Source organism: Streptomyces sp. NPDC045955 (assembly GCF_056430805.1).
In genome coordinates, this window is record NZ_JBWKKY010000034.1 from 1 (window position 1) to 56,752 (window position 56,752).

49 protein-coding genes and 1 pseudogene (1 of these 50 cut by a window edge) are annotated in these 56,752 nt (G+C 72.5%); 19 read left to right on the forward strand and 31 right to left on the reverse strand.

Annotated features, from left to right (window positions below; translation table 11 throughout):
• Positions 1–135 precede the first annotated feature (135 nt).
• Positions 136–1,248: a winged helix DNA-binding domain-containing protein gene (locus tag AC07F0_RS38240; protein WP_478984781.1), complete on the reverse strand. Its 1,113-nt coding sequence runs from the start codon at positions 1,246–1,248 to the stop codon at positions 136–138.
• Between the two features lie 128 nt (positions 1,249–1,376).
• On the opposite strand from AC07F0_RS38240, the gene AC07F0_RS38245 reads away from it, so the two are divergent.
• Positions 1,377–1,802 (forward strand): DUF6003 family protein, encoded by a 426-nt coding sequence (locus tag AC07F0_RS38245; protein WP_478984782.1) that lies wholly within the window; start codon positions 1,377–1,379, stop codon positions 1,800–1,802.
• 32 nt (positions 1,803–1,834) lie between these two features.
• Here AC07F0_RS38245 and AC07F0_RS38250 read toward each other — a convergent pair whose 3' ends face one another.
• Positions 1,835–2,800 carry a YihY/virulence factor BrkB family protein gene (locus tag AC07F0_RS38250; protein WP_436726306.1) on the reverse strand — a complete coding sequence of 322 codons (966 nt, stop codon included), beginning with the start codon at positions 2,798–2,800 and terminating at the stop codon, positions 1,835–1,837.
• A gap of 186 nt (positions 2,801–2,986) precedes the next feature.
• Between AC07F0_RS38250 and AC07F0_RS38255 the strand changes: the two genes are divergently transcribed.
• From AC07F0_RS38255 to argG, 4 genes are all read left to right on the forward strand, one after another.
• Positions 2,987–4,798: a methylmalonyl-CoA mutase family protein gene (locus tag AC07F0_RS38255; protein ID WP_478984784.1), complete on the forward strand. Its 1,812-nt coding sequence runs from the start codon at positions 2,987–2,989 to the stop codon at positions 4,796–4,798.
• A complete protein-coding gene (gene scpA / locus AC07F0_RS38260; RefSeq protein ID WP_478984785.1) occupies positions 4,795–6,987 on the forward strand; it encodes a methylmalonyl-CoA mutase in 2,193 nt (730 codons plus the stop codon). Before AC07F0_RS38255 ends, scpA begins: the two co-directional genes overlap by 4 nt.
• Positions 6,984–7,976, forward strand: coding sequence for a methylmalonyl Co-A mutase-associated GTPase MeaB (gene meaB / locus AC07F0_RS38265; RefSeq protein WP_478984786.1), 993 nt, complete (start codon positions 6,984–6,986; stop codon positions 7,974–7,976). Before scpA ends, meaB begins: the two co-directional genes overlap by 4 nt.
• Before the next feature lie 72 nt (positions 7,977–8,048).
• Positions 8,049–9,503: an argininosuccinate synthase gene (argG, locus tag AC07F0_RS38270; protein ID WP_478984787.1), complete on the forward strand. Its 1,455-nt coding sequence runs from the start codon at positions 8,049–8,051 to the stop codon at positions 9,501–9,503.
• Between the two features lie 174 nt (positions 9,504–9,677).
• On the opposite strand, the gene pntB is transcribed toward argG, so the two are convergent.
• Both pntB and AC07F0_RS38280 read right to left on the reverse strand, forming a co-directional pair.
• The gene (gene pntB / locus AC07F0_RS38275) at positions 9,678–11,105 is read right to left on the reverse strand and encodes a Re/Si-specific NAD(P)(+) transhydrogenase subunit beta (protein WP_478984789.1); all 1,428 of its coding nucleotides are present in this window, start codon (positions 11,103–11,105) and stop codon (positions 9,678–9,680) included.
• A 6-nt stretch (positions 11,106–11,111) separates the two neighbouring features.
• Entirely contained in the window at positions 11,112–12,668 is a 1,557-nt protein-coding gene (locus AC07F0_RS38280) for a Re/Si-specific NAD(P)(+) transhydrogenase subunit alpha (protein ID WP_478984791.1), read from the reverse strand.
• Between the two features lie 299 nt (positions 12,669–12,967).
• Between AC07F0_RS38280 and AC07F0_RS38285 the strand changes: the two genes are divergently transcribed.
• Positions 12,968–14,500, forward strand: coding sequence for an MFS transporter (locus AC07F0_RS38285; protein ID WP_478984857.1), 1,533 nt, complete (start codon positions 12,968–12,970; stop codon positions 14,498–14,500).
• Positions 14,501–14,518: 18 nt separating this feature from the next.
• On the opposite strand, the gene AC07F0_RS38290 is transcribed toward AC07F0_RS38285, so the two are convergent.
• The 6 genes from AC07F0_RS38290 to AC07F0_RS38315 all read right to left on the reverse strand — a co-directional run bounded on the left by AC07F0_RS38290 (position 14,519) and on the right by AC07F0_RS38315 (position 20,762).
• A complete protein-coding gene (locus AC07F0_RS38290; protein WP_478984793.1) occupies positions 14,519–14,971 on the reverse strand; it encodes a VOC family protein in 453 nt (150 codons plus the stop codon).
• Between the two features lie 65 nt (positions 14,972–15,036).
• Complete coding sequence (locus tag AC07F0_RS38295; protein WP_478984795.1) at positions 15,037–15,864, reverse strand: helix-turn-helix domain-containing protein; 828 nt, start codon at positions 15,862–15,864, stop codon at positions 15,037–15,039.
• Between the two features lie 21 nt (positions 15,865–15,885).
• On the reverse strand, positions 15,886–17,526 hold the full coding sequence (locus AC07F0_RS38300) for a glycoside hydrolase family 13 protein (protein ID WP_478984796.1): 1,641 nt from the start codon (positions 17,524–17,526) through the stop codon (positions 15,886–15,888).
• 25 nt (positions 17,527–17,551) lie between these two features.
• Positions 17,552–18,385, reverse strand: a complete 834-nt coding sequence (locus tag AC07F0_RS38305) for a carbohydrate ABC transporter permease (RefSeq protein WP_478984798.1) — start codon at positions 18,383–18,385, stop codon at positions 17,552–17,554.
• On the reverse strand, positions 18,382–19,446 hold the full coding sequence (locus AC07F0_RS38310) for a carbohydrate ABC transporter permease (protein WP_478984800.1): 1,065 nt from the start codon (positions 19,444–19,446) through the stop codon (positions 18,382–18,384). The genes AC07F0_RS38305 and AC07F0_RS38310 overlap by 4 nt, the downstream gene beginning before the upstream one ends.
• An 11-nt stretch (positions 19,447–19,457) precedes the next feature.
• On the reverse strand, positions 19,458–20,762 hold the full coding sequence (locus AC07F0_RS38315; RefSeq protein ID WP_478984802.1) for an ABC transporter substrate-binding protein: 1,305 nt from the start codon (positions 20,760–20,762) through the stop codon (positions 19,458–19,460).
• A 313-nt stretch (positions 20,763–21,075) separates the two neighbouring features.
• On the opposite strand from AC07F0_RS38315, the gene AC07F0_RS38320 reads away from it, so the two are divergent.
• Both AC07F0_RS38320 and AC07F0_RS38325 read left to right on the forward strand, forming a co-directional pair.
• The gene (locus AC07F0_RS38320) at positions 21,076–22,116 is read left to right on the forward strand and encodes a LacI family DNA-binding transcriptional regulator (protein ID WP_478984859.1); all 1,041 of its coding nucleotides are present in this window, start codon (positions 21,076–21,078) and stop codon (positions 22,114–22,116) included.
• Between the two features lie 67 nt (positions 22,117–22,183).
• Entirely contained in the window at positions 22,184–22,996 is an 813-nt protein-coding gene (locus tag AC07F0_RS38325) for a class I SAM-dependent methyltransferase (RefSeq protein ID WP_478984803.1), read from the forward strand.
• Here the strand turns inward: AC07F0_RS38325 and AC07F0_RS38330 are convergent.
• The gene (locus AC07F0_RS38330) at positions 22,883–23,470 is read right to left on the reverse strand and encodes a Fur family transcriptional regulator (RefSeq protein WP_478984804.1); all 588 of its coding nucleotides are present in this window, start codon (positions 23,468–23,470) and stop codon (positions 22,883–22,885) included. The two genes, AC07F0_RS38325 and AC07F0_RS38330, sit on opposite strands and share 114 nt — an antisense overlap.
• Positions 23,471–23,677: 207 nt before the next feature.
• Between AC07F0_RS38330 and AC07F0_RS38335 the strand changes: the two genes are divergently transcribed.
• The 3 genes from AC07F0_RS38335 (at position 23,678) to AC07F0_RS38345 (ending at position 26,563) form a co-directional block, all read left to right on the forward strand.
• The gene (locus tag AC07F0_RS38335; RefSeq protein ID WP_478984805.1) at positions 23,678–25,120 is read left to right on the forward strand and encodes a family 43 glycosylhydrolase; all 1,443 of its coding nucleotides are present in this window, start codon (positions 23,678–23,680) and stop codon (positions 25,118–25,120) included.
• A gap of 79 nt (positions 25,121–25,199) precedes the next feature.
• Entirely contained in the window at positions 25,200–26,108 is a 909-nt protein-coding gene (locus AC07F0_RS38340) for a polysaccharide pyruvyl transferase family protein (protein ID WP_478984806.1), read from the forward strand.
• Between the two features lie 134 nt (positions 26,109–26,242).
• The gene (locus tag AC07F0_RS38345; protein WP_478984807.1) at positions 26,243–26,563 is read left to right on the forward strand and encodes a DUF3040 domain-containing protein; all 321 of its coding nucleotides are present in this window, start codon (positions 26,243–26,245) and stop codon (positions 26,561–26,563) included.
• 56 nt (positions 26,564–26,619) lie between these two features.
• Here the strand turns inward: AC07F0_RS38345 and AC07F0_RS38350 are convergent, their stop codons facing one another.
• The 12 genes from AC07F0_RS38350 to AC07F0_RS38405 all read right to left on the reverse strand — a co-directional run bounded on the left by AC07F0_RS38350 (position 26,620) and on the right by AC07F0_RS38405 (position 39,158).
• The gene (locus AC07F0_RS38350; RefSeq protein ID WP_478984809.1) at positions 26,620–27,516 is read right to left on the reverse strand and encodes a glycosyltransferase family 2 protein; all 897 of its coding nucleotides are present in this window, start codon (positions 27,514–27,516) and stop codon (positions 26,620–26,622) included.
• Positions 27,513–28,394 (reverse strand): glycosyltransferase family 2 protein, encoded by an 882-nt coding sequence (locus AC07F0_RS38355; protein WP_478984811.1) that lies wholly within the window; start codon positions 28,392–28,394, stop codon positions 27,513–27,515. The genes AC07F0_RS38350 and AC07F0_RS38355 overlap by 4 nt, the downstream gene beginning before the upstream one ends.
• 14 nt (positions 28,395–28,408) lie before the next feature.
• Entirely contained in the window at positions 28,409–29,386 is a 978-nt protein-coding gene (locus AC07F0_RS38360) for a glycosyltransferase family 9 protein (protein WP_478984813.1), read from the reverse strand.
• A gap of 86 nt (positions 29,387–29,472) precedes the next feature.
• Positions 29,473–30,837: a D-glycero-beta-D-manno-heptose 1-phosphate adenylyltransferase gene (rfaE2, locus tag AC07F0_RS38365; RefSeq protein WP_478984814.1), complete on the reverse strand. Its 1,365-nt coding sequence runs from the start codon at positions 30,835–30,837 to the stop codon at positions 29,473–29,475.
• Between the two features lies 1 nt (position 30,838).
• Complete coding sequence (locus AC07F0_RS38370; protein ID WP_478984816.1) at positions 30,839–31,663, reverse strand: D-sedoheptulose-7-phosphate isomerase; 825 nt, start codon at positions 31,661–31,663, stop codon at positions 30,839–30,841.
• Positions 31,663–32,880: a glycosyltransferase gene (locus AC07F0_RS38375; protein WP_478984818.1), complete on the reverse strand. Its 1,218-nt coding sequence runs from the start codon at positions 32,878–32,880 to the stop codon at positions 31,663–31,665. The genes AC07F0_RS38370 and AC07F0_RS38375 overlap by 1 nt, the downstream gene beginning before the upstream one ends.
• Complete coding sequence (locus AC07F0_RS38380) at positions 32,877–33,827, reverse strand: glycosyltransferase (RefSeq protein ID WP_478984820.1); 951 nt, start codon at positions 33,825–33,827, stop codon at positions 32,877–32,879. The genes AC07F0_RS38375 and AC07F0_RS38380 overlap by 4 nt, the downstream gene beginning before the upstream one ends.
• Positions 33,824–34,816 (reverse strand): glycosyltransferase family 9 protein, encoded by a 993-nt coding sequence (locus tag AC07F0_RS38385; RefSeq protein WP_478984821.1) that lies wholly within the window; start codon positions 34,814–34,816, stop codon positions 33,824–33,826. Before AC07F0_RS38385 ends, AC07F0_RS38380 begins: the two co-directional genes overlap by 4 nt.
• Positions 34,813–35,412, reverse strand: a complete 600-nt coding sequence (locus AC07F0_RS38390) for a D-glycero-alpha-D-manno-heptose-1,7-bisphosphate 7-phosphatase (protein ID WP_478984822.1) — start codon at positions 35,410–35,412, stop codon at positions 34,813–34,815. Before AC07F0_RS38390 ends, AC07F0_RS38385 begins: the two co-directional genes overlap by 4 nt.
• Entirely contained in the window at positions 35,409–36,407 is a 999-nt protein-coding gene (locus AC07F0_RS38395) for a glycosyltransferase family 2 protein (protein ID WP_478984825.1), read from the reverse strand. The genes AC07F0_RS38390 and AC07F0_RS38395 overlap by 4 nt, the downstream gene beginning before the upstream one ends.
• Positions 36,404–38,050 carry a carbamoyltransferase family protein gene (locus AC07F0_RS38400; RefSeq protein WP_478984826.1) on the reverse strand — a complete coding sequence of 549 codons (1,647 nt, stop codon included), beginning with the start codon at positions 38,048–38,050 and terminating at the stop codon, positions 36,404–36,406. The genes AC07F0_RS38395 and AC07F0_RS38400 overlap by 4 nt, the downstream gene beginning before the upstream one ends.
• Positions 38,051–38,195: 145 nt before the next feature.
• Positions 38,196–39,158 (reverse strand): NAD-dependent epimerase/dehydratase family protein, encoded by a 963-nt coding sequence (locus tag AC07F0_RS38405; RefSeq protein ID WP_478984827.1) that lies wholly within the window; start codon positions 39,156–39,158, stop codon positions 38,196–38,198.
• A 105-nt stretch (positions 39,159–39,263) separates the two neighbouring features.
• On the opposite strand from AC07F0_RS38405, the gene AC07F0_RS38410 reads away from it, so the two are divergent.
• From AC07F0_RS38410 to AC07F0_RS38420, 3 genes and pseudogenes are all read left to right on the forward strand, one after another.
• Positions 39,264–40,049: a polysaccharide deacetylase family protein gene (locus AC07F0_RS38410; RefSeq protein WP_478984829.1), complete on the forward strand. Its 786-nt coding sequence runs from the start codon at positions 39,264–39,266 to the stop codon at positions 40,047–40,049.
• Positions 40,050–40,077: 28 nt separating this feature from the next.
• Positions 40,078–40,518 (forward strand): SRPBCC family protein, encoded by a 441-nt coding sequence (locus tag AC07F0_RS38415; protein ID WP_478984831.1) that lies wholly within the window; start codon positions 40,078–40,080, stop codon positions 40,516–40,518.
• A 108-nt stretch (positions 40,519–40,626) separates the two neighbouring features.
• Positions 40,627–40,788: pseudogene (locus tag AC07F0_RS38420) on the forward strand (methyltransferase); the annotation flags it as partial.
• 20 nt (positions 40,789–40,808) lie between these two features.
• On the opposite strand, the gene AC07F0_RS38425 reads toward AC07F0_RS38420, so the two are convergent.
• The 5 genes from AC07F0_RS38425 to AC07F0_RS38445 all read right to left on the reverse strand — a co-directional run bounded on the left by AC07F0_RS38425 (position 40,809) and on the right by AC07F0_RS38445 (position 47,441).
• On the reverse strand, positions 40,809–41,960 hold the full coding sequence (locus AC07F0_RS38425; protein WP_478984833.1) for an XdhC family protein: 1,152 nt from the start codon (positions 41,958–41,960) through the stop codon (positions 40,809–40,811).
• Between the two features lie 38 nt (positions 41,961–41,998).
• Positions 41,999–43,456 carry an NCS2 family permease gene (locus AC07F0_RS38430; protein ID WP_478984834.1) on the reverse strand — a complete coding sequence of 486 codons (1,458 nt, stop codon included), beginning with the start codon at positions 43,454–43,456 and terminating at the stop codon, positions 41,999–42,001.
• Positions 43,457–43,567: 111 nt separating this feature from the next.
• The gene (gene pucD, locus AC07F0_RS38435) at positions 43,568–45,967 is read right to left on the reverse strand and encodes a xanthine dehydrogenase subunit D (RefSeq protein WP_478984836.1); all 2,400 of its coding nucleotides are present in this window, start codon (positions 45,965–45,967) and stop codon (positions 43,568–43,570) included.
• A gap of 2 nt (positions 45,968–45,969) precedes the next feature.
• Complete coding sequence (locus tag AC07F0_RS38440) at positions 45,970–46,551, reverse strand: (2Fe-2S)-binding protein (RefSeq protein ID WP_478984837.1); 582 nt, start codon at positions 46,549–46,551, stop codon at positions 45,970–45,972.
• A complete protein-coding gene (locus tag AC07F0_RS38445; protein ID WP_436726274.1) occupies positions 46,551–47,441 on the reverse strand; it encodes an FAD binding domain-containing protein in 891 nt (296 codons plus the stop codon). Before AC07F0_RS38445 ends, AC07F0_RS38440 begins: the two co-directional genes overlap by 1 nt.
• 316 nt (positions 47,442–47,757) lie before the next feature.
• Here AC07F0_RS38445 and AC07F0_RS38450 point away from each other — a divergent pair, with 316 nt between their 5' ends.
• Positions 47,758–49,431, forward strand: coding sequence for a PucR family transcriptional regulator (locus AC07F0_RS38450; RefSeq protein WP_478984839.1), 1,674 nt, complete (start codon positions 47,758–47,760; stop codon positions 49,429–49,431).
• Between the two features lie 149 nt (positions 49,432–49,580).
• Positions 49,581–50,360 (forward strand): hypothetical protein, encoded by a 780-nt coding sequence (locus AC07F0_RS38455; protein WP_478984841.1) that lies wholly within the window; start codon positions 49,581–49,583, stop codon positions 50,358–50,360.
• 320 nt (positions 50,361–50,680) lie between these two features.
• On the opposite strand, the gene AC07F0_RS38460 is transcribed toward AC07F0_RS38455, so the two are convergent.
• Positions 50,681–51,499, reverse strand: coding sequence for a GntR family transcriptional regulator (locus AC07F0_RS38460; RefSeq protein ID WP_478984843.1), 819 nt, complete (start codon positions 51,497–51,499; stop codon positions 50,681–50,683).
• Positions 51,500–51,659: 160 nt separating this feature from the next.
• Between AC07F0_RS38460 and AC07F0_RS38465 the strand changes: the two genes are divergently transcribed.
• Both AC07F0_RS38465 and AC07F0_RS38470 read left to right on the forward strand, forming a co-directional pair.
• Positions 51,660–52,511, forward strand: a complete 852-nt coding sequence (locus AC07F0_RS38465; RefSeq protein WP_478984844.1) for a (2Fe-2S)-binding protein — start codon at positions 51,660–51,662, stop codon at positions 52,509–52,511.
• Positions 52,512–52,824: 313 nt separating this feature from the next.
• Positions 52,825–53,865: a DUF2637 domain-containing protein gene (locus AC07F0_RS38470; RefSeq protein WP_436731126.1), complete on the forward strand. Its 1,041-nt coding sequence runs from the start codon at positions 52,825–52,827 to the stop codon at positions 53,863–53,865.
• Positions 53,866–53,960: 95 nt separating this feature from the next.
• Here AC07F0_RS38470 and AC07F0_RS38475 read toward each other — a convergent pair whose 3' ends face one another.
• Complete coding sequence (locus AC07F0_RS38475; protein ID WP_478984845.1) at positions 53,961–54,443, reverse strand: ATP-binding protein; 483 nt, start codon at positions 54,441–54,443, stop codon at positions 53,961–53,963.
• Between the two features lie 543 nt (positions 54,444–54,986).
• A complete protein-coding gene (locus AC07F0_RS38480) occupies positions 54,987–56,072 on the reverse strand; it encodes a LacI family DNA-binding transcriptional regulator (RefSeq protein WP_478984847.1) in 1,086 nt (361 codons plus the stop codon).
• A gap of 138 nt (positions 56,073–56,210) precedes the next feature.
• Here AC07F0_RS38480 and AC07F0_RS38485 point away from each other — a divergent pair, with 138 nt between their 5' ends.
• Positions 56,211–56,752: the 5' end (the start) of an ABC transporter substrate-binding protein gene (locus AC07F0_RS38485; RefSeq protein ID WP_478984848.1), read on the forward strand. Its footprint extends 778 nt past the window's final position; the window shows 542 of its 1,320 coding nt (coding positions 1–542); the start codon lies at positions 56,211–56,213; the stop codon falls past the right edge of the window.

Here is a 56,752-nt window from a genome sequence, read left to right on the forward strand (position 1 = left end):
GGGAGAAAGGAAGAGGATGGGCGAAGCGGAAAAGGGCTCGCACTACCCTTGGGGGGGGGGGGGGGGGGTGTGTTTTTCCCCCCCCCCCCCCCCCCCCCCCCCCCCCCCTCTCCATGCGTGGGGCAGGCCCCGCGGTCATGCGGCGCGTACGGCGCCGAAGCGGATGTCGTACGACGTCTGCGGGTGCATCGTCCGCAGCATCCGCTCCCCCTCGGCGGTGACCTCCTCCCGCTGGGCCGCGGTGAGCCGGCCGAAGGGCTCGATGACGAGGGCGTGCTCCTCCAGTCGCCACAGACCCGCGAGGAATCCGTCGACGAGGAGGGTGCGGTGGGCGATGTTGCCCTGCCAGGCGCGGCCCCGGTACTCGGGCGGGACGACGCGGGTGCGGTCGGCGTGGTAGAGCAGCAGGTTGTCGAACTCGGGCAGGAAGCGGGGCGGGGCGGGGGTGTCCGGGTCGGGGCGGGGGGCGTCCGGGAGGTCGAAGAGCTCGGTGCCGCTCTCGTCCCGGTAGGTCACGAGCCGGGGCCGGAGACGTTCGAAGGCGTCGCGCAGGCGGGTCAGTCCGGACCAGGTCTGCATGTCCCGCACGGAGGCCGGGCCGAAGGCGGCGAGGTAGCGCAGGACGACCGCGTCGGGCGTGGCGGCCGGTTCGGCGGGACGGCCCAGCCAGTGCTCGGCGGTGGTCAGACTGACCTGCCCGCTCCGGCCCCACAGGCCGCGCGGGGTCACCTGCACGAGCGGCAGCCGGCACCGGGCGGCGACGGACAGGGCCTGCGGATCGGCGTCGGGCCACTCCTTGAGCAGGGCCTCGCGCAGTTGCCTCATGGTGCGGGGCTCGGTCTCGACGAGGTCGCGGGCGAGGGCGGCGAGCCGGTCCAGGTCGACACCGGCGAGTCCCTCGCGGAAGTTCGTCAACTCCCGGTCCCGGGCGGGCTGCACCAGCGGACGCAGGGTCAGGCAGTCGTCCGCGGTGTGGGTGTGGATGGTGGAACGCAGGGTGACGATCCGGACGACCTCGCGGTCGGCCATCAGCCCGGACAGCGCCTCGGGGGTGAATCCGTCTAGGCGGGCGGCGAGCGCGTAGTACGGGGGCTTGACGCTCTGCGCCTGGAGACCGACCAGGTGCTCGACGGCCGCGGCGGCGGAGAGCCGGGCCGGGCGCAGGAGCAACTGGCGGTCGAGGGTGGCGCGGTTGAGGGCCCGGATACCGAGGTGGGGTGCCGTGACGCTCCGCTTGGTGTTCGTCATGTGGGCACGGTAGCGAGAGTCGCGGACAGGTTCTGGCCGCGATGGCCGAGACTCCCGGAGCCGGCGGTATTCCGGGCGCGGCGGGGTAATGGGACGTCGATCAGCCCCCAGTTGAGAAGGAGCCGAGGATGACCGACGACGCCTGCCTGTTCCTGCTTGACGACGCGTCCGCGCGGCTCGGCGTGGCCCCTGCCGCCGTCGGGGAGCTCGCCTGTATGGAGACTCCCGCGGTACGCGCGTGGCTGGACGCTCAGGGAAGCACGCCGGACTCCCCGCAGCTGCGCCTGCTGCCGCCGGAGGAGACGGCTGCCGTTCCCGAGTCAGCGGAACGGCTGCCCGTCCCGCTGAGCGACGAGGAACTGAGCCGGGTCCGACACCGGATGGCACCGGAGCCGCTCGCGCGGGTCGAGGAGGAGTTGCTCGCCTACCGCGACTGCGCGGACGGGCGGGACGGCCTGATCGGACGCGCGCTGGCCGCCGGCGTGACACCGCACCGCATCGTCGAACTGACCGGGGTGGACCCCGCGACGGTGACCGCTGCGGCGAGCCGCTGAGGACGCCGCGGCTGCTCGGCCGGCGTCCGCGCTCACGCGCCGGGTCCCGGGTCCGGCTGGACGGCTGACTCGATGCCGGCGCGGGCCGCTTCCAGCTGGGCGGCGAACGCGATGCCGAGGAAGAGCGCGACGGCGGTGAGGTTGGCCCACAGCAGCAGGGCGATGAAGGCGGTGAGCGGCCCGTACACGGCGCCGAAGGCACCGCTCTCCTCGACGTACAGCGCGAGCAGCCAGGTGGCCGACACCCACAGCAGCAGATGCACGGCCGAGCCGAAGGCGAGCCAGGTGTAGCCGGGCTGGACGCGGCGCGGCGACCAGCGGAAGATCACGGCGGAGGCCACCCAGGCCAGCGCGAGCCCCACCGGGATGTCGAGCACACCCCACCACCGCGACCCGCTGTCCTCCCAGCCCGCCGAGTCCGCCACGGCGTCGCCCACGGCCTCGCCGGCGACCAGTACTGCGAACCCCAGCACCAGGGGCAGACCGGCGGCGAACGCGAGGACGATCGCCCGCCCGTACTTGCGCGGGAAGGGACGGTCGCGCTCGATGCCGTAGATGCGGTTGGCGCCGCGCTCGATCTGGCCCATGGCCGAGGCGAGGTTCAGCAGCGCGAAGCCCAGACCGAGCCACAGGGCGAGCGTGCCCCAGACGTCGCCGTGGGCGGTGCGCCGCGTCCCTTCGAAGGCGTCCTCGACGATCTGCGCGCTGGCCCCCGGCACGATCCGGCCGAGCGTCTCCTCGATGACCCGGCCGACACCCTCCGTGTGCACCGACGTGGCCAGTCCGACGAGCGCCACGGTGCACGGGACCAGCCCGAGCACGACCTGAAAGGCGAGGGCCCGCGCGTTGGTGAAGCCGTCCGCGTACCGGAACCGTGCGAAGGAGTCGGTCAGCAGCCGCAGCCCTCCGTAGTGGCGCAGGGCGGTGAACGCCTCGTCTCCGGAGAGCTCGTCTCCGATCATGTCCCGGGTCTGCGGGACGTGGACGGCGGTACCCATGGCGTGCACACTCCTTGTCGTAGGGCGGCTCCCTGCCGGAGGCTGCTCCCTGCCGGAGGCGGCCCCCTGTCCGGCTGCCTTGTGAACGTCTCCCCTCAGGGGAGATCGGGATCACAGAAACGGCGAGGGAAAGGTCACAGCCTCGTCCACTGCTGCTCCTCTGTGTCCGTGTCCTAGCATCCGAGCATGACGGTCCTGCCTGACGACGGGCTCGAGCTGGCCGGCGACTTCCCTGATGTGCCCCATGAGCAGTGGCAGCGCCTTGTGGCGGGTGTGCTGCGCAAGTCGGGCAAGGAAGTGGAGGGCGCCGAGGCCGAGGAAGCCCTGTCCACCGCGCTGGAGGACGGGCTGCGCACCCGGCCTCTCTACACCGCGCACGACACCGCGCCCGAGCCGGGCCTGCCCGGGTTCACTCCCTTCGTTCGGGGCGGCCGGGCCGAAGGGAACACGCTCGGCGGCTGGGACGTACGGCAGCGGCACGCGGTGGCCGACGGTGGCGCGGTGCTCGCGGATCTGGAGAACGGCGTCACCTCCCTGTGGCTGGCCGTGGGGGAAGGCGGCATCCCGGTGCCGGAGCTCGGCCGGGTCCTCGGCGGCGTCCATCTCGACCTCGCCCCGGTCGTCCTCGACGCGGGGCGTGACTCCGGCGCCGCCGCGCGGGAGTTGCTGCGGCTGTACGAGGAGCGCGGTGTCGCCCAGGGGGTGGCGCGCGGCAATCTGGGCGCGGATCCGCTGGGGCACGAAGCCCGGAGCGGACAGCCGGGCGACGTCGCTGCGGCGGTGGAGCTCGCACGGCGGTGTGCCGAGGGGTACCCGGGGCTGCGGGCGCTGACCGTGGACGCGCTGCCGTACCACGAGGCCGGCGGCTCGGCCGCCCAGGAGCTTGGCTGCTCGCTGGCCACGGCGGTGGCGTACCTGCGGGAGCTGACCGGGGCCGGGCTGAGCGTCGAACAGGCCTGTGGGCAGCTGGAGTTCCGGTACGCGGCGACCGCCGACCAGTTCCTCACCATCGCCAAGCTGCGGGCGGCGCGCCGGCTGTGGGCGCGGGTCGCCGAGGTCTGCGGGGCGCCGCGTGCGGGGGCGCAGCTCCAGCACGTCGTGACGTCCCCGGTGATGATGACGCGCCGCGACCCGTGGGTGAACATGCTGCGCACGACCATCGCCACGCTGGCCGCCGGGGCGGGCGGGGCCGACGCGGTGACCGTGCTGCCCTTCGACCACGCCCTCGGCCTGCCGGACGCGTTCGCGCGCCGCATCGCCCGCAACACCTCCACCATCCTCATCGAGGAGTCCCACCTGGCCCGGGTGATCGACCCGGCGGGCGGCTCCTGGTACGTGGAGCGGCTCACGGACGAACTCGCCCACGCGGGCTGGGAGTTCTTCCAGCGGATCGAGCGGCTCGGCGGCATGGCGGCCGCGCTGCGCTCCGGAGAGGTCGAGCGGGACCTCGCGCAGACCTGGCAGGCGCGCACCGGCAGGCTGGCCAAGCGGCGCGAACCCATCACGGGCGTCAGCGAGTTCCCGTACCTGGCGGAGAAGCCGGTGGTGCGCGAGAGCGCGCCGGAACAGCCGTCCGGCGGGCTGCCGCGGGTACGCCGCGACGAGGCCTTCGAGGAGCTGCGGGCCCGCTCGGACGCGCATCTCGCCGCAACCGGCTCCCGGCCGCGGATCTACCTCGCCGCGCTCGGTCCCGCCGCCGCCCACACCGCACGCCTGACCTTCGCCTCGAACCTGTTCCAGGCGGGCGGCATCGAGCCGGTCACCGAGGGCACGTTCGCGGAGAGCGGCGCGACGGAGGCCGTGCTGTGCTCCAGTGACGCCCTGTACGAGGAGCAGGCGGCGGCCCGGGCCGCGGAGCTGAAGGAGGCGGGCGCCTCGCACGTGTTCCTCGCCGGGCGGCCCGGGGAGTACCCGGGTGTCGACGCGTACGTCTTCGCGGGCTGCGACGCCGTGGCCGTGCTGTCCGCGACCCTCGACCGCATGGGAGTGTCCCGATGACCGCCCCTTCCGGCCCGTCCGTCCCCGACTTCTCCGGGGTCGAGCTGGGCGTCCCGGCCGCCGACGGCGGCCCCGACGAGTGGCGTTCGGCCGTCAAGAACGCCTCCGGCGGGGACGACCTGCTCTGGGAGACCCCGGAGGGCATCGCCGTCAAGCCGCTGTACACCGGGCGTGACCTGGAGGGCCTGGACTTCCTGGAGACGTACCCGGGCGCGGCGCCGTATCTGCGGGGCCCGTACCCGACGATGTACGTCAACCAGCCCTGGACGATCCGCCAGTACGCCGGTTTCTCCACGGCCGAGGAGTCCAACGCCTTCTACCGGCGCAACCTCGCGGCCGGGCAGAAGGGCCTGTCCGTCGCCTTCGACCTGCCCACGCACCGGGGTTACGACAGCGACCACCCGCGCGTGACCGGTGACGTCGGCATGGCGGGCGTGGCCATCGACTCGATCTACGACATGCGGCAGCTGTTCGACGGCATTCCGCTGGACAAGATGACCGTGTCGATGACGATGAACGGCGCCGTGCTGCCGGTGCTGGCGCTGTACATCGTGGCGGCGGAGGAGCAGGGCGTGCCGCCGGAGAAGCTGGCGGGGACCATCCAGAACGACATCCTCAAGGAGTTCATGGTCCGCAACACCTACATCTATCCGCCGAAGCCGTCGATGCGGATCATCTCCGACATCTTCGCCTTCACCTCGCAGCGGATGCCGCGCTACAACTCCATCTCCATCTCCGGCTACCACATCCAGGAAGCGGGCGCGACGGCCGACCTGGAGCTGGCGTACACGCTCGCGGACGGCGTGGAGTACATCCGGGCGGGCCGTGAAGCCGGCCTGGACGTGGACGCGTTCGCACCCCGGCTGTCGTTCTTCTGGGCGATCGGCATGAACTTCTTCATGGAGGTCGCCAAGCTGCGGGCGGCGCGCCTGCTGTGGGCGAAACTGGTCAGGCAGTTCGACCCGCAGAACGCCAAGTCCCTGTCCCTGCGTACTCATTCGCAGACCTCCGGCTGGTCGCTGACCGCCCAGGACGTGTTCAACAACGTGACGCGCACCTGCGTCGAGGCCATGGCGGCCACCCAGGGCCACACGCAGTCGCTGCACACCAACGCCCTCGACGAGGCGCTGGCCCTGCCCACCGACTTCTCGGCGCGGATCGCCCGCAACACGCAGCTGCTGCTCCAGCAGGAGTCCGGCACGACCCGCGTGATCGACCCGTGGGGCGGCAGCGCGTACGTGGAGAAGCTGACGTACGACCTGGCCCGGCGGGCCTGGCAGCACATCCAGGAGGTCGAGGCCGCGGGCGGCATGGCCAAGGCCATCGACGCGGGCATCCCCAAACTGCGCATCGAGGAGGCCGCGGCCCGCACCCAGGCCCGGATCGACTCCGGCCGGCAGCCGGTCATCGGCGTCAACAAGTACCGCGTCGAGACCGACGAGCAGATCGACGTCCTGAAGGTCGACAACTCCTCCGTGCGCGCCCAGCAGATCGAGAAGCTGCGGCGGCTGCGCGCGGAGCGGGACGAGACGGCCTGCCAGGACGCGCTGGACGCGCTGACCCGGGCCGCCGCCGGCGAGGGCAACCTGCTGGAGCTGGCGGTGCGCGCGGCCCGCGCGAAGGCCACCGTCGGGGAGATCTCCGACGCCCTGGAGAAGGTGTACGGCCGGCACGCGAGCCAGATCCGTACGATCTCCGGCGTGTACCGCAACGAAGCAGGGGAGTCCCCGTCCGTGGACCGCACCCGCGCCCTGGTCTCCGACTTCGAGGAGGCCGAGGGCCGTCGCCCGCGCATCCTGGTCGCGAAGATGGGCCAGGACGGCCACGACCGCGGCCAGAAGGTGATCGCGACCGCCTTCGCCGACCTCGGTTTCGACGTGGACGTCGGCCCGCTGTTCCAGACCCCGGCCGAAGTGGCGCGGCAGGCCGTCGAGGCGGACGTGCACATCGTCGGCGTCTCGTCGCTGGCGGCCGGTCACCTCACCCTCGTACCGGCGCTGCGCGAGGCGCTGGCCGAGGAGGGGCGCAAGGACATCATGATCGTGGTCGGCGGGGTGATCCCGCCGCAGGACGTGCCGACGCTGCTGGAGATGGGCGCGGCGGCGGTCTTCCCGCCCGGGACGGTGATCCCGGACGCGGCGTACGACCTGGTGAAGCGGCTGTCGGACGGACTCGGGCACGACCTGTGATCGATGTCGACGCGTATGTGAAGGGCGTACTCGACGGGAAGCGGGCGATCATCGCCCGGGCCATCACGCTCGTCGAGTCGACCCGCCCCCAGCACCGGGTGCTGGCCCAGGAATTGCTGACCGCGCTGCTGCCGCACAGCGGGCGGGCCCGGCGGATCGGGGTCAGCGGGGTGCCCGGTGTGGGCAAGTCGACGTTCATCGACGCGTTCGGCTCGATGCTGACAGGGCTCGGGCACCGGGTGGCGGTGCTCGCCGTCGACCCGTCCTCCAGCCGTACCGGCGGCTCGATCCTCGGCGACAAGACGCGGATGGAACGGCTGGCCGTGGACCCGGCGGCGTTCGTCCGCCCCTCCCCCACCGCGGGCACGCTGGGCGGCGTCGCCAAGGCGACCCGTGAGTCGATCGTGGTGATGGAGGCGGCGGGCTACGACGTGGTCCTGGTGGAGACGGTCGGCGTCGGGCAGTCCGAGACCGCGGTCGCGAACATGGTCGACTCCTTCCTGCTGCTCACCCTCGCCCGCACGGGCGACCAGCTCCAGGGCATCAAGAAGGGTGTCCTGGAACTGGCCGACGTGATCGCCGTGAACAAGGCGGACGGCCCGCACGAGCGCGACGCCCGTGCCGCCGCGCGGGAGCTGGCGGGCGCGCTGCGGCTGATGCACGGCAAGGACGCGTTCTGGGCCCCGCCCGTGCTCAGTTGCAGCGCCCGTGAGTCGAGCGGCCTGGACACGGTGTGGGAGCGCCTGGAACAGCACCGCACGCTGCTGGACTCCACCGGCCGCCTCACCGCCAAGCGCCGCGACCAGCAGGTCGACTGGACGTGGACCATGGTCCGCGACGAGCTCCTCGGGCGCCTGCACGCCAACCCGGCGGTGCGGGCGCTGGCGCCGCTGCTGGAGCGGCGGGTCAGGGAGGGCGAGCTGACGCCGACGCTGGCGGCGGAGCGGATCCTGGGGGCTCTCGGAGGTTCCGGCTCGGAGAGTTCCTGAGCGGAAACGGCACGGATGGCGATTCCGCACACCCGGCTTGCATGACTATGCAAAGTGATACATACTCTTTCTATGTCCAAGGTCCTCACCTCCCTGCCCGCCGGCGAGCGCGTCGGCATCGCCTTCTCGGGCGGTCTCGACACCTCCGTCGCGGTCGCGTGGATGCGCGACAAGGGCGCCGTCCCGTGCACCTACACCGCCGACATCGGCCAGTACGACGAGCCCGACATCGCGTCGGTGCCCGGCCGTGCGAAGACCTACGGGGCCGAGATCGCGCGCCTGGTCGACTGCCGTGCCGCGCTGGTCGAGGAGGGCCTGGCGGCGCTGACCTGCGGCGCGTTCCACATCCGCTCGGGCGGGCGGGCGTACTTCAACACCACGCCGCTCGGCCGTGCCGTCACGGGCACGCTGCTGGTGCGCGCGATGCTCGAGGACGACGTCCAGATCTGGGGCGACGGCTCGACCTTCAAGGGCAACGACATCGAGCGGTTCTACCGCTACGGCCTGCTCGCCAACCCGCACCTGCGGATCTACAAGCCCTGGCTGGACGCGGCGTTCGTGACCGAGCTCGGCGGCCGCAAGGAGATGTCGGAGTGGCTGCTCGCCCACGGGCTGCCCTACCGCGACAGCACGGAGAAGGCGTACTCCACCGACGCCAACATCTGGGGCGCCACGCACGAGGCGAAGACCCTGGAGCACCTCGACACCGGCGTCGAGACCGTCGAGCCGATCATGGGCGTGAAGTTCTGGGACCCCGAGGTCGACATCGCCACCGAGGACGTGACGATCGGCTTCGAACAGGGCCGCCCCGTGACGATCAACGGCAAGGAGTTCTCCTCCCCCGTCGACCTGGTCATGGAGGCCAACGCCATCGGCGGCCGGCACGGCCTGGGCATGTCGGACCAGATCGAGAACCGGATCATCGAGGCCAAGAGCCGCGGCATCTACGAGGCCCCGGGCATGGCCCTGCTGCACGCCGCGTACGAGCGTCTGGTCAACGCGATCCACAACGAGGACACCCTCGCCCAGTACCACTCCGAGGGACGGCGGCTCGGCCGGCTGATGTACGAGGGCCGCTGGCTGGACCCGCAGGCGCTGATGATCCGCGAGTCGCTCCAGCGGTGGGTCGGCGCGGCCGTCACCGGCGAGGTGACGCTGCGGCTGCGGCGCGGTGAGGACTACTCGATCCTCGACACGACCGGCCCGGCGTTCAGCTACCACCCGGACAAGCTGTCCATGGAGCGCACGGAGGACTCCGCGTTCGGCCCGGTGGACCGGATCGGCCAGCTCACCATGCGCAACCTGGACATCGCCGACTCGCGCGCCAAGCTGGAGCAGTACGCCGGCATCGGCCTGATCGGCACCGGCAGCCCGACCATCGGCGCCTCCCAGGCGGCCGCGACCGGGCTGATCGGCACCATGCCGGAGCTGCCGCAGGGCGGCGCCGAGGCCATCGCCTCCCGGGGTGCGGTCTCCGAGGAGGACGCGTGGCTGGACCGCGCCGCGATGGACTCCGGCACGGACTGATCGCTTGCGGTGTCCCGTGACGCGGGGCGTCACGCGGAAGGCCGGCCCGGCACCCGGGCCGGCCTTCCGCGTGTCCCGGCTCTCCCGGCCTGGCCGGCAAGGACGTGCGGCACGGACCCGGACTGCTGCGCAGGGCGGCGGTCCACCCTGCGCAGGCCGCGGACCGACCGCCCCTCAGCGCGTCCCGGCCATCTCCCGGACCGGTGTGTCGAGGGCGTCGAGGCTGCGCAGGATGTCCTCCACGCGCTGCTTGGCGTCGCCGAAGAGCATCTGGCTGTTCTCCCGGAAGAACAGCGGGTTCTGGACACCCGCGTACCCGGCGGCCATCGACCGCTTGAAGACGACCACGTTGGCCGCCTCCCACACGTGCAGCACCGGCATCCCGGCGATGGGGCTGGCCGGGTTGTCGGTGGCGGCCGGGTTGACCGTGTCGTTGGCGCCGATGACCAGGACGACCGAGGTGCCGGCGAAGTCGTCGTTGATCTCGTCCATTTCCAGGACGATGTCGTACGGCACGTTCGCCTCGGCGAGCAGCACGTTCATGTGCCCGGGAAGCCGGCCGGCGACGGGGTGGATGCCGAAGCGCACCTCGACGCCCCGCTCGCGCAGCTTGCGCGCCAGCTCGGCGACCGGGTACTGGGCCTGAGCGACCGCCATGCCGTAGCCCGGCGTGATGATCACTGAAGAGGCGTCGCGCAGGAGTTCCGCGGTCTCCTCCGCGCTGATCTCCCGGTGCTCCCCGTGCTCGCCGTCGTCGGCCGCCGCCGGGGTGCCGAAGCCGCCCGCGATCACCGAGATGAAGGAGCGGTTCATCGCCTTGCACATGATGTACGACAGGTAGGCACCGGAGGAGCCGACCAGCGCGCCGGTGACGATCAGCAGGTTGTTGGCGAGCAGGAAGCCCGAGGCGGCGGCGGCCCAGCCGGAGTAGCTGTTGAGCATGGAGACGACCACCGGCATGTCACCGCCGCCGATGGAGGCGACCAGGTGCGCGCCCAGGGCGAGGGCGATGACGGTGACCGCGATGAGCAGACCCAGGTTCGGGCGTGCCACGAACGCGATGGTCAGCCCGACGAAGGCGACCAGGGCCCCGATGTTCAGGACGTGCTTGCCGGGCAGCGTGAGCGGGCGGGAGTCGATGCGTGCCGAGAGCTTCAGGTACGCGACGACGGAACCCGTGAAGGTGACGGCACCGATGAACACCCCAATGAACACCTCGGCGTGGTGGATGCCGAGCAGCGAACCGGTGAGCTCGGCGTCGACGTCGAGGTAGCCGTTCCAGCCGACGAACGCGGCGGCGAGGCCGACGAGGCTGTGCATGATGGCGATCAGCTCGGGCATGCCGGTCATCTCGACCACCCGTGCCCGCCACAGTCCGATGCCCGCGCCGATGGCGGTGGCGACGGCGATCAGCACGAGACCGGTGGCGGTGATGTCCTTCGACGCGAGGCCGACGGTGGCGGCCAGCGCGACGACCATGCCCGCGATGCCCCAGACGACTCCCGAGCGGGAGGTCCGGTGCTGCGAGAGCCCGGCGAGGCTGAGGATGAACAGCAGCGCGGCGACGACGTAGGCGGCTTCTGAGGCCGTGACTGTGGTCATCCGTGATCAGCCCTTCGAGAACATGCCGAGCATCCGGCGGGTGACGGCGAATCCGCCGAAGATGTTGATGCTCGCCAGCAGGATCGCGGCGAACGACAGCACGGTGACGGCGGTGTTCCCGTGCCCGATCTGGAGCAGCGCGCCGACCACGACGATCCCGGAGATGGCGTTGGTGACCGACATCAGCGGGGTGTGCAGCGCGTGGTGCACGTTGCCGATGACGTAGAAGCCGATGACGATCGCCAGCACGAACACCGTGAAGTGGCCGATGAGTTCGCTCGGCGAGAAGGCCGTCACCAGGAACAGCGCGAGCGCCCCGGCGCCGACGAGGGCGTACGAGGACCACGCGGGGCGTGCGGGCTTCGACGGTGGCGCGGCCGGCTGCGTGCCGCCGGCGGACGCGGGGGCGGGCGCCGGTGCGGCGGACACCTGGACGGGGGGCGGTGGCCACGTCTTCTCGCCGTCGCGGACCACGGTCATCGACCGCTGCACCACGTCGTCGAAGTCCAGGACGAGCCGGCCGTCCTTGCCCGGGGTGAGCAGCTTCATCAGGTTGACGACGTTGGTGCCGTACAGCTGCGAGGCCTGTGCGGGGAGCCTGCCGGGCAGGTCGGTGTAGCCGATGATCGTCACGTCGTTGTCGGTGACGACGGCCTTCCCGGCGACCGTGCCCTCGACGTTGCCGCCCTGGGCCGCCGCCATGTCGACGATCACGCTGCCGGGCTTCATCCGTGCGACGTCCTCGGCGGTGATCAGCCGCGGCGCCGGGCGGCCCGGGATGAGCGCGGTGGTGATGATGATGTCGACGTCGGCGGCCTGCTCGGAGTACAGCTGCGCGGCGAGCCGGTCGTAGTCCTCCGAGGTGGCCCGCGCGTAGCCGTCGGTGCTCACCTCCTGCTCGACGCCCACCGACAGGAACTCCCCGCCCAGCGAGCGGACCTGCTCGGCGACCTCGGGCCGGGGGTCGGTGGCGCGGACCACGGCACCGAGGCTGCGGGCGGCGCCGATCGCGGCGAGCCCGGCCACACCGGCACCGGCCACGAGCACCTTGGCCGGCGGCACCTTGCCGGCGGCGGTCACCTGGCCGGTGAAGAACCGGCCGAAGGCGTGCGCGGCCTCGACCACGGCCCGGTATCCGGCGATGTTCGCCATCGAGCTGAGCACGTCCAGGGACTGGGCGCGCGAGATGCGCGGCACGGCGTCCATGGCGAGCACGGTGATCGGTCGCCGCGCCAGTTCGTCGACCAGTTCCGGGTGCAGAGCGGGGCCGATCAGGGCGATCAGCGTCGCCCCGTCCCGCAGCCGGCCGATCTCCTCACTGGAGGGGCCGTTCACCTTGAGCACGATCTCCGCCTGCCACGGGTCGCCGAGCCGGGCTCCGGCCTCCTCGTAGGCCGCGTCGGAGAAGCGGGACGAGGCTCCCGCCCCCGGTTCGACCACCACCTCGTAGCCGAGCGCGGCAAGTCTTCCCACGGTGGCCGGCGTCGCCGCCACCCTGGTCTCGCCCGCAGTGGACTCGGCGGGTACGCCGATCCGCTGGGGTTCCGGTTCCGCTGGGACCATCGTCTCCCTCTCCGTCGTTGGGGTGCCTGTCCTCCTTGGTGCCCGCATCCTGCACCTTCGACGCGGCATAGGCGGCGGGCCGTGGTCACATGGCCGACGAGGCCGTCCTCACATCGCCGGGGGGTTGCCGTGAGGCGCATTCAGGGGTAGTCGGTGTGACCCCTGGGTCGGAAGGGGCTTGTGATGCGTCACGGCCACGCGGGGCGCAGACTGAATCCGTGAGCAGCACGCGCCCGGGGCGCGACGGGACCGCGGCCCCCTCCCGAACGGTGCCGCAGCAGACTGTGGCGCTGGCGGCGATGATGTTCGCCGTCGCCATGACCTTCATCGACCAGACGATCGTGTCCATCGCGGCACCGGACATCGTCCGCGAACTGGGTCTGTCGTCGTCCGGCATGCAGTGGGTGGTGAACGCCTACCTGCTGTCCCTGGCGGCGTTCTTCGCCCTCGGCGGGCGTCTCGCGGACCTCTACGGCCCTCGCCGGATCGTCGTCATCGGCACGGTGGTGTTCGTCGTGTCGTCGGTGCTGTGCGGCTGTGTCCCGGCGGGCGGCGCCGCGCAGGCCTGGCTGATCGTGTTCCGTGCCACCCAGGGACTCGGGGCCGCGCTGCTCTTCCCCGCGGCGCTCGCCGTGGTCGTGGCGGTGTTCCCGGTCGAGCGACGCGGACGCGCTCTCGCCCTGTTCTTCGGTGTCTCCGGCGCCCTGACGGCCCTGGGCCCGCTGCTGGGCGGCTGGCTCACGGCCTGGACGTGGCGGGCCGTGTTCTGGGTCAACGTGCCGGTGGCGATCGTGGCGCTGGTCCTCACGTCCCTGGCGCACCTCTCCGACCGGCGGCGGTCCGGCACCCTGGACGTCCCCGGCGCCGCCCTGATCGCGGCCGGCATGGGGCTGAGCGTCCTCGGCTTCCAGCAGGCCTGGTCCTGGGGCTGGGACAGCTGGGCGACCTGGGTGTGCGTCGCGGGCGGCCTGGCGGTGCTCTACGGGTTCGTCCGGTACGAGCGCCAGGTCCGGCATCCGCTGATCGACCTGCGGGTCTTCCGCGACAAGGCGTTCACCGTGGACGCGGCGGTGCTGTTCTTCGCGATGCTCGCCTTCGTCCCGGTGTTCTTCTTCAGCTCGGTGTACGCCCAGGTCTCCCTGAGCGCCTCGCCGAACCAGGCGGCCCTGTTCCTGCTGTACTTCTTCGCGGGCTTCGCGATCGCCTCGCAGTGGGGCGGCCGGATCCTCGACAAGCAGGGCGCGCGTCCGGCCCTGAAACTGGGCACCGCGGTGGGCTGCGCCGGGTTCGCCCTGTGGGCGAACAAGCTCACCGACCTGTCCATGCACGACCAGTGGCCCTACGCGGCCCTCGCCGGGGCGGGGATCGGCTTCGTCCTCGCGCCCGCCTCGACGGACGCCGTCAACCGGGCCATCGGCGCCTCCTACGGCGAGGTCACCGGTATCACCCAGACCGTGCGCAACTACGCGGCGAGCGTGGGCCTGGCCGTCTACGGCACGGTCCTGACCCACGTCACGACCGAAAAGGTGGTGCAGACCCTGCGGTCCCGCGGCATGCCCGCCGGCGACGCGGACGCCGTGGCCCGGGACATCACCGAGTCGGTCACGGGCAACGGCGACTCCCGGCCGCCCACCGGCACCGGCCCCGCCGCCGAGGCGACACGGGACGCGATGAGCGCCGTCCGCATGGACTTCGCCGAGGCCAACCAGTGGGTGTTCTACGGCATGGCCATCGCCCTGGGCATCGGCTTCCTGTGCGCCCTGCGCCACCCGGGCGGCCGGGCGGCCACCACGGCGGCGGAGAAGGGCGAGCCGGTCGGGCGGACACGCTGACCGCCGCGCGGGAACTCGTCAGGTGAACAGGCCGGTCGTGCGCTTCTGGATCTCCTGTGGGGTCAGCTCCTCGATCGTCTGGGAGATCATCCAGAGATGGCCGAACGGATCGGCGAGACGGCCGCCGCGCTGCCCGTAGTGCTGGTCGGCGACCGGGTACACCACGCTCGCCCCGCCCCGCAGCATGGCCTCGGCCACGGCGTCGGCGTCGGCCACGTCCAGTGCCATGATCACCGGGCTGCCGCCGAGCGAGTCCGGCGCCGGATCGCTTGCGTCGGCGTCCTTGACCGCGATCACCGCGCCGCCGAGCCGCAGCATGGCGTGCACGATCTTGCCGTCGGGGCCGGTGTACCGCTCGATCTCCTCGGCGCCGAACGCGGTCCGGTAGAAGTCGATCGCCCGGGGCCCGTCGGAGACCACGAGGCGGGCGTAGAGCCGGGTGAGGGACGGCTTGTCGTCTGTGTTCGTCATGCCTTCACGATGGCCGGGTCCGGGCGGCCGTGGATTGTAGAAAACGGCCGGCCGGGCAGGACCCGTCACCCGTCGAGCGGAACGTGGTTGCGTTCCCGGGGCGAGCGCGGCGCGTACGCGGTCGGGGTGATCCCGGCGAGCGCGCGGAACTCGCGGATCAGATGCGCCTGGTCGTGGTAGCCGCACTCGGCGGCGAGGAGCGCCCAGTCCGGCTCCCCGGACCCCGCGTTCACATGGCCCAGCAGCCGCTGGAAACGCCGTACCCGCGCATACCGCTTCGGCGGGAGTCCCAGCTGTTCGGTGACCCTGCGGGCCAGCCGCCGGGAGGTCCAGCCGAGCTGGTCGGCGACCTCGCCCACCGGCGTTCCGCGGTCGAGCAGCACCGCGGCGAGACGGATCGCCGGGTCGGGCTCCAGGGCACGTTCCGCCCGCCGCAGCAGGACCGTCTCCAGCTCCCGCAGACATGCGTGCGGGCCTCCGGCGGCCATGGCCTGAAGCAGCCGCTCGCGCAGCACCGCACCGTCCGCGCCCCACAGCTCGTCGAGCCCGGCGAGCCGGTCACGGACCGCGCTGACCGGAACGGTGAGGAACGGATACGCCCCCGCGGGCCGAAACGCCACCCACAGGACCGCGCGCTGCTGCGCCGGGTCGATCACCGCCGGCCCCGTGTACGGCCCCTGCAGGGCCGCACCCCGGGTCCGCCTGTCCGACGAGCCCAGGACGTCCCCGTCGAGGTTCACCAACAGCTGGGCCCCGCCCGTCGGCAGGGACAGCTCGGCGGGGTGCGCGAACCGTCCCTCGACATAGCCGAGCGCACCGATCAGCGGCGCGAGCGCCGGCGCCGACGGCCGGACCGTGAGCGAGACGGGGATCTCCTCCGCCGTGCGAGCCATACGCCCAGCCTAGGATCCCCGCTACACCGCCAGCCACACCGCCTGGTCGGGCCCCAGCAGGCCGTCATCAAGCGGCCCGCTGGCCAGGAGAAGCTCGGTGTGTGCGGGCAGCTTGCACGGCTCCGTCGAGAGGTTGACCACGCACAGGAACCCCGGTTCGCGGCTGAAGGACAGCACGCCCTCCGGGGCGTCCAGCCAGGTCATCGTGCCGTCGCCGAGGGCGGGGTGCTCGCGGCGGATGCGCAGGGCCGTGCGGTAGAGCTCCAGCATGGAGGCGGGGTCGCCGGTCTGGGCCTCGACGCTGAGTGCGGCCCAGTCGGCGGGCTGGGGCAGCCAGGGGTCGGCCGTGGTGTCGTCGGGGCTGAAGCCGTAGGGAGTGGCCTGGCCCGACCAGGGGATCGGGACGCGGCAGCCGTCACGGCCGCGGTCGGTGTGGCCCGAGCGTTCCCAGATCGGGTCCTGGAGGGCGGATTCGGGCAGGTCCTCGACCTCGGGGAGGCCGAGTTCCTCGCCCTGGTAGACGTAGGCGCCGCCGGGCAGGGCGAGCATCAGCAGGGCGGCGGCCCGGGCACGCCGGGTGCCGAGCTCCAGGTCGAGGGAGCCGTCGGGTTCGAACCGCGCGTTGGCCATCCAGCTCCGCGCGGCGGTACGGCCGTAGCGGCTGGGGTGGCGCATGACGTCGTGGTTGGACAGCACCCAGGTGGCGGGGGCGCCGACGGAGCTCAGCATGGCGAGGGAGTCGTCGATGACCGCGCGCAGGTCCTTGGCGTCCCAGCCGCACATGAGGAAGTCGAAGTTGAAGGCGGTGTGCAGGCCGTCCCGGCGGACGTAGGCGGCGAGGCGTTCGGGGGTGTCGGCCCAGGCCTCGGCGACGAAGGAGCGGTCGCCGGGGAACTCGTCGGCGACCTTGCGCCAGGCCCGGTATATCTCGTGCACTTCGTCGCGGTCCCAGTGCGGGTGGTCGACGTGCTGCCGGACCGGACCGTTCGCCTCGTCGCGGCGGGGCGGCAGGTCGGGCAGTTCGGGGTGTTTGATCAGGCCGTGGGCGACGTCGATGCGGAAGCCGTCGACGCCCCGGCTGAACCAGAACCGCAGGATCGACTCGAACTCGGCCCGCACCTCGGGGTGTTGCCAGTTGAGGTCGGGCTGCTGGGGTGCGAACAGGTGCAGGTACCAGTCGCCGTCGGGCAGCCGGGTCCAGGCCGGGCCGCCGAAGCAGGACACCCAGTCGTTGGGGGGCTGGGTGCCGTCGGGTCCGCGGCCGGGGCGGAAGACGTAGCGCTCGCGTTCCGGGCTGCCGGGACCTGCCGTCAGCGCGGCCTGGAACCAGGCGTGCTGGTGGGAGGTGTGGTTGGGCACGATGTCGGGGATGACGCGGATCCCGTGCGCGTGTGCTTCGGCGATGAGCTGTTCGGCGTCGGCCAGGGTGCCGAAGCGGGGGTCGATGGCGCGGAAGTCGGCGACGTCGTAACCGTGGTCGGCCATCGGCGACTTGTACCAGGGGTTGATCCAGACGGCGTCCACGCCGAGGGACTTCAGGTACGGCAGGCGGGAGCGGATGCCGGCGATGTCGCCGACGCCGTCGCCGTCGCCGTCGGCGAAACTGCGGATGTAGACCTGGTAGATGACGGCACTGCGCCACCAGGGGGCGGTGGGGGACACATGGCTCCTTGTGGAAGACGGGTGGTCACTTCGCGGCACCGGCCGTGAGCCCGGCGACGATACGGCGCTGGAACAGCAGCACCATCACGACCAGCGGAATGGTCACCACGACGCCCGCGGCCATCTGACTGCCGAACGGCGTCTGGTACGTCGTCGCTCCCGAGAACTTGGAGATGGCGACGGTCGCGGTCTGCATGCTCGGCTTGTTGGTCATCGACAGGGCGATGAGGAACTCGTTCCAGGCGGCGATGAAGGTGATGATCGCGGTGGTGAAGATGCCCGGCGCGGCGAGCGGGACGATGACCTTGCGGAAGGCCTGGCCGCGGGTGCAGCCGTCGACCATGGCGGCGTGTTCCAGCTCGTCGGGCATCTGCCGGAAGAACGTGGTCAGGTTCCACACCGCCAGCGGCAGCGTGAAGGACATGCTGGGCACGATCATGGACTGGTAGGTGTTGATCCAGCCGATGTCGGTGAACAGCTTCAGCAGCGGCACGACGATCGACACCACCGGGAACATCGAGGTGGCGATGATCAGCGTGAGGATCAGCCGCTTGAAACGGAACTCCAGCCGGGCCATCGCGTACGCGGTGAACGTGGCCAGCAGCAGCGACAGCGCCGTCGTGACGCCGGCGACGATCAGGCTGTTGAGCAGGGCCCTGGTGAAGCCCTGGCCCGGGCTGAACACGGACCGGTAGTTCTCGAGCGACACCGGGGAGGGGAACAGGGAGGTGCTGAAGATGTCGCCGGTGCTGCGGAGGCTGGAGACCAGCATCCAGTAGAAGGGGGCCAGGCAGTAGACCACCACCAGGGCGATGCCCAGATAGGGCAGCCATTGCCGCCACTTGGCCGTGAGGGTCATGCCGTCACCTCCCGGACGCGGCGGCGCGGCGTTGCGACGGCGTGGCTCTTGCGTTTCTTCGTCCCGCCGACGCCCCCGATGAGGTCGGCGCCGAGCAACCGGACGAAGGCGAGCGCGATGAGGAAGACGTAGAGGAAGAGGAGCACCGCGTAGGCGGAGGCCGGTCCGAAGCGGACGTTGGAGGCCTCGTTCTGCGCGAGCATCGACAGCGTCTCGACGGAGCCCTTCTGGGCGCCGATGAGGATGTAGGGCAGGTCGAACATCCGCAGCGCGTCCAGACAGCGGAACAGCACCGCGACCATCAGCGCGGGCTTCACCAGCGGCAGGGTGATGCGCCAGAACTGCTGGAGGGCGCTCGCCCCGTCGAGCCGGGCCGCCTCGTAGACCTCCTTCGGGATCACCTGGAGGCCGGCCAGGACCAGCAGGCCGATGAAGGGGGCGGTCTTCCACACGTCGGCGATGACGACCGCGATCTTGGCGGAGAAACCGTCGGCGGTCCACAGGACCTGGTGGCCGAGGAGGACGTTGGCGATCCCGTCGGCGTTGAAGATCCACTTCCAGAGCAGTCCGGAGATGGCCGTGGGGATCGCCCAAGGGACGAGGATGCCGGCCCGCACCAGGGACCGGCCCCGGAAGGCCCGGTGCATGATCAGTGCCATGGCGACGCCGATCACGGTCTCCAGCGACACCGTGACGGCGGTGAAGAAGGTGGTGTTCCAGAAGGCGTTCCAGAAGCGGTCGCCGGCCTGGGTGAAGATGTCGGTGTAGTTCTTCAGCCCGACGAACGGCTCGGTGTTGCTGATGAACCCGGTCTTCGGGTCCAGCCCCTTCGGCCCGTACAGGGACTCGTCGAGTGCCATGAGCGTCGGGTAGAGCACGACGACCGTCAGCACCAGCAGCGTCGGGGAGACGAGGAGCGCGGCCAGGCGGCCGGTGCCCGCGGTGGCCCGGGGGCGGCGGCGCCGGGGGCGTTCGGGGGCCGGGGGCCGCCCGGGGCGGCGGGCGGCCGCCGTCCCGGGCGCGTGCGGGGCGGTGTCGGGCGGGATCGCGGTGCCGGCCATGACCCGCGGCCTCACTGCGCCGTCAGCTTCTGAAGGTCCCCCTGGAGGTCCTTCAGTGCCTGTGCGCTGCTCTTCTTCCCGGTGAGCGCGGCGTAGACCTCGTTCTGGATCGCGGCGGTCACGTCCCCGTACTGCACGACGCGCGGGCGCGGCACGGCCTTCGTGATCGACTGCTTGAGGTCGGGCAGGTACGGATACTGCTTGTCCAGGGACGCGTTGTCGTAGAGGTCGGCGTAGGGCGGGGCGAGGGAGGCGTTCTTGAGGAAGTAGGTCGCGCTCTCCTCGCTGGTGAAGAACTTCATGAAATCCAGTGCCGTGGCCTTGTTCTTGGCGAAGGACGACAGGGCCAGGTTGGAGCCGCCGAGGCTGGAGGCGCCGGGGCCCGTCAGCCCGGGCAGGGGTGCGACGGCGAACTTGCCCTTGATGGCGCTCTTCTGGGCGAGGGAGTACACGTAGGGCCAGTTGTTCAGGAAGATCAGCTTGCCTGCCTGGAACGCCTGGCGGCCGTCCTCCTCCTGGTAGGTGATGGCCTCCTTGGGGATCGTCTTGTCCTTGAAGGAGTTGACGAGGAAGTCCAGGCCCTTCTTGGCCTGCGGGGTGTCGACGTCGGGCTTGCCGCCGGCATCGACGATCTTGCCGCCGGCGGAGTTCACGGCCTCGGCGAAGTTCACCGTCAGTCCCTCGTACTTCTGGAACTGCCCGGCGTAGCACGACATGTTCTTCGCCTCGGGGAGCTTCTTCACCTTGGCGCAGTCGGCGGTCAGCTGGGCCCAGGTGGTGGGGGACCGGGTGATGCCGGCCTTCTTCAGCAGGTCGGTGCGGTAGAACAGCAGGCCGCCGTTGGAGCTGGCGGGGACGGCGTAGAGCTTGCCGCGGTACTGGCCGGTCTGCACGACCGGCTGGAGCATGTTGCCGAGCGGGAACTGCTTCGCGGGCAGCGGCTCGATCCACTGGTGGGCGGCGAACTCCGACGTCCACACGACGTCGGTGGCGAGCACCGTGTAGGCGTCGGACTTCGTCTCCGCGTTCTGGATCATCTGCTGGCGCTGCGAGTCGGCGTCCGTCGGCAGCTGGATGAAGGTGACCTTCTCCTTGGGGTGCGCCTTGTTCCAGCGGTTGATGATCGTCTGGACGGTGCCGGTGGTGTCCTTGCCGGCGACGTACGTGATGGGGCCGCGGCCCTTGAACGACGCAGGCGCGGCCTGCGTGGACTGGCCTGAGTCGCTGCCGCCGGACGAGCCGCAGGCGGTGAGGAGGAGTCCGGCGGCGGTGAGCGCTGCGGAACACTGAATCGCTCTGGCGGTGCTGGTCTTCACTGTCTCTCCTGGTCGTGATGGACCGACGTCGTGTCTGTTCCCCCGGAATGGCTTTGGTCATGAGATTGCGTTGCCACGGCATTCCGCTGATAAAAACCGCAGTTCACAGCGGACAAGAGGCGTCCCTCCGGGGCGACTTCGAACCTGTCGAGACAACGTTTGCACGCTAGGAGCGCCAGTCCGCGAAGTCAATGCGTTGCGACGTGGTAAGAAGGCAAGAATCAGGTGAGACAGCGCTGCCATCAAGTGCCATGGAGCGCAGGGTTCCTGTGCTAGCGTCCGGCGCATGCCACCAGGTCAGCGGCACCCCACGATGGCTGACGTCGCCGAACGGGCCGGGGTCTCCACCTCCACGGTCTCGCGCACGCTGCGCGGGCTGTCCACCGTCTCGCCGGAGGTCCGCGCCCGCGTCGAACAGGCCGCCCGGGAGCTGAACTTCGCGGTCTCGCGCCATGCCGCGAGCCTGGTGACGGGCAGGACGTGCAACGTCGCGGTGCTGGTGCCCACGCTCAGTTCGTGGTTCGTGGGCGCGGCCCTGTCGGGTCTCGCCCTCGTCCTGCGGGCGGCCGGCATGGAACTGACGGTCTATGTGATCCCCGGCATGGCCGAGCGCACGGCGTTCTTCGAGCGTCTCCCCGCGCGGCGCAACGCGGACGCGCTGCTGGTGTTCTCCTTCGACCTCACCGAGGAGGAGACCGCCCGCCTGGACAGCCTGGGCATGCCGGTCGTGTACGTCAGCCAGCACGTCGACGGCCGCCCGAGCGTCTACGTCGACGACGTGGCGGGCGCCCTGCGCGGCACCCGGCATCTGCTCAACCTCGGCCACCGCCGGATCGCCTACGTACGGACGGTGGGCACGGGCGGCTTCTCCTTCAGTTCGCAGGAGCGGCTGGTGGGTTACCGGCAGGCGCTGGCCGAGGCGGGGCTGCCCCTGGACGACGACCTCGTGGTCGCCACCCCGGCGGGCGACAAGCGGGGCGCCGCCGAGGCCGTCGGCAGGCTGCTGGGGCTGCGGGAGCCGCCCACCGCGGTCTTCGCCGAGCAGGACGAGGTGGCCGTCGCCGTGATCTGGACGCTGCGCGCGACGCGCGTCGAGGTGCCCGGGCAGGTGTCCGTGATCGGCTTCGACGACCAGCCGGTGGCCCAGTGGTTCGATCTGACGACCGTGGCCCAGTCGCCCTCGGCCATCGGCCGGGAGGCCGGCGCGCTCGCGCTGTCACTCGTCAACGGCCCCGGCGGGGACCGCGAGCAGCACGTCGTACTGCCCACCCATGTGATCCCCCGCACGACCACCGCCCCGCCTCCCGTGCCGCGGAGCACAGCCGAGAAGCTGTCCCGGCTGCCGCCGGCCTGACGTCAGGCGCCGTGCCCGCAAGACGCCCCCGGCCTAGACTCGGCCGAAAACGAGGGGGCGGTTGCGTATGACCACCGGAGAGAACACCGTGGGGGACGTCTTCAGCGCGGGGGCGCAGGAGTTCCACAGCTGGTCGCGGGTGCTGTGGGACCCGGTCGGCGAGGCGACGGCGGACGTGGCCGGCCTGACCGGCGGTGAGTCGGTGCTGGACGCCTGCTGCGGGGCGGGGGCGTCGGCGCTGCCGGCCGCGCGGGCCGTGGGGGCGGCGGGCCGGGTGGACGCCGTGGACCTCGCGGACGGGCTGCTGGCGATCGGGGAGCGCAGGGCACGCGAGGAGGGCCTGGCGAACATCCGCTTCCACCGCCACGAGGTCACCTCGTGGCCCGTGCCCGGCCCCGGCTACGACGTCGTGCAGTGCGGGCTCGGGGTGTTCTTCTTCCCGGACATGGACCGGGACTCGGCCGCGCTGACGCGGATGCTGCGCCCCGGGGGCCGGTTCGTCGTGACGGTCTGGGAGAAGGGCGCGCTCGGCGGCTGGCAGGCGGCGTTCCGGGGCGCGGTCCTGACGCAGCGCGATCTGCCCCGCCCGCCGCAGATGGACCAGCTGGCCCGGATCGACACCGCCGGCACCCTCGCGGCCTGGCTGACGGGCCTGGGCGGGAGCGAACCCCGGGTCGTCCAGCGGCGCTTCGAGGCTCCGCTGTCCCCGGAGACGGGGTGGACGCTGGCCACCGGAAGCGGGACGCGCCGGATGCTGGACGGGCTGTCACCGGTCGCCGTCGAGCGGGTGCGGGCCGAGTTCACCGCCCGGCTCACCGCCGACTCGGTCACCGACCTCGACGTACGCGTCCTGACGGGGACGGCCCGCTTCCCCGGCTGACCGGCCGGCCGGGCGGGGCGGCGGGCAGGAGGCCGCGGCCGGCCCACGCCCGCAGGGGCCGCAGACGCCGCTCAGTTCGAGGGTGTGCTCCAGCTCCGTGTAGCCCGTGGTCTCGGCGAGCCTGTCGGCCCACTCCTCGACGGCCTCCGCGTCCACGGGCCGGCTGCGCCCGCAGCGGCGGCAGATGAGGTAGTGACGGTGCCCGCCGGCCGGCCGCCCCAGGTAGAGCCGCTCACCGCCCTCGTCGCGCACGACGTCCACCAACCCGGCGCGGTCCAGTTCGCGCAGGGTGCGATAGACGGTGGTGAGCCCGACGGTGCTGCCGCAGTCGGCCAGCAGCGCGTGCAGTTCCTGTGCGGAGACGAACTCCCGGCAGCCGCCGAGGACATCGAGCACAGCCCGGCGCTGCCACGTACTGCGCAGCCCCGGCGGGTGGACGCGCTCCACGGCAGGGCTCTCCTCCGCTTCGCCCATCACTGGACTCCTTGCTCGGCCGGCGCGGTCATCGGCCTCCCATGCTAGGTGAACATGATTTTCACCGCGATGACCGGCTCGGGGCCCGCCCATGTGTCGGCGCCTGCGCAAACCGTTGACGGAGGTAAGAGCCCCACTTATCTTCTGATCGAATTCACGAACTGCGTTCGACATTGCGAACACAGTGGCCCCTTTTGGAGAACTCCCTTGAGACGCACAGCCGTCCGGCTGCTCCTGGCCGCCCTCGTCACCCTCGCGACCTGCCTCGCGGGCGCGCCCGCGCACGCCGCCGTGCCCGACTCCCCCGCCGTCACGTACACCAACCCGATCGCCGAGAAGCGGGCCGACCCGCACATCTTCAAGCACACCGACGGCTACTACTACTTCACCGCGACCGTCCCGGAGTACGACCGCATCGTGCTGCGCCGGGCGACCACCCTCCAGGGGCTGAAGTCGGCCCCCGAGACGACCATCTGGACGAGGCACGCCAGTGGCGTGATGGGGGCCCACATCTGGGCGCCGGAGATCCACTTCATCGACGGCAAGTGGTACGTGTACTTCGCGGCGGGCGCCACCAACGACGTGTGGGCGATCCGGATGTACGTCCTGGAGGGCACGGGCGCCAACCCGCTCACCGCCGCCTGGACCGAGAAGGGGCAGATCAGGACCCAGTGGGAGAGCTTCTCCCTGGACGCCACCACCTTCGTCGTGAACGGCGTGCGCTACCTGGCCTGGGCGCAGCGCGACCCGTCCGTGAACAACAACACCGACATCTACCTCGCCAGGATGGCCAACCCCTGGACGATCACCGGCACTCCGGTGATGCTGTCGCGGCCCAGCTACTCCTGGGAGACCGTCGGCTACAAGGTCAACGAGGGCCCGGCGGTCATCCAGCGCGGCGGCAAGGTGTTCATGACGTACTCCGCCAGCGCCACCGACAGCAACTACTGCCTGGGCATGCTCACCGCCTCCGCGAGCGCGAACCTGCTCAGCCAGGCGTCCTGGAGCAAGAGCCCCACGCCGGTGTTCGCCAGCAGCGCCGCGACCAGCCAGTACGGCCCGGGCCACAACTCCTTCACCGTCTCCGAGGACGGAAAGAGCGACGTCCTCGTCTACCACGACCGCGACTACAAGGACATCAGCGGCGACCCGCTGAACGACCCCAACCGCCGCACCCGCGTGCAGAAGGTCTACTGGAACGCGGACGGCACCCCGAACTTCGGCATCCCCGTGGCCGACGGCGTCACCCCGCAGCGCTTCTCCTCGTACAACCTCCCGGACCGGTTCATCCGCCACTACGACTACCGGGCCCGCATCGAGGCGAACGTCACCAAGCTCGCCGACTCGCAGTTCCGGGTCGTGCCCGGGCTGGCCGGCAGCGGCACCGTCTCGCTGGAGTCGGCGAACTTCCCCGGGTACTACCTGCGGCACGAGAACTTCGAAGTGTGGCTGGAGAAGAACGACGGCAGCGCGCAGTTCGCGTCCGACGCCGCCTTCCACCGGCGCGCCGGGCTGGCCGACCCGGCGGGCGTCTCGTACGAGTCGTACAACTACCCGGGGCGCTACGTCCGCCACTGGGAGTACCTGCTGAACGTGCAGGCGGTGAGCACGGCGACCGACCGCGCGGACGCCACCTTCTACGCCCAGTGACCAGGGAGTCGTCGCCCGTAATGCCCTGATTGTCTTCCCGGTGGGCGGGCACTCAGGGCGTGTGCACATTCAAGACGGCATGCGACCGCGCAGGGTTCTGCTGACCGGGTGGTTCAGCTTCCGGGACGGGGAGGCGACCGCCGGGGACGTGCTGGCCCTGCGCCGGGTGGAAGACGTACTGCTGGGCACGGGCATCCCCTACGACGTCGCCTGGAGTCCCGGCTTCCGACCGGAGGCCCTGCATCTGGACCGGCTGTGGCCCAAGGACTACTCCCACCTGGTGTTCGTGTGCGGCCCGCTGCACGGGCCGCAGATCGAGGAGCTGCACCGGCGGTTCGCGCACTGTGTGCGGATCGCCGTCGGCACCTCGGTGATCGACCCCGCCAGCCCGGCCGTGACCGGCTTCCACCGGGTGCTGCCCCGGGACGGGCCGGACAGCGAGCCGGTGGAGGACCTCGCGGCCCGCGCCCCGGACGCGCCCGCCCGGCCGGTCGTCGGGGTCATCCTCACGCACGGGCAGCAGGAGTACGGGGAGCTGCGGCGGCACGCGCAGGTCGCCGAGGAGGTGACGCGCTGGTTGGCCGGCAAGGACTGCGGCCGGCTGGAGCTGGAGACGCGGCTCGACACGCACGACTGGCATCTCAGTGCCACCCCCGCGCAGCTCCAGTCCGTGCTGGCGCGGCTGGACCTCGTCGTCACCGACCGGCTGCACGGGCTGGTCATCGCGCTGCGGGTCGGAACCCCGGTGCTGGCCGTCGACCCGGTCGAAGGCGGCGCGAAGATGACCGCGCAGGCCCGGGCCTGCGGCTGGCCCGCGCTGGTGCCCGCCGAACGGCTGGACGTCGGGCAGTTGGACCGCTGGTGGGACTGGTGTCTGACCGGCGGCCGGGTCACCGCCCGGCAGATCCGTGACGGGTTCCGTGAGGGCACCGTGCCGGACAGCGCGGACCGGCTCGTCGAGGCGCTGGCGCGGCCGGTCCCCGGTTAGTTCCCGGGTTTCACGGGGCACCCGCTTGTACGTCCGCCGCTGTAGTCCCCCGTCGCACGTCCCCCGCCTGTACGTCCCCGTGGTACGTCCCCCCGGGAGGAGAGACGGTCCGGCCGCCCGGAAGGAGAAAGCGCGTGTCCATCGGCCGACTTCCCGAGAACGAGCAGCGCATCCTCGACGAGATGGAACGCGCGCTGCGCCGCGACCGCCGCCTCGACCGCCGGCTGCGCACCCTGCGACTGAGCCGCCGCCCCGACCCCGCCCGGCTGCTGACCCGCCTCGGCTCCTACCGCCCCCGGATCTGGACGGTGGCGGTCCTGCTCGCGGTGTCGGCCGGGCTGATGGTGGCCGGGATCGTCACCTCCGAGCCGGGGGTGATCTGGGCCTTCGCCGCCCTCTGGCCGCCGACGCTGTTCGCCCTGTTCCGGCTGATGTGCCGGTGGTGCGGGGGCTGAGCGTCCACCGCTGATCCGACGGGCTGAACCCGCACCCCGCGTCGGGGGGTGCGGGTTCAGCCCGTGTAGCGGCGGGCCTTCGAAGCGCGCTGGGCCGGTTCCAGCAGGCGCAGGCGGGACTCGACCTGGTGCGGGAGGACGCGGCGTTCGCGCAGCACCCAGGGGAGGGCGGAGGCGGCCTCGGCGAAGGCGCGCAGGGACGCGGTGTCGCGCGGCACCGTGCGGGCCAGGTCCACGGTCCGGCGCAGGGCGGGACCGGCCGGGCGGCGCAGCCAGGTGAACCACAGGGTGTTGCGGATGCCGTGGGACCGGCGCAGGGTGGCGTCCCGGGCCAGGGACGGGTGGTGGTGCACCACCAGGTGGTCGGCGTACGTCAGCCACCATCCGTCGGCCGCCAGGTCCGCGGCGAGCAGCTCCTCCTCGCCGCCCAGCCACAGCCGCGGATGGAAACCGCCCGCCGCCCGGAACGCGTCGGTGCGCAGCACGGTCGCGGCGGCCAGGAAGGAGCCGAGGGCCGGCCCGGGCAGCCAACCGGGCCCCGGGACAGGCGAGTTGCGCAGTTCCTCGACGATCGGGTCGTCGGTGCCGTCCGGTTCGACGACGATCCGGGCCGTGACCGAGCCCACGGCCGGGTACCGGTCGAGCAGGTCGGCGGCCCCCGCCAGCGATCCCGGTGCCCACCAGGAGTCGTCGTCGCAGAAGGCGACATAGGGCGTGCGGACCTGGCGGATGGCCAGGTTGCGGCCCACGGCGCCGAGGTTGCGGCCGGGCCGCAGCAGCCGGACCCACGGGTGACTGCGGGCGACGGCGTCGGCGGTGCCGTCCGTGGAGCCGTTGTCGGTGACGATCACCGGTGGCTTCTCCGGCAGTTCGGCGAGCCGGTCGAGCGTGCGCAGCAGCTCCCGCCGACGGTTGTGGGTGATGACGACGACGGTGGTACGGGGGTCGGTCATGCGGCGGCTCCCTCCAGCAGGCGCGCGGCCCGCTCCACGTGCGGCGGCAGGGGCCTGCGGGCACGCAGGGCTGCCGGCAGCCGGGCGAGCGTCCCGCGCAGGGCCTGCCGGGCGTGGTCGTCGTGCCGGGCCTCGGCGGCGAGGGCCCGGGTGCGGGCGAGTGCGTAGGGCACGGGGCGGCGCAGCCAGGCGGTGAGGAGTTCGTTGCGGCGCTGCACGACCGGCCGGCCGGTGCGGGACGAGGGCGCGGGGTGGTGGTGGGCGATGATGTCCGGGCAGTGGGTGACGCCCCAGCCGCGGGCCGCCATGTCGTAGGCGAGGAGGGTCTCCTCACCGCCGAAGAACAGCAGCCGGTGGAATCCGCCCGCGTCCAGATAGGCGCTGCGGCGGACGACGGAGGCGCAGGCCAGGAAGCCCAGGACCTGGGTGCCGGGCAGGTCTGCGGCCGGCCCGAGGGGCGAGGCGGCGAGCACCTCGTTGAGCGGGTCCGGGTCGGCGGCGGGGCCGACGAGGGTGCGGGCGGCGATGAGACCGAGCCGCGGGTGCCGCTCGAACAGACGGGCCGCCCTGCTCAGGGCGCCGGGAGCCCACCAGGAGTCGTCGTCGCTGAACGCCACGTAGGGCGTGTCCAGGGCACGGGCGCCGTAGTTGCGGGCCAGGGCGCCGTGGTTGAACGGCAGCGCCAGGACGTGAACCTGCGGGAAGTCGCGGGCGAGCAGGGCGCGTGTGTCGTCGGTGGAGGCGTTGTCCGCGACGAGGATCCGGGGTCGTTCGGGGAGGGCGACGAGGTGGCTCAGGGCCTCGGCGAGGGCGGCGCAGCGGTTGCGGGTGGCGATGACGATGCCGACGGGTGTGGCGTCAGGACGTGGGATGGTCATCCTGCGGTGCCCTCTCACAGGTGTCGGATGCCGGGCAGTTCGTCGAGGGCGCCCAGCACGTCGTCGGGGGTGATGCGCAGCAGCGCGGGATCGGGGCGGCGGCCGTGCGGGTCGCCCTCCGGGCCGTACCACAGCGCGCGGTGGCGCGGGCCGGGCGGCGGGCCCCAGCGGCTCGGTGCGACCGGGCCGAAGAGGGTGACGGAGCATGTGGCATGGGCGACGGCGAGGTGGGCGATGCCGGTGTCGCCGCTGATCACGGCGTATGCGTCGGCGACGAGGGCGGACAGCCGGCGGAACGGGAGACCGCCGCCGAACACGTCGGTGTCGGGCAGACCGGCCTGCTTGGCGAGCCGGGCCACCAGGTCGCTCTCGTCCGCGCCGCCGGTCACCACGACCCTCAGGCCCCGGGCGCGCAGCCCGTCGGCGACCGCCGCGTACCGCTCGACGGGCCAGCAGCGGGCGGGTGATCCGGCGCCGGGGTGCAGCACGACCGCGCCGGGTGCCGGGGAGGCGGTGCTCGGCCGGGGCAGGTACAGGTCGCCCGGGTCGGCGTCGATGCCGTACGACTGGAGCAGCCGGCACCAGCGGTCGCGTTCGTGTTCCTCCGCGTACCAGGGCGGGCCGTCGATCTCGGGCATGTCCGGGTGGGCGAAGGCGAGCAGCTTCAGCGGACGCAGCCCCATCAGGAGCCGGTGGCTGGGCGGTCCGTTGCCGTGCAGGTCGACGGCGACGTCCGGCGGCGGACCGCTCCAGTCGAGCGCGCGCGGCACGCCCCGCCCCGGCGCGGAGGCGGGCAGCAGCCGGTCCACGGCCTCCGTCGCCTCGGCGACCGGACCCAGCTCGGCGGGCGCGGCCAGGACGAGCTCGTGCCGGGCGTGGGCCCGCCGCAGGGCACGCAGCGCGGGGACCCCGGCGAGGAGATCGCCGAGGCCCAGTGCGCGCAGGACGAGGAGGCGGGGCGACGTCGGTTCGCGTGCCGTGTCCGGTGTCATGGCAGCAGACTGCCGTGAGTCCTGCGTGTGTGCCCCCGCAGCCCCGCTCATCGGGTGCCGCCCGGCTGTCTGCCTCGCATCGCCGGTCATCGTGCTCCTTCCGCCGCCCGTTCCATCAGGGCCGTCGAGGAGCGGCCGTCGAGGTAGGGCAGGAGGACCGCCTGGCCGCCCCACTTCTGGAGGAGGGCGGCTTCCGGCAGGTCGGCGGCCGCGTAGTCGCCGCCCTTGACCCAGACGTCGGGGCGCAGGTCGGCCAGGAGCCGTTCGGGGGTGTCCTCGTCGAAGACGGCGACCGCGTCGACGCAGGCCAGCGCGCGCAGGACCCGGACCCGGTCGGCGAGCGGGTTGACCGGGCGGCCACCACCCTTGCGGCGGCGCACCGAGTCGTCCGAGTTGACGCACACCACCAGGCAGTCGCCGAGCCGCCGGGCGGCCTGGAGCAGGCCGACGTGGCCGGCGTGCAGCAGGTCGAAGCAGCCTCCTGCGGCGACGACGGTGCCGTGGGCGGCGCGGATCCGGGCGGCCAGGGCGTACGGGTCGTCGTCGCCGGGCGGCGGTGCCGGTGCGGCGTCCGCGCTCGGTACGGCGGCCGCTCCGCCCGCCGCGACGAAGCCGGTCGCCGCGGCGACGGCGCCCTCGACGGCCTCGGCGACCAGGACCCCGTCGGCGAGCAGCCCGGCGGCGGTGGCGGCGAACCGGTCCCCAGCCCCGCAGCTGTCGCCGGGGTGCGCGGCGGGCGCGGGGACGAGCAGCGGATGCTCCCCGTAGGACAGCAGGGCGCCGCGGGAACCGAGGGTGACCGCGACGGCGGCGGCCCGCCAGTGCCGAACGAGGGCGGCGGCGCTGTGGGCGGCGGCGTGCAGGTCCCGGCGTGCGGTTCCGTCCTGCGGGGCGAGACCGTGGGCCTCCTTCTCGGCCGGTGTCACCAGCCGGGTGCCGGGCACGGGGGCACCGCCGCGCGGGTGCGGGTCCCAGACCAGCGGCGGGCGGGCGACGAGGACATCGCGCAGGGCGTCGGCGGTGCCGCGGCCGTAGTCGGAGACCAGGACGGCGGGTGCCGCGCGGACGGCCTCCCGGGCGGCGTCCGTGGCCTCGCGGGTGCGGCCCGCGCCGCGGTCCAGCCGGACCACCGGTCGGTCCTGCGCGAGGACGCGGGTCTTCTCGGACAGCGGGCCGGTCAGGGGCAGCGGGACGAGGGTGAGCCAGGGCTCCAGGAGGCGGCGCAGCGCGCGGCTGGCCGGGTCGTCGCCCACTCCCGCCACCAGCGTGACGTCGCGGCCGTCGCGGGCCGCGAGGTAGGCGGCGAGTGCCGCGCCGCCGGGCCGGGTCCGCTCCCCGCAGTCGTCGACGACCGGCACGGGCGCGTCGGGCGCGAGCCGTTCGGCGCGGCCGGTCACGTCCCGGTCCAGCAGCGCGTCACCGACGACGACGAGGGGTGCCTTGCCGTTCATGTCACCTCCTGCCGTTGCCGTCGTGCCGCGGGTCACCGCCGTCACGCCACCGGCCGTCGCGGTCCCGCCGGCCGCCGTCGCCGTTCGGCCGACCGCCGCTGCCGTCACGCCACCGGCCGTCACCGTCACGCAGGCCGCCATGCCCGTCCTGCCGGCCGTCCCCGTCCCACCGGCCGCCATGCCCGTCCTGCCGGCCGTGCCCGTCCTGCCGGCCGTCGCCGTCCCACCGGCCGGCGTCGTGCCTGCGCCAGGTCCCGTTCCCCACCGCCGCGTCGAACGCCTCGCACACCATGTGCACCGCCACCAGGTGGAGTTCCTGCACGGTGGCCCCGGTCGGCGCCTCGACGCACAGGGACTCGTCGCTGCCCGCCATCAGCGGGTTGGGCGCGGGGCCGGTGAGGGCCCACACCCGCACGCCGGCCGCCCGGGCGGCATCCGCGGCGGACAGCAGGTTGGCGCTGGCTCCGCTGGTGGACAGCAGCATCAGGACGTCGCCGGGGCGGCCGTGGGCGCGCACCTGGCGGGCGAACACCTCGTCCACGCCGTAGTCGTTGGCGATGGCGGTGGTGCTGGAGGTGTCGGCGTGCAGGGCGATCGCCGAGAAGGCGGGCCGGTCGTCGCGGTAGCGGCCGACGAGTTCGGCGGTCAGGTGCTGGGCCTGGGCCGCGCTGCCGCCGTTGCCCGCGGCCAGCAGCCGGCCGCCGCCGGTGAGCACGGCCGCCAGGTGCTCGCCCCACCGCTGTGCGATGTGTGCCGAGGCGCGGAACGAGGTCAGGGCGTCCTGGAGTTCGTCGCAGTGGCCGGTGACGGGCGGGTGCACGGTCATCACGCCACCTCCTTCTGCTGTGCGTGTCCGGCGAGGACCTGGCGGTGGACCTGCTCCACGCCGTCGGCGACGCGCCGCCAGGTGTAGCGGTCGAGGACGCGTTCGCGGCCGGCGCTGCCGTAGCGCCGGCGCAGTGCGTCGTCGGCGAGGAGTTCGCGTACGGCGGCCGCGATCGACTCGGGGTCCTGGGGCGGGACGAGCCGGCCCGTGGTGCCCTCGGCGACGCTGTCACGGTGGCCGCCGACGTCGGTGGCGACGACGGGCACAGCGCAGGCCATCGCCTCCAGCGGCACGATGCCGAACGGCTCGTAGAGCGGGGTGCACAGCACCAGGTCCGCGCTGCCGATCAGGGCGGGCATGCCGTCCGGGTCCACCGCGCCGAGCAGCCGCACCCGGTCGGCCACGCCGGTGCTCCGCGCGAGCCGCCGCAGCCGCCGCGCCTCGGGGTCGTCGGCGAGCCGGTCGGCGGCGGGTCCGCCCGCGATGAGGAGTTCGGCGTCCGGGATCCGGGCGAGGGCCCGTACGGCCTGGTCGTAGCCCTTGCGCGGGACCAGTCGGCCGCAGGCGAGCAGCCGGTGCCGTGCGCGGGGTGCCGGGACACCGTCGGACCGTGCCCCGGGCCGGAAGTGCCCGGCGTCCACCCCGCAGGGCACCACGGACACCTGGCGCCGCGGCACGCCCAGCTCGGCCAGTTCGTGCACCTCGTCGGTGCAGGTGGCCAGAACGCGGGCGCAGCCGCGGCCGATCTGCCGCTCGATGCCGACGCGTTCGGGCGGGCTGGTGTCGAGCCTGCCCTGGTGGCGGCGCTTGACGGTGCCGAGGGCGTGGAAGGTCTGCACGACGGGCACGCCGTGCGGCTGGGCGCCGATCCGGGAGGCCATGCCGGACATCCAGAAGTGGGCGTGCACCACGTCCGGCCGCTCGTGGGCCCAGGCGCGGGCCAGCCAGGCGCCGAAGTCGGGCATGTACGGGAACAGTTCGTCCTTGGGGACGGGCTCGGCCGGTCCGGCGGGCACGTGCTCGACGACGGCCCCGCCGGGCAGCGGCACCCGGTCGGGCAGGCCGGCCGCGTCGCGCCGGGTGTAGACCGTCACGTCGTGGCCGCGCCGGGCCAGTTCCCCGCTCAGGCGGGCCACGTACACGTTCTGGCCCCCTGCGTCGACGCCGCCGAGCGCGGCGAGGGGACTCGCGTGCTCGGACACCATGGCGATCCTCATCGGGCCACCTCCTTCAGCAGCCGCTCCCAGTCGTCCAGGAAGCGGGACAGCCCGTAACGGGCGAGCGCCGCCGCCCGTGCTCCCTCGCCGACCATGCGCGCGTGCAGCGGGTCGGCGACGAAGTCCCGTACGGCGCAGGTCAGTTCGTCGATCCGGTTGGAGACCACTCCGGCGCCGGGCGGTACGGCTTCGGTGACCTCGGTGGTGGCGAGCGCGACGACGGGCATGCCGAGATGCATCGCCTCCAGCAGGGACAGGCCCAGGGAGGTCCAGCGGACGGGGTGGACGTAGACGCGTCGCCGCGCCATGGCCGAGTGCAGTTCGCTCTGGGTGAGTTCGTGGGAGCGGCAGTGGTCGGCGGGGATGCCGAGATGGCCGGCGAGGCCCTCGGTGCCCATGCCGAAGACGTCCAGCGGAGCCGCCTCGGCGAAGGCCGGCAGCAGGTCGGTGCCGGTGGTACGGCCGCGCCGCAGCGGCTCGTTGACGGCGACTGCGGCGCGTTCCAGCTCCCCGGTCCACAGCGGTCCGGGGTCGACGATGCCGTGCTCGATGACGGTGCTGGGCGTCGGACCCGCGTCCCACATCAGCCGGTTGAAGTGCGTGACGTGGACGAGGGTGACACCGGGGATGCCCGCTGCCGGGTGGCGGGTGTCGGGCACCTCGCCGTGCGGGGCGTTGTGCTCCAGGTACACCAGCGGCGGGCGGCGGCCCAGCCACCGGTCGACCAGGTCGAGTTCGTGCGGGCGTTGCAGCACGACGACGTCGATGTCCTCGTCCCGCAGCCGCTCCGGCGGCACTTCCACGACCGAGTCGGGCCAGTCCCAGGTGCGGGCACGGCCGAGTCCGTCGGGGCCCCGGTCGGGGGTGACGGGGACGACGTAGGTGTGCGGGCCCTGCACGAACGCGGTGGTCCACGACCCGTGCACGTGCCAGAGCAGGATCCTCATGCCGCCTCCCCCATCAGCTTCTCCACGGCGGTCACCACGTCGTGCGCGGTGACCGTGTCCAGGCAGGGATGACCGGGCACGGGGCACTCGCGCGCCCTGCTGTCCGCGCACGGGGCGTCCTGGTCGCCGAGCAGCACGTACGGGACGCCGTACGGCCGCCAGCGCTCGGCGGGGACGACCGGGGAGAACAGGGACACCACCGGGGTGCCGACGGCGGCGGCGAGGTGGGCCGGGCCGGTGTTGCCGGTGACGACGACGGTGGCGCCCGCGAGAACGCCGGCGAGTTCCGCGGCCCCGGTGCGGCCGCCGAGGTCGAGGGCGTGCGAGCCTGCGACGTAGGCGGTCAGGTCGCTCTCCCCCGCGCCGCCGGTCACCACCACGCGGTGCCCGGCGGCGGTCAGTTCGCGCACCGCCTCGGCGCAGCGGTCGGGGCTCCAGGCGCGGGCGGGGACGCTGGCGCCGGGGTGCAGGACGACGTACGGCTCCGGGCCGGTGAGCCCGGCGGTGGCGGGCGGCGGGAGCACTCGGGGCCGGCCGTCGTCGGCCGGCGGGAACCCGGCGGCCTCGGCGAGGTCGAGCCCGGCCTCCACCTCGTGGGCGTGCGGTGCGCGGTGGTGGCGTACGTCGAGGAGGGAGCCGGGGTAGTCCTCGCTGTCGGCGGCGATGAAGTCCACGCCGGCCAGGCGCAGCAGCAGCGCGATCGGCAGCGGGGACTGGTGGAAGGACGTCAGGACCAGGGCCGTGTCGGCGTCGATGGTGTCGAGGAGCAGCTCGACCTCCCCGCGGCCGACAGGCGGGGGCGTGAAGCCCACCCAGGGCGCGTCCCACACGAGGACGTCGTCGACGCCCGGGAGCAGCCGGGCGGCGGGCGCGCCGCGCGGTCCGCACAGGAGGGTGACGGTGTCGGCGCGGGCGGCGACCGCGCGGATCGCGGGTCCGGCGAGCAGGACGTCGCCGAAGCTGTCGAGACGGGTGACGAGTGCCTTCACGCGTCCCTCCCCCGCCCCGGGGCGGCCGTGAAGGCCTCCTGGATCGGGCGTTCGTCGGCGAGGACGCGGCCCCTCGGCGGTCCGTCCAGTACGGCCCGGACGGCGGTCAGCAGGTCCGGGGCGACATGGTCCGCGTCCGCGATCTCCTCGGGCCGGGTCTGCGCGGTGGGGACGAGGATGCCGTGGGCGCCGGCGCGGCGGGCGGCCTCCACGTCGGCCCCGATGTCGCCGATGACGACGAGGTCGGCGGGCTGGGTGCAGATCCGCCCGGCCGCCCACAGCACCATGCCGGGCTGGGGTTTGCGGCAGTGGCAGCCGTCGTCGGGGCCGTGCGGGCAGACGGCGAACACGTCGAAAGGGCCGAGGAGTTCGTCGACGCGGTGGTTGACGCGGCGGACGTCGGCGTCGGTGAGCAGCCCGCGCGCGACACCGGACTGGTTGGTGACGACTCCGGTGCGGATGCCGCGTTCGCGCAAGCGGGCGAGCGCCTCGCGGGCGCCCTCGACGGGGCGTACGCGGTCGGGGTCGGCGTTGTAGGGGACGTCCTCGACGAGTGTGCCGTCGCGGTCGAACAGCACGGCCTTGACCGGGCTCATCGTGTCACCTCCTGCCAGGAGGGGGCATGGCGGTGGCGCAGGGCGCCGGTCAGCCGGTGCCAGGTCGCGGCCGGCGGGATCAGCACGCTGGTCGCCAGCATGGTCGTCACTTCCTCGCGGGTGCGCGGGCCGGGCGCGATGCGGGCCCGGGCGAACTCCGCCGTACCGGCCGCCCAGCCGAGCGCGCAGGCCGCCGCGGCCCGGCCGTGTCCGGTGGCGGCGAGGGCGCACGCGGCAACGCCCGCGGTGGTGATCGCCGCGTGCTTGCGGATCCGGCCGCGCGGCGCGACCGCCTTGTCCCACCAGTCGGGTCCGTGCAGCTGCCGCATGAGGGCGTCGTCGGCGTTGCCGCGCTGCTGGCGCACGGACACCCAGCGGGAGGCGGGGCGCACGGGGTGGCGGGTGGTGCGGCGGCCCTGCCGGATGCGCCAGCCCGCGTCGAGGAGGCGCAGCGCGAGGTCGGCGTCCTCGCGGAAGGCGCGCCGGAAGCGTTCGTCGAAGCCGCCGACCTGCTTGAGGGCGTCGGTGCGGTAGGCCATGTCGGCGGTGATCCAGTGGGCGCGGGCGAGTCCGGCGGTGCCGCGTTCCCAGTCGGTGGGGCGGCGTTCGCCGGGCAGCGGGACGGTGATGTCGCCCTGGACGCCGGCGATGTCGGGCGTCGCCTCGGCGAGGTCCTCGGCCAGTTGGTCGGCCCAGTGGGGGCCGACCTGGACGTCGTCGTCGAGGAACACGGTCCACGGCGCGGTCACGGCCCGCAGTCCGGTGTTGCGGGCGGCGGCGGGCCCGCGTCCGCCGCCGGTCAGCACGGTAGTGCGTTCCCGCAGGTCGCCGAGGACGCTCAACGGGTGCTCCAGCTTTCCGGGTTCGGGGTCGGGCCGGTCGTCGACGAGGACGATCTCCTCGGGGCGCGGCCCGGTCGCGGCGGCGAGCGCGGCGAGACAGTCGGCGAGGGTGTCCCGTACGAGGGTGGGGATGACGACGGCGTACGAGGTCATGCCGCTGCCCTCCCCGTGTCGAACGCCCGCCCCCGGCGGACCGCGTACGGGCCGATGGCCAGCAGGTCGACGGGTGCGGAGCCGAAGCACTCCAGAGCGTCGCGCGGGTCGTCGACCATGGGCCGCCCGGCGGTGTTGAGGCTGGTGTTGACGACGACGGGGAGTCCGGTGCGCCGCTCGAAGGCACTCAGCATCCGCGCCACCAGGGGTTCGCGCCGTTCCTCGACGGTCTGGATGCGGGCGGTGCCGTCGACGTGCACGACGGCCGGGACGCGGTCGCGCCACTCCTGGGCGACGTCGTGCACGAACAGCATGTACGGGCTGGGCAGCGGGCCGCCGGAGAACAGGTCGGCGGCGCGGTCGGCGAGCACCATCGGGGCGACGGGCCGGAACTCCTCTCGGCCCTTGACGTGGTTGAGGCGTTCCAGGTTCTCGGCGCGGCCGGGGTGGGCGAGCAGGGAGCGGTGCCCGAGGGCGCGCGGCCCGTACTCGCTGCGGCCCTGGAACCAGGCGACGACCCCGTCGCGGGCCAGTTCCTCGGCGACGGTCTCGGCGATGTCGTCGGGCTTGTCGTAGGGGATCGCCGCCGTGTCGAGCCAGGCGCGCAGTTCGTCGTCGCTCCAGCCGCGGCCGAGGTCGGCGCCGGGCATAGGGCCGGGCTGTTCGGCGAGGTGCAGCGCCCCGCCCAGCGCGGTACCGGCGTCCCCGGCGGCGGGCTGCACCCACACGTCCCGGTACGGGCCCTTGGCCACGATCTTCGAGTTGGCGACGCAGTTGAGGGCGACGCCCCCGGCCATCGTGAGCGCCTCGCCCCCAGCCTCGCGGTGCAGCCAGTGCACGAGTTCCAGCAGGACCTCTTCGAGGACGGCCTGGGTGCTCGCGGCGAGGTCGGCGTGGTCCTGGTTCCAGGGTTCGCCCTTGGCGCGGGGTGGGGCGAAGGCGGCCCAGTCGACTCCGTGGGCGCGAAAGCCGCCGTGGCCGGTCGCGTGGACGTACTGGCGCAGCTGCGGCAGGAAGCGCGGGGTGCCGTAGGAGGCGAGGGCCATCACCTTGTACTCGTCGCTGCTGCGGAGGAACCCGAGGTGTTCGGTGAGGTCCTCGTAGACCAGGCCGAGGGAGTCGGGCAGCGCCTGGGTGGCGAGGGTGTCGAGCTTGCCGTCGCGGTAGCGGCCGGCCAGGTGGGAGGCGGCCTCGCCGCGGCCGTCCAGGACGAGGACGGCGCTGTCGGGGTGCGGGGAGGCGGGCCCGGCGGAGGCGGCGTGCGCGACGTGGTGGGGGACGAAGACGACCCGCTCGGGATCGAGGCCGGGCAGGGCCTCGGCGAGGAACTCGGGGGCGCGGCGCGCGTACTCCAGGCGCAGCGGGTCCCAGGGGTCGTTCAGGCCCATGTCGCGGGCGGGCCGGGCCAGCTTCGGGTCGAAGGAGTAGGTGACGGCGTCCAGGTCTGAGGGCTTCAGGCCCGCCTGCTCCAGGCACCAGCGGGCGGACAGCTCGGGCAGTTCCCACGCGGAGAACGGCAGCGGGCGCTTGCCGTGCTTGCGCCGGCTGAAGCGCTCCTCCTCGGCGGCCGCCACCGTGTGGCCGTCGACGACGAGAGCTGCGGCCGGGTCGTGGAACAGGGCGTTGATACCAAGGATGCGCATGTGCTCCGTCCCGAGCTGTGTGGCGTACTCCGGCGTCTCGGCGAGTGCCGTCCTGCGGCTGTCTCAAACACTTGGAGACAACTGACCGCCCGATAGCCGGATTTTTCACTGCATGTAGTGCTGAAAGCCCGCGCTGTGATCGGGCTCAGGCGGCAACGGAGCGCGAGAACCAGCCAATGGTCCGTTCCAGCCCCTCGCTCCAGCCGATACGGGGCTGCCAGCCGAGCCGTTCCCGGGCCAGCCGGGTGTCGGGGCGGCGCCGGGCCGGGTCGTCGACGGGGCGGTCCACGAACCGGATGCGGGAGGCGGAGCCGGTGATCTCCACGGTCCTGCGGGCCAGCTCCAGCATCGTGATCTCGTCACCGCCGCCGATGTTCACGGGCCCGGTCTCGGTGGAGGCGGCCAGCGCGAGGACGCCGTCCACGGTGTCGTCGACGTAGCACAGCGAGCGCGTCTGCCCGCCGTCCCCGGCGACGGTCAGGGGCATGCCGTCCAGGGCCTGCGCGATGAAGGTGGGGACGGCGCGGCCGTCGCCGGTGCGCATGCGGGGGCCGTAGGTGTTGAAGATGCGGACGATGGCGGTGTCCGTGCCGCGCGCCTGGCGGTGGGCGGTGACCAGGGCCTCCGCGAACCGCTTGGACTCGTCGTAGACGCTGCGCGGTCCGATCGGGTTGACGTTGCCCCAGTACGTCTCGCGCTGCGGGTGCTCCAGCGGGTCGCCGTACACCTCGGAGGTGGAGGCGAGAACGAGGCGGGCACCGTCGGCGTGGGCCCGCTCCAGCGCGAGGCGGGTGCCGGTGCTGCCGACGTCGAGGGTCTCCAGCGGCAGCCGCAGGTAGTCGGCGGGCGAGGCCGGGCAGGCGAAGTGCAGGACGAGGTCGAAGCGGCCGGGCAGCGCCCTCCAGACCGCCGGGTCGGTGGCGTCACCGCGCACGAAGCGGAAGCCGGGCCGCTGCTCCAGGTCGGCCACGTTGGCGCGGGAGCCGGTGGCCAGGTTGTCCAGGCACACGACCTGCGTGCCGGCGTCGAGCAGCCGTGCGCACAGATGGGATCCCACGAAACCCGCACCGCCGGTCACCAGGGCCCGGCGCCAGGCATGTCCGCTCACGGGACTCTCCTTCCGCTGGCGTTCACTTGCGCATCGGCGCGAGTAACCAGGCGGGGAGCCGGAACACTATAAAACGGGCGTATACACAGTGTGTATAGTCCCGGCATGCCTTCTCTGACCAAGAAGATGAGGAAAACAGGGATCGCGTTCCGCACGGCCGGAACGCTCGCGTCGACCGCCGCCCTGACCCTGCTCCTGAGCGGCTGCTCGGGACTCGACACCACGGCTCCCAGCACCGTCCGCGCACAGGCGGCGGACCTCCGGGCAGCCCGTTTCGGCACCGCCGACTGCCGTGAGGTGAAGTGCATCGCGCTCACCTTCGACGCGGGGCCGAGCGAGCACTCCGCACGCCTGCTGGACATCCTCGGCGAGAAGCAGGTCCCGGCGACCTTCTTCCTCCTCGGCAAGCGGCACATCGAGAAGTACCCGGAGCTGGTGCGGCGGATGGCGGACGAGGGCCACGAGGTGGCCAGCCACACCTGGGACCACAAGATCCTGACCCGGCTCAGACCCGAGGAGATACGCGAGGAGCTGGAACGCCCCAACCAGGAGATAGAACGCCTCACCGGCCGGCGCCCGACCCTGATGCGCCCGCCGCAGGGCCGCACCGACGACACCGTCCACGAGATCTGCCGCGAGCTGGGCCTCGCCGAGGTGCTGTGGAGCGTGACGGCGAAGGACTACACGACGACCGACCCGGACCTGATCACCCGCCGCGTCCTCGCCCAGGCGTCCCGGGACGGGATCATCCTGCTGCACGACATCTACGACGGCACGGTGCCGGCGGTTCCGGGGATCATCGACGCGCTCAGGGAACGGGGGTATGTGTTCGTGACGGTGCCGCAGTTGCTGGCACCCGGGAGGGTGGAGCCGGGGAAGGTGTACCGGTAACCGTCCGGGCGTTCCCTACGATCGTGCCGTGGTGAACATCCTGCTCGAACGCACGGTCCCGCTTCCCCTCGACGAGGCATGGCGGCGGATCACGCTGTGGCCGCGGCACGGCGAGGTGGTGCCGTTGACGGCGGTCAGGGTAGATCCGCCCGGGCCCACCCGCGTGGGCACGGTGATCGTGGCCCGCACGGGCGTCGGGGCACTGGCCTTCGACGACACGATGGAGGTCACGGTGTGGCAGCCACCGGAGGACGGGGCGCCGGGGATGTGCCGCCTGGAGAAGCGGGGCCGGGTGGTGCTCGGCTGGGCGGAGCTGGAGGTGCGGCCGGGGCCCGGGGGCCGGGCCCGTGTGGTCTGGCGGGAGGAGATCCGGCTCCGGCTGTTGCCGTCGCTCTTCGACGGCGCACTGCGGCCCTCGGCGCGGTATGTGTTCGGCCGCGCGCTGAACCGTCTGCTCAGACGTCCGTGACGCCCCGGCGGCCGCCGGGGCGGAACTTTTGTCCACGACAGGAGCGGCCGGTTCGGCGACCGTGGAGGCATGCGCGGTTACGAAGCGGAGAGAGCCCGGCTGGGGAGCAGGTATCTCAGCGACCTCAACATGCTGGTGAACGTGGGCGGCAGGGAGCGCACCCGCAGGGACTTCGAGGCGCTGTGCGAGGCCGCCGGACTGTCCCTCACCTCCGTCACCCCGCTCCCGGAGGCGGAACCGTTCTCGCTCCTGGAGGCCGTGGCCCGCTGACCCGGCCCGATGCGCGGGCCTCAGGCCACCGACCCGATCCGCCCCACCGCCTTCGCCTCCGGCTCGTGGTGGATCGGCGTGTGGGCCCCGGTCAGCGAGGCCCCGCTGCCACCGCGCCTGGCCGCGACGATCTCCGACGCGATCGACAGGGCCGTCTCCTCGGGCGTACGGGCCCCGAGGTCCAGGCCGATCGGCGAGTGCAGTCGGCTCAACTCCAGCTCCGTCACGCCGACTTCGCGCAGGCGGGCGTTGCGGTCCAGGTGGGTGCGCCGGGAGCCCATCGCACCGACGTACGCCACCGGCAGCCGCAGCGCCAGCCTCAGCAGGGGCACGTCGAACTTGGCGTCGTGGGTCAGGACGCACAGGACCGTGCGGCCGTCGACGTCCGTGCGCTCAAGGTAGCGGTGGGGCCACTCGACGACGATCTCGTCGGCCTCCGGGAAGCGCGCCCGGGTCGCGAAGACGGGGCGGGCGTCGCACACCGTCACGTGGTAGCCGAGGAACTTGCCGATGCGGACCAGGGCGGCGGCGAAGTCGATCGCACCGAAGACGATCATCCGGGGCGGGGGGACGGATGACTCGACCAGGAGCGTGAGCGGCGCTCCGCAGCGTGAGCCCTGCTCTCCGATCTCCAAGGTGCCGGTGCGGCCGGCGTCCAGGAGGGCTCCCGCCTCGGCGGCGACCGTGCGGTCCAGTTCCGGGTGGGCACCGAAACCGCCGTCGCAGGAGCCGTCGGGCCGGACCAGCAGGGCCCGGCCCGTCAGTTCGCGCGGGCCCGACACGATCCGCGCCACCGCCGCCGCCTCCCCTCGCGCGGCGGCGGTGAGCGCGGACGCCACCACCGGGCGGACCGGATCGCCGGCCCGCACCGGGGTGACCAGGATGTCGATGACGCCGCCGCAGGTCAGACCCACGGCGAAGGCGTCGTCGTCGCTGTAGCCGAAGCGCTCCAGGACGGTCTCGCCGTCCCGCAGCGCCTGCTCGCACAGCTCGTAGACCGCGCCCTCCACGCAGCCGCCGGAGACCGAGCCGATCGCCGTGCCGTCGGTGTCCACCGCGAGTGCGGCCCCGGGCTGCCGGGGCGCGCTGCCGCCGACGGCCACCACGGTGGCCACGGCGAAGTCACGGCCCTGCTCGACCCACCGGTTCAGCTCCTCGGCGATGTCCAGCATCTGTCTCGGTCTCCTTGGGGGTTGCGGCGGACGGGGCCTCAGTGGACGCCCAGCCAGCTCTCGATCGGGTTGAGGGCGAAGTAGACGAGGAACACCGCCGTCAGGATCCACATGAAGGCGCCGATCTCGCGCACCTTGCCCTGGGCGGTCTTGATGGCGACGTAGGAGATGACGCCCGCGGCGACACCGGTGGTGATGGTGTACGTGAACGGCATCAGCACGACCGTCAGGAACACCGGGACGGCGGTGGCCCGGTCGGCCCAGTCCACGTGCCGGGCGTTCATCAGCATCATCGCGCCGATGACGACGAGGGCGGCGGACGCGACCTCCTGCGGCACGATCGCGGTGAGCGGCGTGAAGAACAGGCAGGCCGCGAAGAACGTACCGGTGACGACCGAGGCGAGGCCCGTGCGGGCGCCCTCGCCGACGCCCGTGGCCGACTCGATGAACACCGTCTGGCCCGAGCCGCCCGCCACACCGCCGATCGCACCGCCGGCCCCGTCGATGAACAGCGCCTTGGACAGGCCCGGCATCCGCCCCTTGTCGTCGGCGAGCTTCGCCTCGGTGCCGACGCCGATGATGGTCGCCATCGCGTCGAAGAACCCGGCCAGCACCAGCGTGAAGACGATCATGCCGACGGTCATCGCGCCGACCTCGCCCCAGCCGCCGAACTCCACGTCCCCGAAGAGCGAGAAGTCGGGCATGGACACCGCGCCGCCGTGCAGTTCGGGGGCGCCGGCCGCCCACTGCTTGGGATCGATGACACCGGCGGCGTTCAGGATCGCGGCGACGACCGTGCCGCTGACGATGCCGATGAGGATGGCGCCCGGGATGTTCCGGGCCTGGAGCATGAAGATCAGCAGCAGGGTGCCGGCGAAGAGCAGCACCGGCCAGCCGGCCAGTTCGCCCGCCGGGCCGAGGGTGACGGGAGTGGACTTCCCCTGGTGCACGAAGCCGGACTTGTAGAAGCCGATGAGGGCGATGAACAGGCCGATGCCCATGGTGATGCCGTGCTTGAGCGCGAGCGGGATCGCGTTCATGATCATCTCGCGCAGGCCGGTGACGACCAGCAGCATGATGACCACGCCGTACATCACGCACATGCCCATCGCCTGCGGCCAGGTCATCTCGGGCGCGACCTGGGAGGCGAGGACTCCGGAGACGGACAGGCCGGCGGCGAGGGCGAGCGGCACCTTGCCGACGAGACCCATGAGCAGGGTGGTGAGGGCCGCCGCGAACGCGGTCGCGGTGATCAGGCCCTGCTGCGCGAGGGTGTTCCCCGCCGCGTCCTTGCCGGACAGGATCAGGGGGTTGAGCAGGAGGATGTACGCCATCGCCATGAAGGTGGTGACGCCGCCACGCACCTCGCGCGCGACCGTGGACCCTCGGCGGGATATGTGGAAGTACCGGTCGAGCCAGGACCGTCCGGCCGGGACGCGGGTGCCTTCGCCCGCGTCTTCGGCTGTGGTCCTCGGCTCCAGTGACTGCTGGGTCATGTGGGCCTACTCCCAAGTTTCATAGGGGGTTGGGATGCACGACCCGGGGGACGGCCCGAGACGAACGAAAGGGGTCCGGGGGACATGGTCCCCCGGACGGAGCTCTCCTGCTCAGGCCTCGGAGAGGGACGTACCCGTCAGGTGCTCGGGCCGTACCGGAGTCCGGTTCAGCTCGAGCCCGGTCGCGTTCCGGATGGCCGCGAGGACCGCCGGGGTCGACGACAGGGTGGGCGCCTCGCCGACGCCGCGCAGTCCGTACGGGGCGTGGTCGTCGGCGAGTTCGAGGACGTCGACCGGGATGGTCGGCGTGTCGAGGATGGTCGGGATGAGGTAGTCCGTGAAGGAGGGGTTCTTCACCTTCGCCGTCTTCGGGTCGACGATGATCTCCTCCATGACGGCCACGCCGAGGCCCTGTGTCGTGCCGCCCTGGATCTGGCCGAGCACGGACAGCGGGTTGAGCGCCTTGCCGACGTCCTGGGCACAGGCCAGCTCGATGACCTTCACCAGGCCGAGCTCGGTGTCGACCTCGACGACGGCGCGGTGCGCGGCGAAGGAGTACTGGACGTGCCCGTTGCCCTGGCCGGTGCGCAGGTCGAAGGGCTCGGTCGGCCGGTGCCGCCACTCCTCCTCGACCTCCACGGCCTCGTCCTCCAGGACGTCGGCCAGATCACCCAGGACCTCGCCACCGTCGGTGACGACCTTGCCGCCCTCCAGGAGCAGTTCGGCCGTGGCCCAGGCCGGGTGGTAGGAGCCGAACTTGCGGCGGCCGAGCTCCAGCACCTTCTCGCGGACCAGCTCACAGGCGTGCTTCACGGCACCGCCGGTGACGTACGTCTGCCGGGAGGCCGACGTCGAACCGGCGCTGCCCACCCGGGTGTCGGCGGGGTTGATGGTCACCTGCGTCACGCCCAGTTCGGTGCGGGCGATCTGCGCGTGGACCGTGACACCGCCCTGCCCGACCTCGGCCATGGCCGTGTGGACGGTGACGACGGGCTCGCCGCCGACGACCTCCATCCGGACCTTCGCGGTCGAGTAGTCGTCGAACCCCTCGGAGAAACCCACGTTCTTGATGCCGACCGCGTAGCCGACACCGCGTACGACGCCTTCGCCGTGCGTGGTGTTGGACAGGCCACCCGGCAGCTCTCGTAGGTCGGCGCCCTCGCTGGACTCCCACTGGCGCTCCGGCGGCATCGGCATCGCCTTGACGCGGCGCAGGAGTTCGGCGACCGGGGCCGGCGAGTCGACCGGCTGCCCGGTCGGCATGAGCGTGCCCTGCTCCATGGCGTTGAGCTGCCGGAACTCCACCGGGTCCATGCCGAGTTTCTTCGCCAGCTTGTCCATCTGCGCCTCGTAGGCGAAGCACGCCTGGACCGCGCCGAAGCCGCGCATGGCGCCGCAGGGCGGGTTGTTGGTGTAGAGGGCGATGGCCTCGATGTCCACGTCGTCGATCACGTACGGGCCGACCGACAGGGAGGAGGCGTTGCCGACGACGGCCGGGGAGGCGGAGGCGTAGGCCCCGCCGTCCAGGACGATCCGGCACTTCATGTGCGTGAGCTTGCCGTCCTTGGTGGCCCCGTGCTCGTAGTAGAGCTTGGCGGGGTGGCGGTGGACGTGCCCGAAGAAGGACTCGAACCGGTTGTAGACGATCTTGACGGGCTTGCCCGTGCGCAGCGCCAGCAGACAGGCGTGGATCTGCATCGACAGGTCCTCGCGGCCGCCGAACGCACCGCCGACGCCGGACAGCGTCATCCGCACCTTCTCCTCGGGCAGGCCGAGCACGGGCGCGATCTGGCGCAGGTCGCTGTGCAGCCACTGGGTGGCGATGTAGAGGTGGACGCCGCCGTCCTCCTCCGGCACGGCGAGACCGGACTCGGGGCCGAGGAAGGCCTGGTCCTGCATGCCGAAGGTGTACTCGCCCTCGACGATCACGTCCGCCCGCCTGCGGGCTTCCTCCACGTCACCGCGGACGATCGGCTGGCGGTGGAGAATGTTCGGGTGCGGGACGTGACCGGCGTGGTGGTCGTCGCGGTTCTCGTGGACCAGGATCGCGTCGGGCGCGGTCGCGGAGGCCTCGTCGGTGATGACGGGCAGTTCGCGGTAGTCGACCTTGATCTTGGCGGCGGCGCGGCGCGCGGTCTCCGGGTGGTCGGCGGCGACGAGCGCGACCGGCTCGCCGTGGTGGCGGACCTTGCCGTGGGCGAGGACCGGGGTGTCCTGGATCTCCAGCCCGTAGTTCTTCACGTCGGTCGGCAGGTCGTCGTACGTCAGCACGGCGTAGACGCCCGGCGTGGCCAGGGCCTCGCTCGTGTCGATGGACACGATCTCGGCGTGCGCGACGGTCGAGCGGAGGATCTGGCCCCACAGCATGTCCTCGTGCCACATGTCGGACGAGTACGCGAACTCGCCGGTGACCTTGAGGGTGCCGTCCGGGCGGAGCGTGGACTCGCCGATGCCGCCCTTGGTGTGCGAGCCCTGGGTGATCTTGGTGGGGGTTCCGTTGGGGGAAGACACGATCAGACCGCCTCTCCCTGCCGGGCGGCCGCCAGGCGGACCGCGTCCATGATCTTCTCGTAGCCGGTGCAGCGGCACAGGTTGCCCGACAGCGCCTCGCGGATGTCCGCGTCGGTCGGGGTCGGGTTGCGCTCCAGCAGCTCGTCGGCGGCGACCAGCAGACCGGGCGTGCAGAAGCCGCACTGGACGGCGCCGGCGTCGATGAACGCCTGCTGGATCGGGGAGAGCTCGGTGCCCTCGCCGGTCTGGGAGTCCTGGCCCTTGGCCGCCCACTGCTGGGCATCCCGCAGCGAGGTACCGCAGGCACCGGAAGCGCAGCCGCCCTCGGAGCGCTGCTTGACGTACTCCGCGAGCCCCTCGACGGTGACGACCTCGCGGCCTTCCACCTGCCCGGCCGCGACCAGGCACGAACACACCGGCACCCCGTCCAGCCGGACCGTGCACGAGCCGCACTCGCCCTGCTCGCAGGCGTTCTTCGAACCCGGCAGGCCGAGCCGCTCCCTCAGCACGTACAGCAGGGACTCGCCCTCCCACACGTCGTCGGCTTCCTGCGGACGGCCGTTGACCGTGAAGTTGACGCGCATCACGCAGCTCCCTCGGTGGTGCGGCGGGCGCCGCGGTAGGACTCCCAGGTCCAGGTCAGCGTGCGGCGGGCCATGACGCCGACCGCGTGGCGGCGGTAGCTCGCGGTGCCCCGGACGTCGTCGATCGGGTTGCAGGCGGCGGAGCACAGGTCCGCGAACTGCTTGGCGACCGACGGGGTGATGATCTTCCCGTTGTCCCAGAAGCCGCCCTCCTCCAGAGCGGCGTTCAGGAACTCCTCGGCGGCCTTGGCCCGAACGGGTGTCGGTGCGGCCGAACCGATGCCGGTCCGCACGGTCCGCGTCTTCGGGTGGAGCGCGAGCCCGAAGGCGCACACGGCGATGACCATCGCGTTCCGGGTCCCCACCTTGGAGAACTGCTGCGGCCCGTCGGCCTTCTTCACGTGCACGGCGCGGATCAGCTCGTCAGGGGCCAGCGCATTGCGCTTCACACCCGTGTAGAACGCGTCGATCGGGATGCGACGCGCCCCGCGCACCGACTCCACCTCCACCTCGGCGCCCGCGGCGAGCAGGGCGGGGTGGGCATCGCCGGCCGGTGAGGCGGTGCCGAGGTTGCCGCCGACGCCGCCGCGGTTGCGGATCTGCGGGGAGGCGACCGTGTGCGAGGCCAGGGCGAGCCCCGGCAGCTCGGCGCGCAGGTTCTCCATGATCTTCGTGTACGGCACGGAGGCACCCAGCCGCACGCTCTCCTCGCCGACCTCCCACTCGCAGAGGTCGCCGATGCGGTTCAGGTCCATGAGGTACTCGGGCCGGCGGTGGTCGAAGTTGATCTCGACCATCACGTCGGTGCCACCCGCAATCGGCACAGCGGTGGGATGCTCGGCTTTCGCGGCGAGCGCCTCCTCCCAGCTGGCGGGGCGAAGGAAGTCCATGACCGGCTCTCTTCTTCGTCTTCTCGTGGGGCGTTCAGATTGAGCCAATCCGTGTGCGGCGGTCCCGGCTCGTTCAGGTGCTGTCAACGCGTAGTGACCTCAGTACACAGGGCGGTGCTCCGGCGCGGTCAGTCACGGAAACCATGAAGGAGTTGGCTGGCCAGGACGGGCATCTTGTAGATTCGTATGAACGGAGGCCATCAGCAACCTCCTCGTTTTCCTGTGGAAACGCGCGACACAGCCGCGTGACCTGGGACACAGCCAGGACCGGCAAGATCCACCATGGATTTCGAGACAAAGAACGGCGGCGACGAGAATGCGGCTGCGCGCACTGCTGGACACCGACGCGCTGGGCCTCAAGCTGCTCGGCGGCGAGGACGAGCTGGACCGCACCGTGCGCGGGGTGATGACCACCGACCTGCGCGACCCCAGCCGCTACCTCTCGGGCGGCGAGCTGGTGCTCACGGGCCTGGCCTGGCGCCGGGACGCCTCGGACTCGGAGCCGTTCGTGCGGATCCTGGTGCAGGAGGGGGTCACGGCCCTCGCCGCGGGCGAGGCCGAACTCGGGGACGTGCCGGACGACCTGGTCGAGGCCTGCGCCCGCCACCGCCTGCCGCTCTTCGCGGTGCACGAGTCGGTGGCGTTCGCCACGATCACCGAGCACGTCGTACGGCAGGTCTCCGGCGAGCGCGCGGGCGACCTCGCGGCCGTGGTCGACCGCCACCGCCGGATGATGACCTCCGGCCCGGCGGGCGGCGGCCCGGACGTCGTCCTGGACCTCCTGGGCTCCGACCTGGACCTGCGCGCCTGGGTCCTCTCCCCCACGGGCCGCCTGATCGCGGGCCCGAAGGCGTCGGGCCCCGCCCTCACCGCCGAGACCTGCGGCCGGCTGGCGGCGGAGCACCTGGCCGCCACCCGCACGGGCCGCCGTGCCCCGCACCGCGTCCTCGTGGGCGGCACCACCTACTCCCTCTTCCCCATCCGCTCGACGGGCCGCTCACCGCAGACCGCCCGGGACGCCCGCGAGACCGTGCTGTCCGACTGGCTGCTCGCCGTCGAGGCGGACGCCGGGGACTGGGCCGAGGAGCGCCTCGACCTGCTCCACGGCGTCACTCAGCTGATCGCGGTCGAGCGGGACCGCCGCGACGCCGCCCGCACCGTCCGCCGCCGCCTCGCCCAGGAGGTCCTGGAACTGGTCCAGACGGGCGCGGCCCCAGGGGAGATCGCCGCCCGCCTCCGGGTGGCCGCCCCCGTCCTGCTGCCCGGCCTCGGCGCCGCGCCGCACTGGCAGGTGGTCGTGGCCCGCGTCGACTGGGACGGCGCCGAGATCGAGGAGGGCCCGGTCGCACAGGCCCTGCTGGAGGAGATCCTCGTCGACCCCCTGTCGCCGGGCCCGGAGCACTCCGACCGCATCGCCGTGGCCCACACGGGCGACGAGGCCGTCGCGCTCGTCCCGCTCCCCGCCGTCTCGACGGAACACGGCGGCTCCGGGAGCGACGTCCGCGCGGACGCGCTCCTGGAGTCCGTACGGGACCCCCTGACGGCCGGCCTGAACGACGACGGCCGTCTCACGCTGGGCGTCAGCGCGGCCGTGCACTCGGCGGAGGGCATGCGCGGCGCGCTGGAGGAGGCCCGCCACGCCCGCCGGGTGGCGGCGGCCCGCCCGGGCCGGGTCTGCGCGGCGGGCCACCAGGAACTGGCCTCCCACGTCCTCCTGCTGCCCTTCGTCCCGGACGACGTCCGCCGCGCCTTCACGGCCCGCCTCCTGGACCCGCTGCGCGAGTACGACCGCCGCCACCGCGCCGAGCTGATCCCCACGCTGGAGGCGTTCCTCGCCTGCGACGGCTCCTGGACGCGCTGCGCCACCCGGCTGCACCTCCACGTCAACACCCTGCGCTACCGGGTGGGTCGCATCGAGCAGTTGACGAGCCGTGACCTGTCCCGCCTCGAAGACAAGCTGGACTTCTTCCTGGCGCTGCGGATGAGCTGAGAAACGGGGCGTCCCGGCCCAAACACGAGACGCCCCGGAGTCCCACGACTTTGTGAAATCCTTCACCCACCCTCTTGGCCCGGCCCCGCGATTCGTGCTGAGATGCCGCCACCACTCAACAGCTCGATGGCGTGCTCGGGGAGGGCAACGTGGCGCATTCCGCCATGTCTGGTAACGGAACGACCGCCGGTGACGATCCCCTCCAGACCGCGGTATGGCGGCTGCGCTCACGCGCGTGTTGGTCCGACGCGGCCGCCCTGCTGCCACCGGTCACCCCCGCGGCGGCGCTGCAACGCGCGTCGCTGCTGGTGGAACGGTGTCTGTACACGGAGCAGGGCTGGGAGGAGGCCGAGGACGCCCTGCGCACGGCGGAGGCGCTGGCCCACAGCGACGACGAGCGGGGCGCGGCCGCTTGTGAACGCGGGTACTTGGCCTACGCCGCGACAGTGCTCGCGGTGCGCGACCGGGCCGACGAGGCGCGGGCGGCGTTGGGGCGGGCCGCGGCGCTGGTCCCTCCGGGGGCTCCGCAGCGGGCCCTGCTGGACTTCCGTCGCGGGCTGCTCGCGGAGAACCTGACGCGTTCCCCGCAGGCGGCACGGGCCGCGTACCGCCGTGCGCACGCGGGGGCGACGGCGCAGTCCGACCCGTTGCTGCTGTCGTTCACGTGGCGGCACCTGGCCGGACTCGCGTTGCGGGAGGGGGAGTTGGCGGAGGCCCGGCACGGTTTCGCGGAGTCGCTGCGGATCCGTGAGGAGCTGGGTTACCTCGTCGGTACGGCACCGGCGCTGGTCTCGCTCGCCGACACGGAGACGGAGCCGGAGGCGTCGCGACTGCGGGAGGAGGCCCGCCGGCTGTTCCGCTTGCTCGGGGGCGTGCCGACGTGGCTGGCGCGGCAGTTGGCTCCGGCCCCTCCGGCGGCCACGGCTTGACGACGCCGGCAGGTACCCGGCGCTGATGCCGGGCCGGGTGGGTCCGCGACCCGGCGGAACGGGGTGCCGCTGCACCCACCCGTGCCGCCTGGGGGCACCCCAAGGCCCTTGAGGCACTGAGGGAGGCACGACTGCCCCCAGCTGAGTGCGCCCGCACCCGCGCACCCACGGAAGGGGCCGTGTCGGGGGGCCGCCCGCAGCGGTTGGCGCGTCAACGGACAGTCATTCGGTATCCGACCCCAGCGCGCCCCTCCGAGGGCGCCCCCCCGGCGCGGTCCCGACCCACCACCCGGCGTCAGGCGCGAGTGGCGCACCCCCACTCAGCCCGCACCCGCGAAATGCTCCCCCACCAGCGCCCGCACCACGTCCAGATCCCGGGCGATCAACGCGTCCAGCAACGCCGTGTGCTCATGCGCGTCCGCCACCAGGTCGGCCCGGACCCGCATCCCCGGCCCGCTCCCCACCAGCGGCCACTGCGCCCGCCGGTGCAGGTCCTCCGCGATCTGGACCAGCTGTTCGTTCCCGGAGAGGGACAGCAGCGCCCGGTGGAACCCCCGGTCGGACTCCGCGTAGGTCGCGCGGCAGCCGGAGGACGCCGCGCGGACCGTCGCCTCGGCGAGGGGACGCAGCGCGGCCCAGCGCTCCGCCGGCACCGTCCGCGCCAGCCGCAGCATCACGGGCACCTCGATCAGCGCCCGCACCTCGGCCAGCTCCGCCAGCTCCCGAGCCCCCCGCTCGACCACCCGGAAGCCACGGTTCGGCACGACCTCGACGGCACCCTCCAGGGCCAGCTGCTGCATGGCCTCGCGCACCGGCGTCGCCGAGACCCCGAACCGCTCGCCCAGCACCGGCGCCGAGTACACCTCCCCCGGCCTGAGATCCCCGGCCACCAGCGCGGCCCGCAGCGCATCGACGATCTGCCCGCGCACCGACGACCGCTGAACGACGGGCCGGCTTCGCGGAGCAGCCGGCAGGGCGGGCTCACCGTGCGTGTGCTCCCCGCGCACCTCGGCACCGGCGCCAGGCCTGACCCGACCCGTATCCGCCGCCCCGGCCTGCTGCGGCACCCGGCCCTGCCCACCCGGCGCCCCCGCCCGCGGCACCTCAGCCCCGGCGGAGCCCTGCGCGCCCTGCTTCACGGCTCGGCTCCTCCTCCGGACGTATCGGTACTTGGGGTCATTACGGCGGGTTGTTACTCGTCCGTCAAGCACCATAAGCGCACCGGCTGCCAGTTCAAATCTCAGCGATCTTCGGTAAGGTAAGGCTTACCTCCAAACGACCCAGCGGACCGGTGATCACATGCCCCAGCCCCCTTCGGCCCTCTCCGGCGCGTACGCCCGTCTGGCCGAGGTCCTCCCGGGGCTGGCCATCACCGAACTGACCGCCGAGGACGAAACCCCCCAGGGCGGCACCTGGATCACCGCCGCCGCTCTCGCGGAAGCCGGCCCCGGCCTCGACGCCTTCCTGTCCTGGGACGACGCCCAGATACGCCGGGACTACGGCCGGCAGGCACGGCCGGACGTCATCGCCGGCTTCGGCCTGCACCGCTACGCCTGGTCCGCCTGCCTCCTGATCACCGTCCCCTGGTTCCTGCACCGCCGCGTCCCCCGCTACCCGGTGACCCACGTCTCCTACGACCGCACCGCCCCCACCCACCCCGTCGGCCACCTGGCCGTCCGCCCGGCCGGCTTCGCCTGCCTGCCCGGCGACGAGGCCGCCGCACTGCCCGGCGCCCGGGTCGTCCCGGACGAGGAGGCCCTGCGGGCCGAGGTGCGGTCGGCGGTCGCGGAGCACCTGGAGCCGATTCTGGCCGGTTTCGGCCCCCGGATGCGACGCCGCGGCCGGGCCCTGTGGGGTATGGCGACGGACGAGATCGTCGAAGGGCTCTGGTACGTCGCCCAGCTGCTCGGCGAGATCGAGGAGCGGCGCGCGATGCGCGAGCTGGAGCTGCTCCTGCCGGGCGCGACGAAGCCGTACGTGGGCACGGCGGCCTTCCGCGAACTGACCGACCCCGACGGCGAGCCGCTGCGCACCCGGGACCGCGTGAGCTGCTGCATGTTCTACACCCTGCGCCCCGAGGACACCTGCGCCACCTGCCCGCGCACCTGTGACGCCGACCGGGTCACCAAGCTGCTGGCCACGGCCAGTTGAGGCCACCCCGGGCAGCCCCGGACAGAGCAGTCCCGCCACCCCGGTAGGATCATCGCCGAACCGGCCACCCACTCGCGCGCGGCCGGTTCACACCTTCCTCACGGGTCGCGAAACTTTCCGGGGAACCACCCGTACGGGTAGTCTTCTTCGAACTCAACTCCTGCCCCTCAAGCGGCAGTTCGAGCAGAATGCCGCCCTGGGCAATCCCTTGCACTTCCTTGGCGGCCTCTTGCCCCGAAACCCCCTGAGGGCCGGTGGGATTGGGCCACTATGGCGGGCGTTACGCCCTATCCCAATGCAAGGGACCACCCAGATGAGACTGACCGACATATCGCTGAACTGGCTGCTTCCGGGCGCCGTGCTGCTCCTGGGCATGCTGGCGGCGGTGGCGGTGCTCGCGCGCGGCAAGCGCTCCTCGGTCAAAGACACGAGCGCGGACGATTCCTGGGAGCGCAGCGAGGAACGCCGCAGACGCAAAGAGGCCCTTTACGGCACCGTCTCCTACGTCCTCCTGTTCTGCTGCGCGGCCGTCGCCGCCGCGCTCTCCTTCCACGGCCTGGTCGGCTTCGGCGAGCAGAACCTCGGCCTTTCCAACGGCTGGCAGTACCTCGTCCCGTTCGGCCTGGACGGCGCGGCGATGTTCTGCTCCGTACTCGCGGTGCGCGAGGCCAGCCACGGTGACGCGGCGCTCGGCTCGCGGATACTGGTCTGGACGTTCGCGCTCGCCGCGGCCTGGTTCAACTGGGTGCACGCGCCCAGGGGCGTCGGCCATGACGGCGCCCCCCACTTCTTCGCCGGCATGTCCCTCTCAGCGGCGGTCCTCTTCGACCGCGCGCTGAAGCAGACCCGCCGGGCCGCCCTGCGCGAGCAGGGTCTGGTGCCGCGCCCGCTGCCGCAGATCCGTATCGTGCGCTGGCTGCGCGCCCCGCGCGAGACGTACAGGGCCTGGTCGCTGATGCTTCTGGAGGGTGTGCGCAGCCTGGACGAGGCCGTCGACGAGGTGCGCGACGACAAGCGCAAGAAGGACGAGGCCCGCCAGCGGCGGCGCGACCAGCAGCGCGTGGAGCGCGCCCAGTTGAAGGCGATCAGCCGCGGTCACCGCGGCCACCTCGGCCGGGGTGGCGGCCGGCAGCTGGAGGTGCAGGTGGAGCGCGGCTCCTCGCAGGTCTCCGCGGAGCCTGCCATATCCGCGCCGGATCCACTGCCCGTCCGCTCGCGTCCCTCCCTTCAGCCCGTTCGCCACGGGGCTGACCCGGTGACCGTCGACCTGACCGCGGAGGACGACACGCAGGCGCTGCCGCGTCTGGACTCCCTGGAGCGCAAGCTCAAGGACCTGGAGCAGCAGTTCGGCTGACCGAGCGGCTCAGAGACAGTGCCCGGAAGGGGCGTGGCCTGCGGGCCGCGCCCCTTTCTCCGTTCTTCTGTGCTTCTCGCTCCGTGCCGCCGCGTTCACGCCGCCTCGGCCTCCAGCTCGAACCAGACGGCCTTGCCCACGCCGTGCGCCCTGACTCCCCAGGCGTCCGCGAGGGACTGCACCAGGAACAGGCCTCTGCCGTTCGTACCGTCGTCGGCGACCTGTACGCGCAGGCGTGGTCTGCGGGCCACGAAGTCCCGTACCTCCACCCGTAGTCCACGGGGTCCGACGGTGGCCGTCAGGACCGCGTCGTGGTCGGTGTGGACGATCGCGTTGGTGACGAGTTCACTGGTGAGCAGTTCCGCCACGTCCGCTCGCGCCGTCCTCCCCCACTGCCTGAGCAGCTCCCGCAGGGCTCTGCGGGCTTCCGGCACGGCCCGCAGGTCGGCCCGCCCGAGTCTGCGCCTCAACTGAGGCGCCGGCACCTGCTCCGTGACGTCTTCGGCCTGGTCCTCCACCGTCTTCGCCGAGAAGGCCCCGATCGTTATGGGACCGCCTCCTCGTGCCTGCCTCTCCATGACCCCCGCCCGCGCGCCGATGTCGGTTCCCCTCCTGCTCGAACACGTTCACGGGGATCCATGCCCCGTCGGACACGGGGCAGTCATGTCGGATCGTCAACGACCGGATGTTCGGCCATCTCGCCGGGACGGACGGTGCGGCTGCACGGGCCCTGAGCAGTACGGCGGCGGAGGGTCGGGGGACAAGAGGGTAGCCGGAAGACGTCCCGCGCCGGATCCTGACCGCCGGAGATCGGACGAACTGCCGATGGCCGACTGCCGATCCCTCCGTACGCGGCGAAGGCGCGGGCGGCTGGTCGCCGCGCGCGGCGGCCCACTGAAGTTGGCCGAAGAGCGACGGTCTCCCCCGGTTCCTCGCCCGGTACGAACCGTCCACCCCGCGGCGGGAGGACGCCCCCCTCCACCGCCGAGACGACCCACTCCCACCGCCAGGACGACCCACGCCCACGCCAGGAGAGGCCACATCCACGTCGCGACGGCCCGTGATCACATCGCGGCGACCCCGGCACACCCCTCACGGGGCGACGGACGCCGACGGAACGCTCAATCGCGGGCTACGCCGCTGCCGTCGGACTGAACCACCGCATGGGGCACGGCAGCCCGGACGCCCTCGGCGGCGGACGGGGGTGGCAGTTCGCCGGAGCCGCGTCGGACGAGAACGCTCGGCAGGGTCACGGTACGCGGACGGGCGGTCGGATCGGCGATGCGTTCAAGGGCCAGGAGGGCGGCCTGCCTGCCCAGTTCGAACGGGTCTCTGGTGATCGCCGAGATGCCCAGTCCTGCGGACAGGTCGTTCTCGTCGAGCGCGACGAAGGCGGTGTCGCGACGGTTGACGATGCGGTCCAGCAGGACGCCGCTGCTGATGCCGAGGTTGAGGGCGAGCACGGCGGTCGGGGGCTCCGGCCTCTGCATCAGCTCGGTGACGGCCGCGTTGATCTCCTGCGGGCTGGTCAGGCCGGTGACCACGAGGTCTCGGGGTTCGGGGACCGCGTGGCGCGCGAGGGCGGCGCGGTAGCCCGAGAGTCGTTGGGCGGCGCGGAAGGAGCCGGCCCGGCCGGCCAGGGCCGCGATCCGGCGGTGGCCCAGGCGCAGCAGCTGGTCTGTGGCTTCGTCGACCGCCTGGTCGTCCGTGGTCATCACGACGTCGACGTCCAGTCCGTGGGCCGGGCGGCCGACGAGTACGACGGGCGTGCCGTAGGTGTACTCGGGCCGCAGAAAGTCGCGGTCGTCGCCGTCGGGCATCATGAGCAGGGCGCTGACCCTGCGGTCGATCATGATGCGGGCCAGTTCGGGCTCGCGGGCGGGGTCGTCGTCCGTCGAGCCGATGAGCAACTGCAGCCCGTTGCGGCGCAGTTCCGCCTCGGCGCCCGCCGCCACCCAGGCCTGGAAGATGTTGGTGAACCCGGCCGTGACGAGTCCGACCACACCCGAGGGGCTGCCATGGCGCAGGTTCCGGGCCATGGGGTTGGGCGAGTAGCCGAGCCTGCGCACGGCTTCCATGACCCGCTCCCGTGTCGCGGCCTTCACCACGTCCGGCTTCTGCAGTGTGCGGGTGACCGTGGCCGTGCTGACCCCGGCCGCACGCGCCACATCGGTGACCGTGACCCGCTGACGATCGCCACTACTCAAAGTAACTCCACCATGTCGCAAAGTGACCCACCCATGACTGCCGTCCTACTGGATTGTAATCGTTGACATTGGCTTGTCACGAGGAGCATACTCCTGGACAACGCGAATGTTAACGATGACATTTGTAAGGAGCCGAATATGCGTGTGTGGTCTCGGGCCGGCGCGGTGGCGGTGGCGATCGCCGTGGTGGCCGCGGTGGCAGGTTGTCAGAACAACGAAGGCACCAATGCCAACCCCAAGGTGCTGACTTACTGGGCGTCCCAGCAATCTCCCAGCGTCGAACGCGACAAGGAGATCCTCGAACCGGAGCTGCGCAAGTTCACCGAGCGCACGGGCATCCGCGTGAACCTGGAGGTCATCCCGTTCACGGACCTGCTGAACCGCATCCTGACCGCCACGACGAGCGGCAAGGGCCCGGACGTGATCAACCTGGGCAACAGCTGGGCGCCCTCCCTGCAGGCCACAGGCGCGCTCGTCGAGTGGGACGACGCCATGATGGCCAAGATCGGCGGCGCGAAGCGGTTCACCCCGGTGTCACTGCAGACCGGCGGAGCCGAAGGGCAGACACCGACGTCCGTCCCGCTGTACAGCAAGGTCTACCAGCTCTACTACAACAAGAAGCTCTTCGAGCGGGCCGGCATCACGAAGCCGCCCGCCACCTGGAAGGACTTCGTCACCAC

Bases quoted from the DNA above. Each gene is read 5' to 3' on its own strand.
- AC07F0_RS38240 (WP_478984781.1), bottom strand. From the start codon at position 1,248: ATGACGAACACCAAGCGGAGCGTCACGGCACCCCACCTCGGTATCCGG.
- AC07F0_RS38245 (WP_478984782.1), top strand. From the start codon at position 1,377: ATGACCGACGACGCCTGCCTGTTCCTGCTTGACGACGCGTCCGCGCGG.
- AC07F0_RS38250 (WP_436726306.1), bottom strand. From the start codon at position 2,800: ATGGGTACCGCCGTCCACGTCCCGCAGACCCGGGACATGATCGGAGAC.
- AC07F0_RS38255 (WP_478984784.1), top strand. From the start codon at position 2,987: ATGACGGTCCTGCCTGACGACGGGCTCGAGCTGGCCGGCGACTTCCCT.
- scpA (WP_478984785.1), top strand. From the start codon at position 4,795: ATGACCGCCCCTTCCGGCCCGTCCGTCCCCGACTTCTCCGGGGTCGAG.
- argG (WP_478984787.1), top strand. From the start codon at position 8,049: ATGTCCAAGGTCCTCACCTCCCTGCCCGCCGGCGAGCGCGTCGGCATC.
- pntB (WP_478984789.1), bottom strand. From the start codon at position 11,105: ATGACCACAGTCACGGCCTCAGAAGCCGCCTACGTCGTCGCCGCGCTG.
- AC07F0_RS38280 (WP_478984791.1), bottom strand. From the start codon at position 12,668: ATGGTCCCAGCGGAACCGGAACCCCAGCGGATCGGCGTACCCGCCGAG.
- AC07F0_RS38285 (WP_478984857.1), top strand. From the start codon at position 12,968: ATGATGTTCGCCGTCGCCATGACCTTCATCGACCAGACGATCGTGTCC.
- AC07F0_RS38290 (WP_478984793.1), bottom strand. From the start codon at position 14,971: ATGACGAACACAGACGACAAGCCGTCCCTCACCCGGCTCTACGCCCGC.
- AC07F0_RS38295 (WP_478984795.1), bottom strand. From the start codon at position 15,864: ATGGCTCGCACGGCGGAGGAGATCCCCGTCTCGCTCACGGTCCGGCCG.
- AC07F0_RS38305 (WP_478984798.1), bottom strand. From the start codon at position 18,385: ATGACCCTCACGGCCAAGTGGCGGCAATGGCTGCCCTATCTGGGCATC.
- AC07F0_RS38310 (WP_478984800.1), bottom strand. From the start codon at position 19,446: ATGGCCGGCACCGCGATCCCGCCCGACACCGCCCCGCACGCGCCCGGG.
- AC07F0_RS38320 (WP_478984859.1), top strand. From the start codon at position 21,076: ATGGCTGACGTCGCCGAACGGGCCGGGGTCTCCACCTCCACGGTCTCG.
- AC07F0_RS38325 (WP_478984803.1), top strand. From the start codon at position 22,184: ATGACCACCGGAGAGAACACCGTGGGGGACGTCTTCAGCGCGGGGGCG.
- AC07F0_RS38330 (WP_478984804.1), bottom strand. From the start codon at position 23,470: ATGGGCGAAGCGGAGGAGAGCCCTGCCGTGGAGCGCGTCCACCCGCCG.
- AC07F0_RS38340 (WP_478984806.1), top strand. From the start codon at position 25,200: ATGCGACCGCGCAGGGTTCTGCTGACCGGGTGGTTCAGCTTCCGGGAC.
- AC07F0_RS38350 (WP_478984809.1), bottom strand. From the start codon at position 27,516: ATGACCGACCCCCGTACCACCGTCGTCGTCATCACCCACAACCGTCGG.
- AC07F0_RS38355 (WP_478984811.1), bottom strand. From the start codon at position 28,394: ATGACCATCCCACGTCCTGACGCCACACCCGTCGGCATCGTCATCGCC.
- AC07F0_RS38360 (WP_478984813.1), bottom strand. From the start codon at position 29,386: ATGACACCGGACACGGCACGCGAACCGACGTCGCCCCGCCTCCTCGTC.
- rfaE2 (WP_478984814.1), bottom strand. From the start codon at position 30,837: ATGAACGGCAAGGCACCCCTCGTCGTCGTCGGTGACGCGCTGCTGGAC.
- AC07F0_RS38370 (WP_478984816.1), bottom strand. From the start codon at position 31,663: ATGACCGTGCACCCGCCCGTCACCGGCCACTGCGACGAACTCCAGGAC.
- AC07F0_RS38375 (WP_478984818.1), bottom strand. From the start codon at position 32,880: ATGAGGATCGCCATGGTGTCCGAGCACGCGAGTCCCCTCGCCGCGCTC.
- AC07F0_RS38380 (WP_478984820.1), bottom strand. From the start codon at position 33,827: ATGAGGATCCTGCTCTGGCACGTGCACGGGTCGTGGACCACCGCGTTC.
- AC07F0_RS38390 (WP_478984822.1), bottom strand. From the start codon at position 35,412: ATGAGCCCGGTCAAGGCCGTGCTGTTCGACCGCGACGGCACACTCGTC.
- AC07F0_RS38395 (WP_478984825.1), bottom strand. From the start codon at position 36,407: ATGACCTCGTACGCCGTCGTCATCCCCACCCTCGTACGGGACACCCTC.
- AC07F0_RS38400 (WP_478984826.1), bottom strand. From the start codon at position 38,050: ATGCGCATCCTTGGTATCAACGCCCTGTTCCACGACCCGGCCGCAGCT.
- AC07F0_RS38410 (WP_478984829.1), top strand. From the start codon at position 39,264: ATGCCTTCTCTGACCAAGAAGATGAGGAAAACAGGGATCGCGTTCCGC.
- AC07F0_RS38425 (WP_478984833.1), bottom strand. From the start codon at position 41,960: ATGCTGGACATCGCCGAGGAGCTGAACCGGTGGGTCGAGCAGGGCCGT.
- AC07F0_RS38430 (WP_478984834.1), bottom strand. From the start codon at position 43,456: ATGACCCAGCAGTCACTGGAGCCGAGGACCACAGCCGAAGACGCGGGC.
- AC07F0_RS38440 (WP_478984837.1), bottom strand. From the start codon at position 46,551: ATGCGCGTCAACTTCACGGTCAACGGCCGTCCGCAGGAAGCCGACGAC.
- AC07F0_RS38445 (WP_436726274.1), bottom strand. From the start codon at position 47,441: ATGGACTTCCTTCGCCCCGCCAGCTGGGAGGAGGCGCTCGCCGCGAAA.
- AC07F0_RS38450 (WP_478984839.1), top strand. From the start codon at position 47,758: ATGCGGCTGCGCGCACTGCTGGACACCGACGCGCTGGGCCTCAAGCTG.
- AC07F0_RS38465 (WP_478984844.1), top strand. From the start codon at position 51,660: ATGCCCCAGCCCCCTTCGGCCCTCTCCGGCGCGTACGCCCGTCTGGCC.
- AC07F0_RS38470 (WP_436731126.1), top strand. From the start codon at position 52,825: ATGAGACTGACCGACATATCGCTGAACTGGCTGCTTCCGGGCGCCGTG.
- AC07F0_RS38475 (WP_478984845.1), bottom strand. From the start codon at position 54,443: ATGGAGAGGCAGGCACGAGGAGGCGGTCCCATAACGATCGGGGCCTTC.